The organism is Nocardia transvalensis, from assembly GCF_015477765.1.
Lineage (GTDB): Bacteria > Actinomycetota > Actinomycetes > Mycobacteriales > Mycobacteriaceae > Nocardia > Nocardia transvalensis_A.
In genome coordinates this window covers 1-57,179 of record NZ_JADLQQ010000014.1, presented here as the reverse complement: position 1 = coordinate 57,179, position 57,179 = coordinate 1, and the positions used below count along the sequence as shown (strand labels likewise).

The 57,179-nt window shown below is 68.3% G+C and carries 53 protein-coding genes, 1 other RNA gene and 1 riboswitch (1 of these 55 running past the window's edge); of the genes, 21 read left to right on the top strand and 33 right to left on the bottom strand.

Annotated features, from left to right (window positions below; translation table 11 throughout):
* From IU452_RS32875 to IU452_RS32860, 4 genes are all read right to left on the bottom strand, one after another.
* Positions 1-1,526: the 5' portion of a serine/threonine-protein kinase gene (locus IU452_RS32875; protein WP_195113131.1), read on the bottom strand. It extends 2,083 nt beyond the left edge of the window; the window shows 1,526 of its 3,609 coding nt (coding positions 1-1,526); the start codon lies at positions 1,524-1,526; the stop codon falls past the left edge of the window.
* A 216-nt stretch (positions 1,527-1,742) separates the two neighbouring features.
* Positions 1,743-3,896, bottom strand: a complete 2,154-nt coding sequence (locus IU452_RS32870; protein ID WP_195113130.1) for a 3-hydroxyacyl-CoA dehydrogenase NAD-binding domain-containing protein — start codon at positions 3,894-3,896, stop codon at positions 1,743-1,745.
* Between the two features lie 31 nt (positions 3,897-3,927).
* Positions 3,928-5,139 carry an acetyl-CoA C-acetyltransferase gene (locus IU452_RS32865; RefSeq protein ID WP_195113129.1) on the bottom strand — a complete coding sequence of 404 codons (1,212 nt, stop codon included), beginning with the start codon at positions 5,137-5,139 and terminating at the stop codon, positions 3,928-3,930.
* 341 nt (positions 5,140-5,480) lie between these two features.
* Positions 5,481-8,042, bottom strand: coding sequence for a DNA polymerase III subunit gamma and tau (locus IU452_RS32860; protein WP_195113128.1), 2,562 nt, complete (start codon positions 8,040-8,042; stop codon positions 5,481-5,483).
* A 470-nt stretch (positions 8,043-8,512) separates the two neighbouring features.
* On the opposite strand from IU452_RS32860, the gene IU452_RS32855 reads away from it, so the two are divergent.
* The 4 genes from IU452_RS32855 to IU452_RS32840 all read left to right on the top strand — a co-directional run bounded on the left by IU452_RS32855 (position 8,513) and on the right by IU452_RS32840 (position 13,680).
* A complete protein-coding gene (locus IU452_RS32855; RefSeq protein WP_195113127.1) occupies positions 8,513-9,337 on the top strand; it encodes a hypothetical protein in 825 nt (274 codons plus the stop codon).
* A gap of 48 nt (positions 9,338-9,385) precedes the next feature.
* Positions 9,386-10,678, top strand: coding sequence for an ammonium transporter (locus IU452_RS32850; protein WP_195113126.1), 1,293 nt, complete (start codon positions 9,386-9,388; stop codon positions 10,676-10,678).
* 90 nt (positions 10,679-10,768) lie between these two features.
* Complete coding sequence (locus IU452_RS32845; RefSeq protein WP_195113125.1) at positions 10,769-13,000, top strand: MMPL family transporter; 2,232 nt, start codon at positions 10,769-10,771, stop codon at positions 12,998-13,000.
* Entirely contained in the window at positions 12,997-13,680 is a 684-nt protein-coding gene (locus IU452_RS32840) for a TetR/AcrR family transcriptional regulator (protein ID WP_195113124.1), read from the top strand. The genes IU452_RS32845 and IU452_RS32840 overlap by 4 nt, the downstream gene beginning before the upstream one ends.
* A 7-nt stretch (positions 13,681-13,687) precedes the next feature.
* Here the strand turns inward: IU452_RS32840 and IU452_RS32835 are convergent, their stop codons facing one another.
* Both IU452_RS32835 and IU452_RS32830 read right to left on the bottom strand, forming a co-directional pair.
* The gene (locus IU452_RS32835; protein ID WP_324192969.1) at positions 13,688-14,836 is read right to left on the bottom strand and encodes a neutral zinc metallopeptidase; all 1,149 of its coding nucleotides are present in this window, start codon (positions 14,834-14,836) and stop codon (positions 13,688-13,690) included.
* A gap of 4 nt (positions 14,837-14,840) precedes the next feature.
* Positions 14,841-15,773 carry a neutral zinc metallopeptidase gene (locus IU452_RS32830; protein ID WP_195113123.1) on the bottom strand — a complete coding sequence of 311 codons (933 nt, stop codon included), beginning with the start codon at positions 15,771-15,773 and terminating at the stop codon, positions 14,841-14,843.
* Positions 15,774-16,033: 260 nt separating this feature from the next.
* On the opposite strand from IU452_RS32830, the gene IU452_RS32825 reads away from it, so the two are divergent.
* Positions 16,034-17,635, top strand: coding sequence for a DUF2207 family protein (locus IU452_RS32825; RefSeq protein ID WP_195113122.1), 1,602 nt, complete (start codon positions 16,034-16,036; stop codon positions 17,633-17,635).
* A gap of 91 nt (positions 17,636-17,726) precedes the next feature.
* On the opposite strand, the gene IU452_RS32820 is transcribed toward IU452_RS32825, so the two are convergent.
* Positions 17,727-18,989: an ROK family protein gene (locus IU452_RS32820; RefSeq protein ID WP_195113121.1), complete on the bottom strand. Its 1,263-nt coding sequence runs from the start codon at positions 18,987-18,989 to the stop codon at positions 17,727-17,729.
* Positions 18,990-19,403: 414 nt separating this feature from the next.
* Between IU452_RS32820 and IU452_RS32815 the strand changes: the two genes are divergently transcribed.
* Positions 19,404-19,898, top strand: a complete 495-nt coding sequence (locus IU452_RS32815; protein ID WP_195113120.1) for a hypothetical protein — start codon at positions 19,404-19,406, stop codon at positions 19,896-19,898.
* 76 nt (positions 19,899-19,974) lie between these two features.
* Positions 19,975-20,217, top strand: a complete 243-nt coding sequence (locus IU452_RS32810; RefSeq protein ID WP_195113119.1) for a hypothetical protein — start codon at positions 19,975-19,977, stop codon at positions 20,215-20,217.
* A 106-nt stretch (positions 20,218-20,323) separates the two neighbouring features.
* Here the strand turns inward: IU452_RS32810 and IU452_RS32805 are convergent, their stop codons facing one another.
* Genes IU452_RS32805 through IU452_RS32760 form a run of 10 tightly spaced genes read right to left on the bottom strand, consistent with a single transcriptional unit; the run spans position 20,324 to position 30,734 of the window.
* On the bottom strand, positions 20,324-21,463 hold the full coding sequence (locus IU452_RS32805; RefSeq protein WP_195113118.1) for an LLM class flavin-dependent oxidoreductase: 1,140 nt from the start codon (positions 21,461-21,463) through the stop codon (positions 20,324-20,326).
* Positions 21,460-22,824: an NtaA/DmoA family FMN-dependent monooxygenase gene (locus IU452_RS32800; RefSeq protein WP_195113117.1), complete on the bottom strand. Its 1,365-nt coding sequence runs from the start codon at positions 22,822-22,824 to the stop codon at positions 21,460-21,462. Before IU452_RS32800 ends, IU452_RS32805 begins: the two co-directional genes overlap by 4 nt.
* Positions 22,825-22,826: 2 nt before the next feature.
* Positions 22,827-23,909, bottom strand: coding sequence for an LLM class flavin-dependent oxidoreductase (locus IU452_RS32795; RefSeq protein ID WP_195113116.1), 1,083 nt, complete (start codon positions 23,907-23,909; stop codon positions 22,827-22,829).
* A complete protein-coding gene (locus IU452_RS32790) occupies positions 23,910-25,574 on the bottom strand; it encodes an ABC transporter ATP-binding protein (protein WP_195113115.1) in 1,665 nt (554 codons plus the stop codon).
* Positions 25,571-26,443, bottom strand: coding sequence for an ABC transporter permease (locus IU452_RS32785; protein ID WP_195113114.1), 873 nt, complete (start codon positions 26,441-26,443; stop codon positions 25,571-25,573). The genes IU452_RS32790 and IU452_RS32785 overlap by 4 nt, the downstream gene beginning before the upstream one ends.
* Positions 26,440-27,393 carry an ABC transporter permease gene (locus IU452_RS32780; protein WP_195113113.1) on the bottom strand — a complete coding sequence of 318 codons (954 nt, stop codon included), beginning with the start codon at positions 27,391-27,393 and terminating at the stop codon, positions 26,440-26,442. Before IU452_RS32780 ends, IU452_RS32785 begins: the two co-directional genes overlap by 4 nt.
* A 4-nt stretch (positions 27,394-27,397) precedes the next feature.
* The gene (locus IU452_RS32775) at positions 27,398-28,474 is read right to left on the bottom strand and encodes an LLM class flavin-dependent oxidoreductase (RefSeq protein ID WP_195113112.1); all 1,077 of its coding nucleotides are present in this window, start codon (positions 28,472-28,474) and stop codon (positions 27,398-27,400) included.
* Complete coding sequence (locus IU452_RS32770) at positions 28,471-28,986, bottom strand: GNAT family N-acetyltransferase (RefSeq protein WP_195113111.1); 516 nt, start codon at positions 28,984-28,986, stop codon at positions 28,471-28,473. The genes IU452_RS32775 and IU452_RS32770 overlap by 4 nt, the downstream gene beginning before the upstream one ends.
* 36 nt (positions 28,987-29,022) lie before the next feature.
* A complete protein-coding gene (locus IU452_RS32765; protein WP_195113110.1) occupies positions 29,023-29,787 on the bottom strand; it encodes an amino acid ABC transporter ATP-binding protein in 765 nt (254 codons plus the stop codon).
* Positions 29,784-30,734: an amino acid ABC transporter permease gene (locus tag IU452_RS32760; RefSeq protein WP_195113109.1), complete on the bottom strand. Its 951-nt coding sequence runs from the start codon at positions 30,732-30,734 to the stop codon at positions 29,784-29,786. Before IU452_RS32760 ends, IU452_RS32765 begins: the two co-directional genes overlap by 4 nt.
* Positions 30,735-30,746: 12 nt before the next feature.
* Positions 30,747-30,839, bottom strand: a riboswitch (SAM riboswitch).
* Positions 30,840-31,023: 184 nt separating this feature from the next.
* On the opposite strand from IU452_RS32760, the gene IU452_RS32755 reads away from it, so the two are divergent.
* Positions 31,024-31,884: an SDR family oxidoreductase gene (locus tag IU452_RS32755; protein ID WP_195113108.1), complete on the top strand. Its 861-nt coding sequence runs from the start codon at positions 31,024-31,026 to the stop codon at positions 31,882-31,884.
* Between the two features lie 130 nt (positions 31,885-32,014).
* Positions 32,015-32,671 (top strand): hypothetical protein, encoded by a 657-nt coding sequence (locus IU452_RS32750; RefSeq protein WP_195113107.1) that lies wholly within the window; start codon positions 32,015-32,017, stop codon positions 32,669-32,671.
* An 8-nt stretch (positions 32,672-32,679) separates the two neighbouring features.
* Here IU452_RS32750 and IU452_RS32745 read toward each other — a convergent pair whose 3' ends face one another.
* From IU452_RS32745 to IU452_RS32700, 11 genes are all read right to left on the bottom strand, one after another.
* A complete protein-coding gene (locus IU452_RS32745) occupies positions 32,680-32,838 on the bottom strand; it encodes a hypothetical protein (protein ID WP_195113106.1) in 159 nt (52 codons plus the stop codon).
* On the bottom strand, positions 32,825-33,343 hold the full coding sequence (locus IU452_RS32740) for a flavin reductase family protein (protein ID WP_195113105.1): 519 nt from the start codon (positions 33,341-33,343) through the stop codon (positions 32,825-32,827). Before IU452_RS32740 ends, IU452_RS32745 begins: the two co-directional genes overlap by 14 nt.
* A 30-nt stretch (positions 33,344-33,373) precedes the next feature.
* On the bottom strand, positions 33,374-34,600 hold the full coding sequence (locus IU452_RS32735; protein ID WP_195113104.1) for an SfnB family sulfur acquisition oxidoreductase: 1,227 nt from the start codon (positions 34,598-34,600) through the stop codon (positions 33,374-33,376).
* On the bottom strand, positions 34,597-35,718 hold the full coding sequence (gene sfnG / locus IU452_RS32730; RefSeq protein WP_195113103.1) for a dimethylsulfone monooxygenase SfnG: 1,122 nt from the start codon (positions 35,716-35,718) through the stop codon (positions 34,597-34,599). The genes IU452_RS32735 and sfnG overlap by 4 nt, the downstream gene beginning before the upstream one ends.
* A gap of 97 nt (positions 35,719-35,815) precedes the next feature.
* Entirely contained in the window at positions 35,816-37,189 is a 1,374-nt protein-coding gene (locus tag IU452_RS32725; RefSeq protein WP_195113102.1) for a styrene monooxygenase/indole monooxygenase family protein, read from the bottom strand.
* 101 nt (positions 37,190-37,290) lie between these two features.
* A complete protein-coding gene (locus IU452_RS32720) occupies positions 37,291-38,718 on the bottom strand; it encodes an LLM class flavin-dependent oxidoreductase (RefSeq protein WP_195113101.1) in 1,428 nt (475 codons plus the stop codon).
* Positions 38,718-39,935 carry an acyl-CoA dehydrogenase family protein gene (locus IU452_RS32715; protein ID WP_195113100.1) on the bottom strand — a complete coding sequence of 406 codons (1,218 nt, stop codon included), beginning with the start codon at positions 39,933-39,935 and terminating at the stop codon, positions 38,718-38,720. The genes IU452_RS32720 and IU452_RS32715 overlap by 1 nt, the downstream gene beginning before the upstream one ends.
* Positions 39,936-40,061: 126 nt before the next feature.
* A complete protein-coding gene (locus IU452_RS32710) occupies positions 40,062-41,096 on the bottom strand; it encodes a DUF3558 family protein (protein ID WP_195113099.1) in 1,035 nt (344 codons plus the stop codon).
* A gap of 56 nt (positions 41,097-41,152) precedes the next feature.
* Entirely contained in the window at positions 41,153-41,275 is a 123-nt protein-coding gene (locus IU452_RS39050) for a hypothetical protein (protein ID WP_267467703.1), read from the bottom strand.
* Between the two features lie 32 nt (positions 41,276-41,307).
* Complete coding sequence (locus IU452_RS32705; protein ID WP_195113098.1) at positions 41,308-41,586, bottom strand: hypothetical protein; 279 nt, start codon at positions 41,584-41,586, stop codon at positions 41,308-41,310.
* A gap of 67 nt (positions 41,587-41,653) precedes the next feature.
* Positions 41,654-42,472, bottom strand: coding sequence for a hypothetical protein (locus IU452_RS32700; RefSeq protein ID WP_195113097.1), 819 nt, complete (start codon positions 42,470-42,472; stop codon positions 41,654-41,656).
* 434 nt (positions 42,473-42,906) lie between these two features.
* Here IU452_RS32700 and IU452_RS32695 point away from each other — a divergent pair, with 434 nt between their 5' ends.
* Genes IU452_RS32695 through IU452_RS32680 form a run of 4 tightly spaced genes read left to right on the top strand, consistent with a single transcriptional unit; the run spans position 42,907 to position 46,608 of the window.
* Entirely contained in the window at positions 42,907-43,704 is a 798-nt protein-coding gene (locus tag IU452_RS32695; protein ID WP_228819185.1) for an ABC transporter permease, read from the top strand.
* The gene (locus IU452_RS32690) at positions 43,677-44,447 is read left to right on the top strand and encodes an ABC transporter ATP-binding protein (protein ID WP_195113096.1); all 771 of its coding nucleotides are present in this window, start codon (positions 43,677-43,679) and stop codon (positions 44,445-44,447) included. Before IU452_RS32695 ends, IU452_RS32690 begins: the two co-directional genes overlap by 28 nt.
* Entirely contained in the window at positions 44,444-45,442 is a 999-nt protein-coding gene (locus tag IU452_RS32685; protein ID WP_195113095.1) for an ABC transporter substrate-binding protein, read from the top strand. The genes IU452_RS32690 and IU452_RS32685 overlap by 4 nt, the downstream gene beginning before the upstream one ends.
* A 14-nt stretch (positions 45,443-45,456) precedes the next feature.
* Complete coding sequence (locus IU452_RS32680) at positions 45,457-46,608, top strand: LLM class flavin-dependent oxidoreductase (RefSeq protein WP_195113094.1); 1,152 nt, start codon at positions 45,457-45,459, stop codon at positions 46,606-46,608.
* 195 nt (positions 46,609-46,803) lie between these two features.
* Here IU452_RS32680 and IU452_RS32675 read toward each other — a convergent pair whose 3' ends face one another.
* On the bottom strand, positions 46,804-47,373 hold the full coding sequence (locus IU452_RS32675) for a hypothetical protein (RefSeq protein WP_195113093.1): 570 nt from the start codon (positions 47,371-47,373) through the stop codon (positions 46,804-46,806).
* A 105-nt stretch (positions 47,374-47,478) separates the two neighbouring features.
* Here IU452_RS32675 and IU452_RS32670 point away from each other — a divergent pair, with 105 nt between their 5' ends.
* The 3 genes from IU452_RS32670 to IU452_RS32660 all read left to right on the top strand — a co-directional run bounded on the left by IU452_RS32670 (position 47,479) and on the right by IU452_RS32660 (position 50,767).
* On the top strand, positions 47,479-47,997 hold the full coding sequence (locus tag IU452_RS32670) for a PadR family transcriptional regulator (protein WP_195113092.1): 519 nt from the start codon (positions 47,479-47,481) through the stop codon (positions 47,995-47,997).
* Positions 47,998-48,077: 80 nt separating this feature from the next.
* Positions 48,078-49,520, top strand: a complete 1,443-nt coding sequence (locus tag IU452_RS32665) for an MFS transporter (protein WP_195113091.1) — start codon at positions 48,078-48,080, stop codon at positions 49,518-49,520.
* Between the two features lie 236 nt (positions 49,521-49,756).
* Positions 49,757-50,767: an alpha/beta hydrolase gene (locus tag IU452_RS32660; protein WP_195113090.1), complete on the top strand. Its 1,011-nt coding sequence runs from the start codon at positions 49,757-49,759 to the stop codon at positions 50,765-50,767.
* Between the two features lie 15 nt (positions 50,768-50,782).
* Here the strand turns inward: IU452_RS32660 and IU452_RS32655 are convergent, their stop codons facing one another.
* Complete coding sequence (locus IU452_RS32655; protein ID WP_195113089.1) at positions 50,783-51,361, bottom strand: HhH-GPD-type base excision DNA repair protein; 579 nt, start codon at positions 51,359-51,361, stop codon at positions 50,783-50,785.
* 119 nt (positions 51,362-51,480) lie between these two features.
* Between IU452_RS32655 and IU452_RS32650 the strand changes: the two genes are divergently transcribed.
* A complete protein-coding gene (locus tag IU452_RS32650; RefSeq protein ID WP_195113289.1) occupies positions 51,481-52,302 on the top strand; it encodes a methyltransferase domain-containing protein in 822 nt (273 codons plus the stop codon).
* 106 nt (positions 52,303-52,408) lie between these two features.
* Here IU452_RS32650 and IU452_RS32645 read toward each other — a convergent pair whose 3' ends face one another.
* Positions 52,409-53,695, bottom strand: a complete 1,287-nt coding sequence (locus IU452_RS32645; protein ID WP_195113088.1) for an aminotransferase class I/II-fold pyridoxal phosphate-dependent enzyme — start codon at positions 53,693-53,695, stop codon at positions 52,409-52,411.
* A 140-nt stretch (positions 53,696-53,835) separates the two neighbouring features.
* An RNA gene (ffs, locus tag IU452_RS32640) (signal recognition particle sRNA small type) lies at positions 53,836-53,930 on the bottom strand.
* Between the two features lie 135 nt (positions 53,931-54,065).
* On the opposite strand from ffs, the gene IU452_RS32635 reads away from it, so the two are divergent.
* Complete coding sequence (locus IU452_RS32635; RefSeq protein ID WP_195113087.1) at positions 54,066-55,034, top strand: hypothetical protein; 969 nt, start codon at positions 54,066-54,068, stop codon at positions 55,032-55,034.
* 218 nt (positions 55,035-55,252) lie between these two features.
* On the opposite strand, the gene IU452_RS32630 is transcribed toward IU452_RS32635, so the two are convergent.
* Positions 55,253-55,426 (bottom strand): hypothetical protein, encoded by a 174-nt coding sequence (locus tag IU452_RS32630; RefSeq protein ID WP_195113086.1) that lies wholly within the window; start codon positions 55,424-55,426, stop codon positions 55,253-55,255.
* A 146-nt stretch (positions 55,427-55,572) separates the two neighbouring features.
* Between IU452_RS32630 and IU452_RS32625 the strand changes: the two genes are divergently transcribed.
* The 3 genes from IU452_RS32625 (at position 55,573) to IU452_RS32615 (ending at position 56,926) form a co-directional block, all read left to right on the top strand.
* On the top strand, positions 55,573-55,944 hold the full coding sequence (locus IU452_RS32625; protein ID WP_195113085.1) for a tyrosine-type recombinase/integrase: 372 nt from the start codon (positions 55,573-55,575) through the stop codon (positions 55,942-55,944).
* A 2-nt stretch (positions 55,945-55,946) separates the two neighbouring features.
* Positions 55,947-56,549 (top strand): site-specific integrase, encoded by a 603-nt coding sequence (locus IU452_RS32620; protein WP_195113084.1) that lies wholly within the window; start codon positions 55,947-55,949, stop codon positions 56,547-56,549.
* Positions 56,550-56,728: 179 nt separating this feature from the next.
* Positions 56,729-56,926: a hypothetical protein gene (locus IU452_RS32615; protein ID WP_195113083.1), complete on the top strand. Its 198-nt coding sequence runs from the start codon at positions 56,729-56,731 to the stop codon at positions 56,924-56,926.
* Positions 56,927-57,179 lie beyond the last annotated feature (253 nt).

Here is a 57,179-nt window from a genome sequence, read left to right as displayed (position 1 = left end):
GCCCCGGCGTCGGTGACCCGGTGCCAGTCCTCCACCACCACGACGATCGGTTTGCCACCGGCGTGGATCTCATCGATCAGGGTCGAGATGGCATAGGACACCGCCTCGGGCGGCCGTTCCTCCAGCACCTGCTCGAGTCCGGCGCCGATATCCGGGCACACCCGCCGGATCGCCTGCACCAGGTGGGCGAGAAACCAAACCTCGTTGTCGTCGTCGTGATCGATACCGATCCAGGCCACGGCGACACCGCGCTCGGTCAGCTCGGCCCGCCACTGCGCGGCGACGGTGCTCTTGCCGAATCCGGCCGGACCGTGGATGACCGCCAACCGACGCCGGCCGCCGGCCCGCAGGACCTCCAGCAGGCGCGGGCGCGGCACCGGCTCACGGGTAGGCGTCGGCGGGCGGAACTTCGTGGTGGGCGTGGGCGGGAGGGTGGGCGGTTGCGCGACGGTCGCCGCCTGGGTCGGCTCACCCGGCGGCCGCAGCGCGAGGGTGCTGCGCGGACCGCTCACCACCGACCGCGTCCGCAGCGACGGGTTGGCCGAGGCTCCGGCGGGATTGGTGCCGTTGCCCGTGTCGTCGGCGTCGAGCCCGGCATCCAGCAGCGCCATCTCGTCGGGCATCTGCCCGTGCGCCTGCTGCACCGTGCGCAGCAACTCGCCCATATCGAAGGCCGAGGCCGGGCGGTCCTGCGGATCCGAGGCCATCGCCCGCTCGATCACGTCGGCCACGTCGGCGGGGATGTCCTGCTCGCGCAGATCCGGAATGGGCTGAGTGGTGATGCGCAGGAACTGCGCCACGATCTTCTCCCCCGACCGCCGTTCGAAGGCGGCATGCCCGGTCAGCAGCGCGAACAGGGTGGCCCCCAGGCCGTAGACGTCCGAGCGCACGGTCGGCTCGTCGCCCTTGAGCACCTCGGGTGCGGTGAAGGCGGGCGAGCCGGTGATCATGCTGGTCGAGGTCCGAAACCCGCCCGGAATCCGGGCGATGCCGAAATCGGTCAGCTGGGGTTCGCCATAGCGGCTCAGCAGCACGTTCGCCGGTTTCACGTCGCGGTGCAGGACGTGCACGCGGTGCGCGCTCTCGATCGCGCCGGCCAGCTTGACCCCGACGCGCACGGTGTCGGCCCAGCTCAGCGGGCCGTGTTCGCGCACGAGCCGTTCCAGCGAGCCGTGCGTGGCATAGGGCATCACGATGAATGGCAAACCGCTGGCTGTCACGTCCACCTGCAGGATGTCGACGATATTCGGGTGGCCCGACAACCGGCCCATCGCATGTTCCTCGCGCAGGAACCGCTCGCGGCTCTCGTCGTCGATCTCCGAGGACAGCACCTTCACCGCCACGATGCGGTCCAGGGCGCGCTGGGCACAGCGATATACGACCCCGAAGCCGCCGCGTCCGATCTCCTCCGCATCGAACAACCCCATCGCCTCCAGTTCGTCGGCGATGCCGATCGGCAGATGTCGCTGGGTGTTCGATTCGGGTGGAGCATCGGTGCTGCGGACCTTGCCCGTGTGTGGATTCATAGCACCACCTCGAACCATCCGCGCTCACTCCAACGTAGCGCGGTCGGAACTCACGCGTATGGAATTCCGGCCAGGGCGTGTAGGGACCGACCAGTCCGAATGAAAGTCCTACGGACACAATACGGCCCGGACCACGAAGTTCCGTGATCCGGGCCGTATCGAGGCGATCTCAGCGGTCGGGGTCGCTGCTCGGCGATTGCCGAGAAGTTGTCGAGCTTACTTACGCAGCGAGGCCGGGACCTCGAAGCGCGGGCCGAACTTGGCAGCCAGCTCGTCGGCGCGGGCCACGAAGGCCTCCTGACCGCCCGGGTAACCCACGATGAACTGGTGGGTACCACCGGTCCAGGCCGGGAAACCGATACCGAAGATCGAGCCGATGTTGGCGTCGGCGGTGGTGGTCAGCACACCCTCGTCGAAGCACTTCTGGGTCTCGATCGCCTCGGCGAACAGCATGCGATCCTTCAGATCCTGCAGGGTGACGCCCTCGGGCAGCTCCGTCGAGGTCTTGAAGATCGTGCGCAGCTCCGACCACAGGCCCGCGGTCTTGCCGTCCACGTACTCGTAGAAGCCGGCGCCACCCGCCTTGCCCTTGCGGTCGAACTCGCCCACCATCTTGTCGAGGATCTCCGCGGTGGCCTTGGAGGCGGCATCGATCTCGCCACCCTCGGCCACCAGGGCCTCGGCGGTCTCCTTGTAGATCTTCTGCATGGTGGTGAAGTTCAGCTCGTCCGACAGCTTCAGCGGCGCCGCCGGGTAGCCCGCCTGCAGACCGGCCTGCTCGATGGTCTGCGGGTCGATACCCTCGGCCAGCATCGAGATGGCCTCGTTGATGAACTTGCCGATGACGCGCGAGGTGTAGAAGCCGCGGCTGTCGTTGACCACGATCGGGGTCTTGCGGATCGCCAGGGTGTAGTCGTACACCCGGGCCAGCGCCTCGTCCGAGGTCTTCTCACCCTTGATGATCTCGACCAGCGGCATCTTGTCCACCGGCGAGAAGAAGTGGATGCCGATGAAGTCCTCGGAGCGCTTCACGCCGTTCGCCAGCAGGGTGATCGGCAGGGTCGAGGTGTTCGAGCCGAGCAGCGCGTCCGGGTCGACGATGTCCTCGATCTCCTGGAAGACCTTGGCCTTGAGCTCCGGATTCTCGAAGACGGCCTCGATGACGAAGTCGACGCCCTTGAAGTCGGCCGGATCCGCGGTCGCGTGGATGCGGTCCAGCAGCGCCTTGGACTTCTCCTCGGTGGTCTTGCCGCGCGAGAGCGCCTTCTGCTCGAGCTTGACCGAGTAGTCCTTGCCGCGCTCGGCCGCCTCGATGCTGACGTCCTTCAGCACGACCTCGATGCCCGCCTTGGCGGTGACGTAGGCGATGCCCGCGCCCATCATGCCCGCGCCCAGCACGCCGACCTTCTTGATCTCGCGCTTGGCGATATCCTTCGGCCGGGAGCCACCGTTGTTGATCGACTGCAGGTCGAAGAAGAACGCCTGAATCATGTTCTTCGCGACCGGGCCGGTCAGCAGGTTCACGAAGTAGCGCGACTCGATCAGCGAGGCGTTGTCGAAGTCGACCTGCGCACCCTCGATCGCGGCGGCCATGATGTTCTTCGGGGCCGGCATGTTGGCGCCCTTGAGCTGCTTGCGCAGGTTGGCCGGGAAGGCCGGGAGGTTGGCGGCCAGGGCCGGGGTGGACGGGGTGCCGCCCGGGATCTTGTAGCCCTTGACGTCCCAGGGCTGCACGCCCTTGTCCGGATTGGCCTTGATCCACGCCTTGGCGGCCGGGACCAGTTCCTCGACCGAGCCGACGACCTCGTTGACCAGGCCGATCTGCTGGGCCTTGGTGGCGTTGAACTCGTTGCCCTGCAGCAGGACCTGCATCAGGGCGTTCTGGATGCCGAACATGCGCACGGTGCGGGTCACACCGCCACCGGCCGGGAGCAGGCCCAGCTTGACCTCGGGCAGGCCGATCTTGATGCCCTTGACGTCGGCGGCGATGCGGTGGTGACACGCCAGCGCGATCTCCAGGCCGCCGCCGAGCGCGGCACCGTTGATGGCCGCCACGACCGGCTTGCCGAGCTGCTCGAGGCGGCGCAGCGCGGACTTGATCTCGGTCAGCTCGTCCATCAGGGCCTGGGCGTCGTCCGGGCCGACCTTCATCATGTTCTTCAGGTCGCCACCGGCGAAGAAGGTCTTCTTCGCGGAGGTGATGACGACACCGGAGATGTCGTCCTTCTCGGCCTCCAGTCGATCGACGGTGGCCGTCATCGACTTCTTGTAGAGGTCGTTCATGGTGTTGGCGCCCTGGTTCGGGTCGTCCATCGTCAGCACGACGATGCCGTCGGCGTCCTTCTCCCAGGCAATCATGTTGTCGGTCATGTCTTTTCGTCTCTCCTGTGAAGTCTGGGCGTCAGACGCGCTCGATGATGGTGGCCACACCCATGCCGCCGCCGATGCACAGGGTCACCAGCGCGTAGCGGGCGTTGCGGCGCTCCAGCTCGTCGACCATGGTGCCGGTGATCATCGCGCCGGTGGCGCCCAGCGGGTGACCCATGGCGATGGCGCCGCCGTTGACGTTCAGCTTCTCGTCCGGGATGTTCAGGTCCTTCTGGAACTTCAGGACCACGGAGGCGAAGGCCTCGTTGATCTCGAACAGGTCGATGTCGTCCACCGACAGGCCCGCCTTGGCCAGCGCCTTCTGCGCGGCCGGGGTCGGGCCGGTCAGCATGATGGTCGGGTCGGCGCCGCTGATGCCGGTCGAGACGATGCGGGCGCGCGGGGTCAGGCCGGAGGCCTTGCCGGCCTCCTCGTTGCCGACCAGGACCAGCGCGGCGCCGTCGACGATGCCGGAGCTGTTGCCGCCGTGGTGGACGTGGTTGATCTTCTCGACGAAGTGGTACTTCTGCAGCGCCACGGCGTCGAAGCCGCCCATGTCACCGATGCCGGCGAACGACGGGTTCAGCTTGGCCAGGTCCTCCAGGGTGGTGCCCGGGCGCATGTGCTCGTCGCGGTCCAGGACGGTCAGGCCGTTGATGTCCTTGACGGGAACGACCGACTTGGCGAAGTAACCGCCGGTCCACGCGGCGGCGGCGCGCTCCTGCGAACGCACGGCGTAGGCGTCGACGTCCTCGCGCGTGAAGCCCTCGATGGTCGCGATCAGGTCGGCCGAGATGCCCTGCGGCACGATGTAGCTCTCGTAGCTGGTCCACGGGTCCATGAACATGGCGCCGCCGTCGGAGCCCATCGGCACGCGCGACATGGACTCCACACCACCGGCGATGACCAGGTCCTCGAAGCCGGAGCGGACCTTCTGGGCGGCGAGGTTGACGGCCTCGAGGCCGGATGCGCAGAACCGGTTGATCTGGGTGCCACCGACGGTGTCGGGCAGGCCCGCGGTCAGCACGGTGGTGCGGGCGATATCGGCGCCCTGGTCACCCACCGGCGAGACGACACCCAGGATGACGTCCGAGATGCGATCCTCGTCCAGGTCGGGGAAGCGGTTGCGCAGCTCCTTGACCAGACCGGTCGTCAGATCGATCGGCTTGACCGAGTGCAGCGTGCCCTTCTTGTTACGGCCGCGCGGGGTGCGGATGGCCTCGTAAATGTAGGCCTCTGTGGTCATATCGGAGTTTCCTTCCTTGGGGTGCGCCGACACCGTGGTGTGCGGTACCGCCGCAAGTAACCTCGCCGACCGGCCGTACGACCGACCGCCTGTGTTCAATTAGCGGCACTGCCCGGCCCCTGCCTCGTCGGGGCCCGTCGCTCGCACCGCATAACGCTGTACAAACCTCGGCAGGCACCGGCCGACGACGTTCCGGTCGCCCGTACGCCTGGGCAATACCATAGAACCTCGCCTCGCCGCTGCCGACGGCCTCCCCGGCCGAAAGCCCACCGGGATGTGTCTTGACAGTGTAGCGCCGGATGCGAACTCCGGTTAACTTAACGCGGTCGGGGAGGTGACTGTCAACCGTCCAGACGTGTGGCGCCCAGCTCAGTTCGGAGCAACTCCAAGGCCACCTCATCGGGGTCGCGCCGGTCGCCGGGGGGCGCCGGGCGGGCCGACTCGGCGAGCATCTCCTGCTCTTCCTCCGGCGTGGACGCGGGTGGGACACCTACATAACCTACCGGCGAGTAGCCGTCCGGTCCAGGGTCGTCCGGATAGTCCGGTCCGTCCGGTAGCGGGATGTCGTCGTCCGGGGGTGCGAACCGCGATCCGGAATCGCCCTCGGTGGGACCGGGCTCCGCCGGGCGAGCCGACTGCTGCTCAGGCGCGGTGCCGCGGGCCTGACTCGGCCGCATGAAGCGGGGTGCCTCGGCCTGCGACCCACCACCGGCCTGACCGCGCCCGGCCGCTCGCCCTCCTGCGGCGGCCCCTCGATTCTGCGCGGCACCGCCCTGCGCCCGGCCGGTCGACGCCGCCTGCGGCCGGGCTCCGCCGCCCGTTCCCGCCTCCCAGCGCACCCCGTGTTCGCGCCCGAGCACCGCATGGATGGCCGCCTGGACGGCCTCCACATACTTCGGATTCGACAGCCGCTGCGCCAACGGCGCGTGCTGATGCGCGAAGACGATGACGTCCCCCTCGAGCCGCGCCACGGACGCCCCGGACAACAGCGCATGCACCGCCGCCCCGAACTCCCGCACCTTGGCCCGAATCTCCCCCCACTTCGCCTCGACCTCCCGCAGCAGATCCGCCTCGTTCCCGCCGGACGAGATGGTCGGAGCGGCGGCTTCCTGGACCGCATCGACCGGCGTGACGGCCTGTACGGCAGGCTCTTCCCGCTGCTCCGACCTTTGCGCCGCGTCGGCGTCGATCGGGGCGGGTTCCGCTTCCGGTTGCCGTCCGGTCGTCGACTCGTTCGCGACCTCCGGCTCCGCTGTCCGGTTATCCGTCGAGGGCCCGGCATCTTGCGGCGCGGAAGGCGCACCCGCCGGGTCGGACTCCGCTTGCTGTGCAGGTTCGCCACCCGTCAGGGTCTGCGCACGCTGAGCCGGATGCGGTCGCGACGTACCCGCCGATGCGCTCGGCTGAGCCGATGAGTCGGGAGCCGCCTGTCCGCCGGTCCGGTCCACCTGTGGTTCGTCGGGGCCGGACGCCGAGGGTGTTCCGGCGGACCGTTGGTCGGAGCCACCGGCTGGGCTGGGCGACGCCGCGACGGGCTCTGCCGATGCGGGCGCGGCGGCATCCCCGGCGGGACTGCCGCCGGAAGATGTTGCCGCGCTGGGCTTTCCGGTGCGCGTCTCACGGATGGCGGCCAGCGCCTCGGCGCCCCGGCGGCGCGAGGGGCCGGACGGTTCGGCGGGGGCAGCGGGTGCCGCGCCGGAGCCTGGCCGGTCCCCGGCGGAGGCCGCCGGGGCTTGGGGCAGCGCGCCGCCCTCCAGGCGGCGTTCGAGGCGCTCCAGGCGTTGCAGGGTGGCCGATTCGGTATCGGAGGCCGAGGGGAGGAGCATGCGGGCGCAGACCACCTCCAGCAGGAGGCGGGGGGCGGTGGCGCCGCGCATTTCGCCGAGGCCCTCGTGCAGGAGTTCGGCGTAGCGGGCCAGGGTCGCCGGGCCGATGCGGTGGGCCTGGTCGCGCATGCGGTCCAGGACATCGCCCGGGCCGGTGACCAGGTTGCGTTCGGCGGCATCGGGGACCGCGCGCAGCAGGATGAGGTCGCGGATGCGCTCGAGCAGGTCGGTGGCGAACCGGCGGGGGTCGTGGCCCGCCTCCACGACGCGGTCGACGGTGCCGAACAGGGCCGCACCGTCGTCCGCGGCCAGGGCCTCGACGGCGTCGTCGATCAGGGCGATGTCGGTGACGCCCAGCAGCGCCAGGGCGCGCTGATAGGCGACGCCCTCGGGCCCCGCCCCGGCCAGCAGCTGATCGAGCACGCTGAGGCTGTCGCGCGGGGAACCACCGCCGGCGCGAATGACCAAGGGGTACACGGCCTCCTCGACCTGCACACCCTCTTGTTCACAGATCTTCCCGAGCAGCCCGCGCATGGTGGCCGGCGGCAGCAGCCGGAACGGGTAGTGGTGGGTGCGCGAGCGAATGGTCGGCAGCACCTTGTCCGGTTCGGTGGTGGCGAAGACGAAGATCAGATGCGCGGGCGGCTCCTCGACGATCTTGAGCAGCGCGTTGAAGCCCGCCGTGGTGACCATGTGCGCCTCGTCGACGATGAACACCCGGTAGCGCGATTCGGCCGGCGCGTAGAAGGCGCGGTCGCGCAGCTCGCGGGTGTCGTCGACACCGCCGTGGCTCGCGGCGTCGAGTTCGATGACGTCGAGATTGCCGGGCCCGCCGGGCGCCAGCGCGACGCAGGACGCGCAACCGCCGCACGGCCGCGACGTCGGGCCCTGTTCGCAGTTGAGCGACCGCGCGAGGATGCGCGCCGAGGAGGTCTTACCGCAGCCACGCGGTCCGGAGAACAGGTAGGCATGACTGATCCGGCCGGTGTCGAGTGCGGTGCTCAGTGGGTCGGTGACGTGCTCCTGCCCCACCACCTCTGCGAATGTTGCCGGTCGGTACTTCCGGTACAGAGCCACGGCCCGAGGGTACCGGCGGCCACCGACAGGGCCGGGAGGCGGACCGGCCGGGGCGCGACCACGGTCCAGCCCCGAAGACAATAGACGTGACGCGCATCACAATCATTCCCGGAACCCGTTAGTGGCGAGCACACCCGAACCGGACAGCGGACTACGGGGCGAACGAATTCGACCTACAACTAAATTCCGACGTTTACCGAGCTGACAGCACCGGCGACCATAATTTGCGAACCCATTCCCCGGTTTCTGTGGCAAATTGCATACGTAACGATTCAGTCAACCGATTGGCAATAGGCGCAACCGACTGGCTAACGTAGGCGTCGGCAACTTCGGTAGCCAAACCTTCATCAGGTTGGTGACCCCGGTCGGTCCCTCATCCCGACCGGGGCACAAACTAGTCACAGACCCGGCGGGAGCTCTCGCATCGGTCGTCGCGAACCTCCCGCACCATCCCGGAGGAAAACTCGACAGTGCCGTCGTGTGACGACATCGCCGCTGCCTGGCTCGCCCAAACCGAATTCGCCGGAAACTCCGCTGCCGTCGGCTTACTGAGCCGGGCGATCAGTCCTGGGGATTTCGCGCTCAACCGCGACTCGCTACCGGTGTCGGCGGCCGCCGACCCGACCACCGCCGCAGCCATCCTGGAACTGCTCGAACGCGGCCAGGTGCCGACGATGGCGGCCATCCGCACCCTCATCGTGCAGAACGAGATGCGTTCGGAGGCCGAGCGCATCGAGCGATTGGGCCGGCGCGCCCAGCGCAGCATCGACGAATTCGGCCGGGTGCTGGCCTCGCTCACGCACGAGTACTGGGCCGAGCACGGCGTCGGCCCGACGCGGCGCGACATCCTGCTCACCGATCCGATGATCACCCTGATTCGCGAACGCGTCGGCGATATCGCGCCGAATGCGATCAAACATCTGTGGTTGATCGAACGCGCCCAGCGCGCCGGATGGATCGCATTCAATGCCACGCCCCGATCCCTTTGCGCGGCAAGACGTTTCCATTCGGCACCATATGGAAACCGCGTCTCGCTGCGGCCGGTGAATACGATCGGCACCCTGGTCGCCGGATTTCTCGACGCCTACGAGCGCGAACACGGCCGCCCGCCACGCTGGTCGGTGCTCGCCCACGACCTGCGCGACGACCGCGGCCGACGGGTGTTCAACGACACCGCCGACGCGCGCGCCCAGCAGCAGTGGCTGATCACCGCGGAGTGGCTGGCCCTGCGCGACGACCTGCCCATCCCCGGCCCGCGCGGGCGCCGCGCGCTGTCCCGCAAGGCGCGGCGATGATCGTTCGGTAACTTCCTTGCGACGCGATCGCGCGTGGAAGGAGTGACCGTGCCCTCGACCATCGACCCCGCCGCCACCGCCTGGCTGCTGGCCAGCACCGCGCTGGTCCTGCTCATGACGCCGGGCCTGGCGATTTTCTACGGCGGCATGGTGCGCACGACCGGCGTGCTCAACATGCTCATGATGAGCTTCATCTCCATTCCGCTGGTGACGGTGGCATGGCTGCTGTTCGGCTACACGCTGGCCTTCGGGACCGACGCCGGGGGCGGTGCGATCGGCAATCTGGCCCACACCGCCATGGCGGGCATCGATCCGGGCACCGTCCGCAACGGCGTTCCGGAGCTGCTGTATGCGACATTCCAGCTCACCTTCGCCATCCTGACCGCCGCGCTGGTCAGTGGCGCCATCGCCGATCGGGCGAAGTTCTCGGCGTGGATGGTGTTCGTGCCGCTGTGGGCGCTGGCGGTGTATTCGCCCATCGCACACTGGGTCTGGGGTCCGGATGGGTGGCTGGCCTCGTTCGGCGCGCTCGATTTCGCCGGTGGTCTGGTGGTCGAGATCGCTTCCGGGGCTTCGGCCTTGGCGCTGGCGCTGGTGCTGGGGCCGCGGATCGGGTTCAAGGTGGACGCGATGCGGCCGCACAATCTGCCGTTCGTGCTGCTGGGCGCGGGCCTGCTGTGGTTCGGCTGGTTCGGCTTCAACGCGGGTTCGGCGTTGAAGGCCGACGGTGTCGCCGCGGCGGTCTTTCTGAACACCCTGGTCGCGGGCTGCCTTGGCATGCTGGGATGGCTTGTGGTGGAACGCATCCGCGACGGCCGGCCCACCACCTTCGGCGCGGCCTCGGGTGCCGTCGCGGGCCTGGTGGCGATCACGCCGTCCTGCGGTTCGGTGAATACGCTCGGCGCGTCGATCGTGGGACTGGTTGCGGGCGTGGTGTGCTCGTTCGCGGTGGGCTGGAAGTTCAAGGCGGGCTACGACGATTCGCTGGACGTGGTGGGCGTGCACTTCGTCGGTGGCGTGGTCGGCACGCTGCTGATCGGGCTGCTGGCCAACGAGGTGATGACCGGCGGGGTGCGCGGCCTGTTCTACGGCGGCGGACTGGCCCAACTGGGCAAGCAGGTGGTGGCCGTGCTCGTGGTCGCGGCCTACGCCTTCGCGGTGTCGTTCGCGCTGGGCAAGCTCATCGATCGCACGCTCGGGTTCCGCGTCAGCAAGGAGGACGAGATCGCCGGCATCGACTTCGCGCTGCATGCGGAGACCGCCTACGTGGAGGGCGTGCACGGCCACGCCCCGCGCGGAATCTTCGGCCACCAGCCCGGACCGAGTGACCGGGATCACTGATCTCGGCCCCGGCGGGAGCTTGTCACACGGTGAGGTAACGGCGTTACCCTAACGCTGTTATCTCACTTCGACGACCGTTGGGGGCCGCCGATGCTCACCCGAATCGCACAGCTGTCGACCCGGCATCCGCGGGCGATCCTGCTGACGGCACTGGCGCTGGCACTGCTCTGCGGCGCCTTCGGGGCCTCGGCGGCGAGCCACCTGAAGTCCGGCGGGTTCACCTCCGACAACGCCGAATCGTCGCGGGTCGCGCGGCTGCTCGCCGACGAATTCGACGGTGCGCAGCCCAATTTCGTGCTGATGGTGAGCTCGGACCAGGGCGTCGACAGCCCGGCGGCCCGGGCGGCGGGCACCGATATCACCCACCGGCTGCAGTCCCGCGGCGACACCGTCGGCGTGCGTTCCTACTGGACCAGCCCACCGAATATCGCGGCCGTCATGCGCAGCACGGACGGCCACAAAGCCCTCGTTGTGGCCTATCTGACCGGCGGCGACGACGCGGCGCAGAAGAGCGCGGGCCGGATCGTCGACGAATTGGACGGCGAATATCCGGGCGTCACCGTGCACGCGGGCGGCCTGGCGGCGGCGTATCACGAGGTGAACGACCAGACCACCAAAGATCTCGCGCTGGCCGAGGGAATCGCGGTGCCGCTGACGGCGATCGTGCTGATCCTGGTGTTCGGCAGCGTGGTGGCGGCGTCGCTGCCGCTGGCGGTCGGCATGTTCGCCATCGCGACCACGATGGCGATCCTGCGGCTGTTCACCCTGGTCACCGACGTGTCCATCTACGCGTTGAATATGACCACCGCGCTCAGTCTCGCGCTGGCCATCGACTACAGCCTGTTCATCGTCAGCCGCTATCGCGAGGAGCTCGCCGCCGGCGCCGACCACCGGGCGGCCGCTGTCCGGGCCGTGCAGACCGCCGGGCGCACCGTGCTGTTCTCCGCGCTCACCGTGGCGCTGGCCCTGGCCGTGCTGAGCGTATTCGACCTGTACTTCCTGAAGTCGTTCGCGTATTCGGGTGTGGCGGTGGTGGCCACCGCGGCCGCCGCATCGATCCTGGTGCTGCCCGCCGCGCTGGTTCTGCTGGGCGACCGGGTGAACGCGTGGAATCTGCGGGTTCCGCTGCGGCGCTTGCTGCGTCGGCCGGACCCGGTGCCGCGGCCGCTCGAGCAGACCGGCTGGTACCGCACGGTGACCTGGGTGATGCGCCACGCCCTGCCGGTGACGCTGGTGATTACCGCCGTGCTGCTGGTCCTCGGTGCGCCGTTCCTGGGCGCGAAGTTCGGCTATCCCGACGATCGCGTGCTGCCGACCGGATCGGCCAGCCGGACGGTCGGCGACGAATTGCGCAGCCAATTCCCGGGTGTCAACTCCGGTATGTCCACCACGGTGGTGCTGCCGGGGTACCGAGACGATGCCGGAACCTATGCCGCGGCGCTGTCCAAGGTGGACGGGGTCTCGGCGGTGCTGTCCAACGCGGGCGTCTACGTCTCCGGGGCGCGCATGGCCCCCGCACCGCCCGGCCTGGCCAACGACTTCGGCCAATATCTGACGGTGGGAACGAAATTCGAGCCGTTCTCCGAGGACGGCCGGCATCAGCTCGAGCAGCTGCGCGATGTTCCGGCACCCGCGACGGCGCTGTTCGGCGGCGCGGAGGCGATGAATGTCGACGGCCTGCACGATCTGGGGTCGCGAATCCCGTTGGCGGCGGTGCTGATCGCGCTGGCGACCTTCCTGGTGATGTTCCTGTTCACCGGCAGCGTGCTGCTACCGCTGAAAACGATCGTGCTCAACTGCCTGTCGCTCACCGCGATGTTCGGGATGATGGTCTGGCTCTTCCAGGACGGACATCTGGCCGGTCTGGTCGGCTTCACCCCGACCGGATATCTGGTGGCGACCATGCCGATGCTGATGTTCTGCCTGGCCTTCGGCATGTCGATGGACTACGAGGTCTTCCTGCTGTCGCGCATCCGCGAGGCGTGGCTGGCCTCGGACCGCACCGCCGCCGACAACGAACGCTCCGTCGCCGTCGGCGTCGCCCGCACCGGCCGCATCGTCACCGCGGCGGCCGTGCTGATGGCGATCGTGCTGGGCGCCATGTCCTTCGGGAAGGTGACCTTCATGCAGATGTTCGGGCTGGGGCTCACCCTGACCGTGCTCGCCGACGCCACGGTCATCCGCGGGCTGCTGGTGCCCGCTCTCATGCGGCTGCTGGGCACCGCCAACTGGTGGGCGCCCGCCCCGCTGGCCCGGTGGCACGAAAGGTTCGGGCTCAGTGAGCAATCGGAGCCCACGCGGGATCCCGTGGGTCATCGATGACCACCGCGCGCCGCCCCCGATCGGCCCGCGGCAGCGGGTCCGCGCTGCGCGACGAGATCCTGCAGGCCGCCCGGGAGCTGTTGGCGCACACCGGCAATGCCGATGCCGTGTCGATCCGCGAGGTCAGCAGGCGGGTCGGGGTGAGCGCGCCGTCGATCTATCGGCATTTCATCGACAAGGACGCGCTCATCGAGGCGGTGGTGGCGCAGGTCTTCGAAAATCTCGACGCCGCCATCGTGGCCGCCACCGATCCCGCCCTGTCCCCCATCGTGCGCATGCGCCAACAGGGCCTGGCCTATGTGCGATTCGCACTCGAGCATCCCGAGCAGTACCGCATCGCGACCGTGAGTTCCTCGCGCAACAGGCCGCGCGCGGTCGATCAGGTACTGGGAAGTGCGGTGTTCCGGCGCTTCTCGGAGACGATCCGCGAGGCCATGGACACCGGGCTGCTCGCACCCGGCGACCCGCTGCCGGTGGTGCTGCAGATGTGGGCCAGCGCGCACGGCATCGTCTCGCTGATGATCGCCAAACCCTATCTGCCCTGGGGTGATCCGGAGATCATCGCCGATCGGGTGTTGGCCGCCGCCTTCGTCGGTCGCGCGGCGCTCGACATCATGGGCGGCGATCCCGGACCGGAGGAGGCCGCGCGCTGGCTGGACGGACTGCGGGACAAGGGATGAGCGCGGCTCAGGACACCGAGTCGGCCGGGGAGGACCACGTATTGCACTTCTGGGTGCGGTTGTGCTCCACCCCGTGCTCGTACCAGGCGCCGTAGTTGTGCAGTGAGCCGTGGTCGCGGGCGTCACCGGCCTTGTCGCCGCGACCGTAGTTGTCGCGAATGGTCCGCTGCGTCTGCGCACCGGTGAGGGTGCCCACGAATGTGGAAGAGCCGATGAACATTCCACCGAAGCACTGCGCCTCGAGCTCCCCGCGGCGCGACAGTTCCAGGCCGCGCGCCGACGTCGGACCGGCGTCGTAGCGGTCGCGGTGGTTCTTGCCCATGATGCCGCTGATCGACTGCACGTGGTGCCCGTACTCGTGGGCGAAGACCGCCAGGAAGATGGCGGCGTCGCTGCGGTCCTCGTTGATGAACAGTTGATCCAGCGGCATGTAGATCATGTGGTTGGCCGAGCAGTAGAAGGCCGCCCAGTTGCCTTGGCCGGAACCGCACGGCGAGGACGCCTCGGCGGCGCGGGCGGTGACGCTCAGATTCGGAGTGCTGAACGGGAGTTTCGCCGCCTGCAGCACCGGCTTCCACATGTTGTCCAGGCAGGTGCGGGCGGCCTCGAAGAAGGCCCGCGCGGACGCGACGTCCGAGGCCCAGCGGGGGTAGGTGCACGAGATGTTGATCAGTCCGGAGTCCGGGTCGCGGAACAGGGGATTGCCGGCGGTCGCCGCAACGGGTTGCGGCCCGGCCGGTCTGGTGGTGGTCGGGGTCGCGTAACCGGTCCGGGAGGGCGTGGCCCTCGCGGTGGTGGTCGGTGCCGGTGCGCTCGTCGTCCACGTCGGCGGGGCGTAGGTATGGCTGGGGGTCGCGTAGGAGTCGCGCGAGGGGTGGTTGTCGCGGCCGCCCATCGTCGCGAAGGCCACCAGCGCACCCACCACCGCGAAGACGAAGATCACGGCGAACACCGCGCCGACCGCGCCGCTGCCACCCCTTCGCGGCGGCGGATACGGATGCCCGTAGACACCCGGGGGCGGCAGAGGCGTAATCCCTTGCCGCCCTGAGGGATACGGCCGCGGCGCACCGTACGGCGGCCGGTACCCCGGCGGCGGACCGTACGGCGGGCGCCCCGGCGGCGGGTATCCGGGCGGGTAGCGCGGCGGCTGTGTCACGGGCTCAACTCACCTGGCCGGATTCAGCGGTGAACGTATTGCACTGTGCCGTCTTGTTCTTGTCGAATCCGGTGCTCCACCAGTCACCCATATGCCGGGCGCTGCCGTGGTCGCGCATATCGCCGGGTACGTCGCCGCGGCCGTAGGCGTCTTCGCGGGCATTGCCGGTCTGCGTGGGGGTGAGCGAGCCGCCGCCCGCGGAGGCCGACAGATACATGCCGTCGAAGCAGTTGGCCTGCAATTCGATTCGCCGTGAGACCTCCAAACCCTTGGAACTGGTCGGACCGGCGTCGCGGCGCTCGCGGTTGGCGGCGGACAGAATGCCCGCCTGCGCCTGGATGTGATGGCCGTATTCGTGGGCGAACACCGACAGGTAGATCTCCCAGTGGTCGGCGAACATCTCGGTCTGCAGCTGGCTGATCGGCATGTAGATGGTCTTGTTCGCGCCGCAGTAGAACGCGGCGAAGTTACTGCTGGCGCCGGTGCACGGGGTGGTGATGCCCGCGGTGGTGGCGGTGACGTTCAGCTTCGGCGGGGTGAACGACAGTTTCGCATTGGCCATCACCGGTTTCCATGCCTGTTCCAGGCAGGTGGCGGCGCTTTCGAAGAATTTGCGTGCGGCCTCGACCTGGGTGCTCCACGGTGCGTAGCGGCAGCGGGCCGGGCTCAGGGGCGAGCCGGGATCCGTCAGCAGCGGATTGGTTCCGGTCGCGGCGACTCCCGGTCGGCCCGAATCCTTTCCGGTGGTCGGGGCGTAGGTGTAGCCGGCGCTGCCGCCGGAGTGCGTGGCGCCGTACCCGCCGGTCCGGACGGCGATTCGGACCAGCGCGGCAGTCACGATGAGGATGATGATCACCAGGATCGTGCCCAGGCCGCGGCCGCCTCGGCGGCGTTGCGGCGGACGTCCGGGCGGGCCGTACGGCGACGGCGTCGGCATGGGCGGTCGCGTCGGTGGATAGCCTTGCGGTGGCGGCGGATAGCCGGGTCGGTAGCCGGGTGGGGGTGCGTAGCGAGGCTGGGGATAACCCGGCGGCGGTCCGTAGGGTGGCGGTCCGTAGGGCGGCGGGACCGGTCGTCCGGCAGGCGGAATCGGGCCGTATCCGTAGGGTGGTTGACTCACTCCCCCGTGCCCCCTGGTTCTTTCAGGTCTTCGACAGCCGCTGACGCAGAATAGCAAGCTGTCTAAGCTAAGGCCCCATGCTGATCTTTCGGGGGGGCGCCCTCGGCGCTCTGTTGTTCGTTCTGGCCGGGCTGTTCGGCTCGACGCCCGCCGCCCAGGCGCAACAGGCCGAGGGGGCGGCGATCAAGGCCGATATCAAGCTGAGCGACCAGGGATTGCTCGAGGTTGCCGAGACGGTGCAGGTGCCGCCGGGCGGGCAGTTCCATATGGTGCTGCCGCTGCGAGTTACGTGGGGCGACAAGGGCGAACGCCGCTTCGGCGTCACGGATGTCTCGGCCACCGGGGCGGGTACGGCCAAGGTCGACGGGGACCGGTTCACCATCGACGCCCAGCCGGGCGAATCGTCGTTCGAATACACCGTGCACGGAACGGTCAGCGAGGTGCCGGGGACGCAGCTGTTCAAGTGGAGCGGTGTGCTCGATGCGGATGTCTCGTCGATCGAGGCCACCCTGATCAGCCCGAGCTATGAGATGGGCATCGCGGACTGCACGATCGGGCCGCCGGGACAGATCCGCAAGTGCAACGACGTGCGGGTCGAACCGGACGGCGTGATGTTTCTGGCCCAGGACGGTCTGCACCGCGGCGACATTCTCGATGTCACGTTGCAACTGCCGCCCGGAACCGTCCCGGCCAATGCCGATATCCGCGACGGTACGGATGCGGGAGCGTTCGCGGTGACCGCGCCGGTGCTGGTCGCCTTCGGCGTGCTGGTGGTGGCGCTGTTGGCCTGCGGCGGCTATGTGGCGTGGGCGCGGCGGCAGGACGCCGCGGCGCTCGTGGGCCGGGAGGCGCTGGATCCGGTGCAGCGCAACGGCAATCGCGCCGAGTTCGTGTCGCCGGACGGCACGTTGCCGGGCGAGGCGGGGGTCGTGCTGGACGGGTCCGCGGACGCCGCGGATCTCGCCGCGACGGTCGTGGATCTTGCGGTGCGGCGCTATATTTGGATCACGCCGGATGGCGATTCGGACTGGCGGATCACGCGCGTGAACCCGGCCGACGACCAACTGCGCGAGTACGAGAAGCAGGTGTACCGGGCGCTGCTGCCCGAGGGCACCGATGCGGTGACCGTCACGCAATTGCGGGGCCGCCTGGGTGCGCAGCCGGTGCGGGCCGCACTGCTCGCCGACGCGGTGGAACGCGGTGTGCTCCTCGACCGCACCCGGCGCGGACTGCCGTTCTGGCTCGGGGTTGTCCTCGTGGTGGCCGGTATCGCGGCGACGATCGCGCTGGCGGTATCCGGCGGGCACGCGCTCGTCGGTATCGCGATCGCCCTCGGCGGAGTGGCCGCGCTACTGCTCCCCCGCTACCTCCCGGCCCGCACCGCCACGGGCCGTGAGCTGGCGGGACAGGTCCGCGCCCTGCAGCGCGGCCTCGACGAGCTACGGCCCGACCGCATCTCACCCGCCGAACGCGAATTGGTCTTCTCCCGAGCCCTCCCGTTCACCATCATCGGCGGCCGCGCCGACAACTGGATCCGCACCTTCCGCGACATCGATCCCTCCGCCGACCGACGCCCCGGCCTGTACTGGTTCGGCGGCTTCGATCACGACCGCAACCTCCACCGCTTCGCCGGCCACTTCCCCTACTTCATCACCGCCCTCGAGGGCCTGTTCATCTGACACCCGGCGTCCACGCCCCGCCGGGACCATGACGGTGGCCCCGGCGGGACAGTGAGCGCACGCCGGGGGGTGCGGGGTGGCGTCGATTCGGTCAGCGCGTGGTGCGGGTGGCGCGGCGCATGGCCGAGAGGGGGTCGGCGTAGAAGACGCTCAGCGAGGTTACGGCGGCGGCGTGCTCCTGGACTCGGCTGCCGAAGCGGCTGATGCGGAGGTCGGCGGGCGGGAGGGTGGTGCTCTGAGTGAAAGCCTTTGCCACCTGGTCGATTCCGGGGCGGTAGCCGGTGAAGGCTTGCCCGCCGAGGATGACTCGGTCCGGGTTGAACATGTCACGGACCAGAGCCGCCGTGCGGCCGAGGATTTCGGCTCGCTCGAGCAGCAGGCTACGGGCGGGGGCGGACCCGGACTCGGCGGCGCGGTACAGGTCGGCGATCACGGGGCGGCGCGGGGCCTCCCGCTTGGGCACGATGCCCGCACGCACCGCGCGGCTCAGCAGTGCCGCCTCGCCGACGGTGGCCTCCAAGCAGCCGCGGCGGCCGCACGAGCAGTCCACGTCGGAGCCGGTGGGCAGGTGTGCGATCGAGCCGGGGCCGTTGGTCGGGGTGTGCACGCGATCGTGCAGGGTGACCGCCACCCCGGCCGTCTCACGGGCATAGATGTACAGGCTCGAACCGGGGCGTTCCTCCTCGCCCGGGGCCAGCAGCAGTTCGGCGGCGGCCATTGCCTCGACGTGCGCGGCCACCGACACCGGCAGGTCGAGTATCGCGCCGAAGGTCGCGGCCACCGGTGCGGCCTGCCAGCCGAGGCGGGGGTGGTCGACCACACCGGAGGCAGGATCGACCCGGCCGGCCAGCGCCAAACCGGTCCACAGCGGGCGGCGGCGCGGCAGCCGGTCGAGGAAGGCCTTGGCGCTGCGGGCAATGATGGTGAGCGCGGCCTCCTGACTCGCCTGGGGAGTGGCGATCTCCAGACCGCCGAGGATGCGACCGGACAGATCGGCGGCGATGATGCGGGTCACCGTGGCGCCGATGTGCACGCCGAGGGTGGTGTAGGCGTCGGTGTCGACCTCGAACGGCACCCGCGGCCGCCCGACCGCGCCGGAGGCGGTGAGATCGGCCCGCTCGCGCAGCAGCCCGGCCGTAAGCAGCGCGGACACTTGGCGATTCACGGTGGCGATGCTCAAACCCGTTGTCTGCGCGGCGGTATCGCGGAAGATCGGGCCGCGGGTGGCCGCCCGCAGCACTGCGGCGGCGGGGTTGTCGGCGATGCGCAGTTCGGGCGGCACGGCGGGACGCGACGGCGCGGTGCGGGTGGGCAGGGTGAGGGTCGACGATCGCTCGAGGATGGGGCTCGTCATGTGCGGAATCCTTGTTGTGGTCCCGGGGCACGGGACATGTCCGAAAAATGGGGTCAGCAACAAGGCAGAGAGAAGGGCCCGAATCAGTCGAAGAAGTGACCAGGAGCGGTTCTCAGCTGCGCGGCCGGGAACAACACAGTTCCCGCTGCCGCGGCAGCCGCACACCGAGCGCAACGGTCACGTACGTGACCCGTGCGGGGTTCGGACGGCTGATGGACATGCGTACGAAGTTATCATCCCATGTCTGCCGGACGCCAGACCGGGCGGTACGCATGCCTTTCGCTCACCGTGATCGAAACTCTCCGTCCAGGTCCACGACGCGGTTCGAGGCCGAAATTCCGGACATTCCGGCGGGCCGCGCGCATCGGGGTGAAAATGCCGATCCGGCGACGGTACCGGGCATACACTCGCCTAATGGGTCGGGATCCGTGGGCCGGGGAGGGCCCGGAGCAGCGGGCGGTACGCCGGAAGAATCGGCTGCGGTTGGCCATCGTCGCTCCCATCGCGATCCTCGCGGTGGTGGTCGCGATCGTGGCGTACATGCGCAATCCGGAGCAGAGCAACCCCGCGCCCGCAGCCCAAGTCCCGCAGGCTTTTCTGGGTGAATGGCGGGGCGTCGCCGACAACGGCCGCGACACCTTCGACATCGTGCTGACCATCCGTCCCGGCACCGAGGAGGTCGCGACCTCCTCGAACACCAACAAGACCACCGGGGCCCGCTGCGAACGCGCCGAACGTCTGGTCGGCGCCACCGATACCGAACTCACCCTGGCCGCCCGGCCGACAGGCGGCGAGGGGTGCGACGGCGAGGGCACGGAATCGACGGTCCAACTGCACACCGACGGCTCCCTCGCCTACCGCGCGGGCGGGCCGGGCAGCACCGTCACCGGCACTCTCCACCGGCCTTAGCGTCCCGTTTGAGTCGATTCGCCCCGGGTACGCGGATCGCAGGAAGGAATTCATCCGCTACACCAAGGATTTCGACATGACGCAGTCCCAAGAGACCGGCAAGATCACCGGAACCAAGGACAAGGACTACAACCTGATCTGGTACACCGAGGCCTGCCTCGACAACGCCCTGCGGTTGGAGACCTATATCGCCGACGCCGAGCGCTCCGGGGATACCGAACTGGCCGAGTTCTTCCGCAAGGCCCAGACCGACAGCCGCAAGGGCGCCCGGATGGGTAAGGAGCTGCTCGCCAAGCGGCTGCACGGCTCCGAGATCTGATCGAACCGTTCCACCAGGTAACGCGGGTCACCGACGGAGCGCGGGAAGAGGCGATAACACCGCGCCCGTCGGACCGCCCGTAGTGTCGCGCCGCACGAGCTCGGGCTCAGGCGGCGCGTACGTGTTGCAGGCCCCATTCGCGGGCCAGGAGCCGATGTGAGGTCACACGGTCCTCATGCGCGTGGGTGACGCTGGTGACCACCAGTTCGTCGGCGCCGGTCAGTTGCTGGAGGGCGGTGAGGCGTTCGGCCACCGCGGCCGGGGTGCCGACGAATTGCGTGGTCACCCGGTCGTGGACCAGACGGCGTTGCCGGTCGGTGAGCGGCGGAGCGGTATCGGGATCGAGGTATTCGGCGGCACCCGCGCCGCTGCGGATGCTGTAGACCCAGTGGCCGTAGGTCGAGGCCAGGTAGTCGGCGGTATCCTGATCCTCGGCGACGACCACATCGGCGGAGACGACGAGATAGGGCCGAGGGTAGCGCGCCGAGGGGCGAAACGAATCCCGGTAGGCCGCAACGGTTTCCAGAATCGTTCCCGGTGATACGTGGTAGTTCGCCGCGAACGGCAGGCCGAGCCGCCCGGCCAATCGGGCGCTCTCGCCGCCGCTGCTGCCGAACAGCCACAGCTCCACCGCGGCGCCTTCGCCCGGAACGGCGTGCAGGGCAACGCCTTCCGAGGTGGTGTACGTCCCGTTGAGCAAGGCGCGAATCTGCTCCACCTGTTCGGTGTAGTCGATGGATTGCGCGCCCGGCAGCAGTAACGCCTCGTGCCCGGCCGCCAAGCGGGAGGTGTCGAGCACCTGTCCCGGACCGAACGGCGGCGGAATGACCACACCGTCACGTACCTCGGTCGGCCGCTGCGGCGCCGGGACCGGCGGCACTCCGGCCGATCGCACCTGGGCGACACGATGTGCGGAGCGCCCGAGGCCGAGGTCGAGGCGGCCCGGATACAGCGCGTCGATGGTGCCGAACGACTCGACCACCGACGCCGAGGTGTGGTGGCCGAGCTGCACGGCGGCCGATCCGACGCGAATCGTCTTGGTGGCGGCCGCGATCAGCGCGATCAAGGTGGTGGTCGCCGAGCTGGCCACCTGCACGAAATGATGTTCGGCGACCCAGTAGCGCCGGTATCCCCAGGACTCGGCATGCCGGGCGAGGTCGATGGTGTTGCGGATCGCCTGCTGCGGCGTGGACCCGGCACTGATCGGCGACAGGTCGAGAATCGACAGCGGAACGGTGGTCGTCATGACGCACGTACTCCTTCGCTCGTCTCGTGGGGGTGGCGCAGGCCCAGATGCTCACGCAGGGTCGTGCCGGCGTACTCGGTCCGGAAACTGCCGCGCTCCTGCAGCTCCGGGATCACCTTGTCGACGAACTCGTCGAGTCCGGCCGGGGTGAGATGCGGGACCAGGACGAACCCGTCCGCGGCGTCGCTCTGCACATATCGATCGATCTCGGCCGCGACCTCGGCCGGGCTGCCGACGAACTGCTGGCGCGCGGTCACCTCGATGATCAGCTCGCGAATGCTGAGGTTCTCCGCCTCCGCCCTGGCCCGCCACGCCTCGGCGACGGCACGCGGATCCTTGGCATGCCGGACCCGGCCGCGGGTGATGTTCACATTATCGACCGGATCCACATCGGGCAGTGGACCATCGGGGTCGTACTCGGAAAGGTCACGGCCCCAGACCTGTTCGAGGAAGGCGATGGCGGTCTGCGGCCCCACCTGCTGCAACCGGATGTGCCGGGCCCGCTCCTCGGCGTCGGCCCGGGTGTCGCCGAGGACGAACGTGGCGGCGGGCAGGATCTTCAGATCGTCGCGGGCCCGGCCGTATTTCGCCAAGCGGCCCTTCACGTCGGTGTAGAACTGCCGACCGTCCTCGAGTTCCCCGTGGCGGCTGAAGATGGCATCGGCCTTGGCGGCGGCGAACTCTCGGCCCTCGTCGGAGTCACCGGCCTGGATCTGCACGGGATAGCCCTGCGGGCTGCGCGGCAGCACGAACTGCCCGTCGATATCGAACTGTTCGCTGGAAAAGCGCACCGACGGCGCGGGTCGCGCGAAGATGCCCCGCTCCCGGTCGATCACCAGCGCATCGGCCGACCAGCTGTCCCACAGGGCACGGGTGGCATCGACCACCTCGGCGGCCCGGCTGTAGCGCTCGGCGTGGTCGAGATAGCCGCCGCGGCGGAAGTTCTCACCGGTGAACGCGTCGGAGGAGGTGACGGCGTTCCAGGCCGCCCGGCCGCCGGACAGGTGGTCCAGCGTCGCGAACTGCTTGGCCAGTTCGAAGGGTTCGTTGAAGGTCGTGTTGATGGTCCCGGCCAAGCCCAGCCGGGTCGTCACGCCGGCCAGCGCCTCGAGGACGGTGAAGGTGTCGGGCCGCCCGACCACGTCGAGATCGAAGATCCTGCCGCGGTGTTCGCGCAGTCGCAGGCCCTCGGCGAGGAAGAAGAAATCGAACAGGCCGCGTTCGGCGGTGCGGGCCAGATGCACGAAGGAGTCGAAGTCGATCTGGCTGCCCGATTCCGGATCGCTCCACACCGTGGTGTTGTTGACGCCCGGGAAATGCGCGGCCAGGTGAATCTGCTTGCGTACCTTGTTGTTCGCCATATCTATCCTCGAGCGGTGAGCGCGTAGCGGTTGACGGGGCGCGGCAGGCCCAGCCGGTCGCGCAGGGTGGTGAGCCCGGGCAAGTGCGTGATGAACGGGGCCAGTGCCAGCGGGCGCAGCACGACACCGTCACCGGCGCACTCGGTGCGGACCTGGGCGAGCAGCTCGCGCAGGGCCTGCGGGGTCCCGATGTGGCGCAGCGTGTTCGGATCGGCGGTGGGTGTCCACGCCTCGAGCTGGGCCAGGTCCGCGGCCGCCTCCTGCTCGGTGGCGGCGACATGCACGTCGATATCGACCAGGACACGCACCAGCTTCGGATCGCGGCCCGCCGCCGCGACCGCGGCCCGCAGCTCGCCGCGGGTCTGGGCGGCGGAGGCCAGGTCGGGTGCCGCGATGCGGATCAGGTCGGCGCGATGGACCGCCACCCGCGTGCTGGGTGGGTCGGCGGCGCGCACCGCCACCAATGGCTGGCCCTGCGGCGGACGCGGAGTGATCGAGGGGCCCTTCACCGAGAAGTTGTCGCCGACGAAGTCGATGTAGTGCAGCTTCTCGCGGTCGATGAAGCGTCCGGTCGCGGTGTCTCGAATCTCGGCATCGTCCTCCCAGCTGTCCCACAGCCGGGTCACCACCTCGACCGCCTCGTCGGCCTCGTGCCACAGCGAGGCCGCGTCCTGCTCGGCCTTGCGCCCGAACAGTGCGGCCGCGCCGTGCGAGACCGTGACCTCCCAACCGGCCCGGCCGTAGGTCGCGAAGTCCAGGCTGGCAATGGCTTTGGAGACGTGAAACGGCTCGGTGTGCGTCACCGGAACCTGGGGAATCAACCCGATCCGGTGCGTGGCCGCGGCCGAGCGGGCGGCGATGCCCACCGCCTCGAGCCGACCGGCCGCGCCCTGAGCCTGCAGCGTGAACGAGTCGGGCAGGAAGGCGAGGTCGAGGCCCGCCGTGTCGGCGGCGGTCACGGCGTCGAGCCAGTACTCCGCGGTGAACAGCTCCTCGGCGCGCGAGTCGGCACGTCGCCAGGAGGCGGGATGTGTGCCGGTGCCGGACAATTCGACACCCAGTAGCAGTGGTTGCGAATGGGTCATTCAGGCCGTCCTTTCGATGGGAGCCGTGAACCGGGCCGGGCCCGGGACGGCCGCCAGCAGTTCGCGGGTGTACTCGTGCCGCGGCGTCCGGAAAAGCTCTGCGGTGGTGGCTGTTTCGACGATCCGGCCGCCGCGCATGACCGCCACCCGGTCGCTGATGCGGCGCACCACGGCCAGATCGTGGGTGATGAACAGGTAGCTCAGCTGCAACTCGGCCTGCAGCCGCTCGAGCAGATCCAGAATCTGCGCCTGCACCGAGACGTCCAGCGCCGACACCGGTTCGTCGAGCACGACCAGATCCGGCTGCAGGGCGAGTGCGCGGGCGATGGCGACGCGTTGACGTTGGCCGCCGGATAGTTCGGCGGGGCGCCGAGTCGAATACGACTCGGGCAGCGCCACCTGGTCGAGCAGTTCGGCCACGCGAGCCCTCCGTGCGGAGCGATCCCCTACTCTGAAGGCGCGCAACGGTTCCGCCACGATCTGAGCGACGGTCAGCTTGGGATTCAAGGCGGCATACGGGTTCTGGTAGACGATCTGGATCCGTCGGCGCAGATCGCGCAGACGGGCGCCGCGCAGCTGGCCGATGTCGTGCCCGTCGACGGTGATCGTGCCCGCGTCGGGTCGCTCCAGCCGGGCGAGGATGCGGGCGGTGGTGGTCTTACCGGAGCCGGATTCGCCGACGACGGCGAGGGTTTCGCCGCGGTCGATGCGCAGTGACACGTCGTCGACGGCGGTCAGGGTGGTGCGGCGATCGAGGCGGAAGGTTCGGCGGAGTCCGGTGGCCGTCAGCAGGGGTGCGGCGGCGGGCGGGCGCGGTGGGCGCAGCGCGGTGTCCAGGCTCGGCGCGGCGGCCAATAGCTGCTGGGTGTACTCGTGCCGAGGGTTGGCGAGAATGTCGCGGGCCGTGCCGGTTTCGACGATCTCACCCTGCCGCATGACCACGATGCGGTCGGCTCGGTCGGCCGCCACACCCAGATCGTGGGTGATCAGCAGGACCGCGGTGCCGGATTCGGCGGTGCGCGCGGCGAGGTGGTCGAGGATGCGGCGCTGCACCGTGACGTCCAATGCGCTGGTGGGTTCGTCGGCGATCACCAGTTCGGGCCGGCAGGCCAGGGCGATACCGATGAGCACCCGCTGCCGCTGCCCGCCCGACAGATCCTGGGGATACTGGTGGGCCCGCACCTCGGGGCGATCCAATCCCGCGTCGGCGAGGATCCGCACGGCCTGCGCCCACGCGGTCTTGCGCGTCGCGCGACCGTGGATACGCAGCGCCTCACCCACCTGATCCCCGACCCGCACGACCGGATTCAGCGACGTCCCGGGATCCTGCGGCACCAACCCGATACGCGCCCCGCGGATCTGCCGCAGCACTCGCTCCGGGGCGTCACCGATCCGCTCACCCGCGAACGCGATCCGCCCGCCGGTGACCACTCCCCCGCTCAGCAATCCGATCACCGCATGCGCCAATGTCGACTTCCCGGAACCGGATTCACCGACCAGCGCCACGGTCTCCCCCTGCGAGACCGATAGCGACACCCCCTTGACGGCGGCAGTGGCCCCGCCGCCGCCCCGATACTCGACACTCAGGTCCTCCACCCGCAACAGCGGGCCGTGCAGTCGTTCATTCGTCACCGCGTCACCTCCCGTCCGAGCGCGAGTCGTCATCGGGCACCGTCCTGGGCCAGGGCGCGGCCGAGGCGCTGAGCGGACAGGACGACGGCGACGATGACCAGACCGGGCAGGGTGGTCATCCACCAGGCGGTGGCGAGGTAGTTGCGGCCCTCGGAGATCAGCGAGCCCCATTCGGGCGTGGGCGGGGCCGCGCCGTAGCCGAGGAAGCTCAGCGAGGAGACGGCGAGGACGGCGACGCCGAATTCGACGGCCGCCAGCGCCGCGACGGGGGCGTAGGCATTGCGCAGCACATGCCGGACCAGGACCGCGGGCCAGCGGACACCGGCGGCGAATGCGGCTTCGACGTAGGGGGCGCGGCGGACTCGCAACACCTCAGCCCGCATGACCCGGGCGAATCGGGCCACCAGGGCGATACCCACCGCGAGGGCCACATTGCGGGTGCCGAAGCCGAGCACGGTCACCAGCGCCAGCGCGGTCAGCAGCTCCGGAATCGACAGCAGCACATCGACGATCCGCATGATCACCGCATCGGTCACGCCGCCGATCGAGCCCGCCAACAGACCGACGACCGAGCCCACGACCAGGCTCAGCATCACCGCGAACACCGTTGCCGTCAACGACAACCCGGCGGCGTGCACGACCCTCGTGTAGATATCGCGCCCGAGGTTGTCGGTCCCGAACCAGTGCCGCACACTCGGCCCGCGCAATTTCTCCGACGGCACGCCCACCAGCGGATCACGCCCGGCGAACACTCCGGGTAGCACTGCCCAGCCCAGCACCACTGCCAGCACCAGCAGCGAGATTCCGGCAAAAATGTTGGTCCGCAGAGACTTACGCACAGAGCTCCGGCTCGCGGCACCGAAACCGAGACCCGCCCGCTCGACCACCACCGACCCGATCACCTGTCGGCTCCTCTCCGAACAACCTGGGCCACCCGGGGATCCAGCAGCGGATGCACGAGATCGACGGCCAGGTTCACCAGGACGAACGCCAGCGCCGTGATCACGACGATGCCCTGCACGACGGGAATGTCCTGAGTCAGGACCGCGGTCTGGGTGAGGCGCCCGATACCCGCGCGGGAGAAGACGGTTTCCACCACGACCGAACCGGCCAGCACCGTACCGACCCAGATCCCCGCGACGGTCAGCGCCGGGGCGAGGGCGGGCCGCAGGACATGGCGCGCCTGCACCCACCGGCGGGAGCCGCCCTTGGCGAAGGCCACCTCGACGAACGGCTGCCGCCAGGTCTGCGCGAGGCTGCCGTAGAGCACCTGCGCGATGACCGCGCCGACGGGAATGGCCAGTGTCACCGCGGGCAGAACCACACCGTCGAATCCCGTACCGCCGAATGCGGGTACGAGCCGCAGCCGGAACGAGAACACTTGCAACAGCAGCAGTCCCACCCAGAAGGTGGGCGCGGAGGCGCCGATCGGCGGCAGCGCGGTCAACAGCCCACGCAGCCAACGCTTGCCGGTGTAGGCCGCCGCCACCGCCAGCGCACCACCGAACACCACCGCCAGCGCCAGCGACGATGCCGCGAGGGCCAGCGTGGACGGCAGCGCCTCGGTGATCGCGCCCGTCACCGACTGCCCGGTCCCGATGGACCGGCCCAGATCCCCGCGCGCCGCATGCTCGAGAGCGGTCCAATACTGCTGCCACACCGGCTTGTCGAAGCCGTAGCGCTGCCGCATCTCCTCGATGGCCGCGGGATCGACGGGAACACCGGGATCGGCGCCCCGCGCCAGCTCCACCGGATCGCCGGGCAGCAGGTACAGCACCGCGAACGATCCGGTGAACGCCGCCCACAGCACGAGCACCGCCTGGAGTACGCGAACGACCACGTAGCGGGCCATCCCGTCACCGCCCTGCCGCGGCCGGGTCGCCGTAGCGCTGCGCGCCCAGCGGCCTGCTCGGAATGCGATGCCGCAGCACGGGCGCGACCTCGGCCTGAAACAGTTCGAGGCTTTCGCGGTGCTGTTTGTCGGTGAGCCCGTCACCGTCGGCGGCGAGGTGGATCACCTCGTGGCCGAACCGTTCGTGATAGCGCTGCACCTTCTCGAGCACCTGCTGCGGGCTGCCGATCAGCGCGGAACTGCGGTCCACGAAATCCTCGAGGGTGGGAAAGACGATGGGCAGCCCGTGCTTCCGGGCGACGGACTGCCGGGCCTCGAAGATCGGCCGGTACGTCCGCACCGCTTCCTGCGAGTCGCGCGCGATGTAGAACCCGGCGGTTCCCGCGCCCACCAGCGCCTCGGCGGGATCGTGGCCGTGGGCCGCCCAGCGTTCGCGGTAGTGCGCGATCAGCTCGGCATACGGTTCGATCGAGTTGGTGACATTCGCCGAGAACAGCGGATCACCGTGTCGCGCAGCGAATTCCACCGAATCCCGGCTCGTGGCGCTGCCGTGCCAGATGCGCAGTCTCGGTTGCAACGGCCGGGGCAATGCCTCGGCCTCGGTCAGCGGCGGCCGGAATCGTCCGGACCAGGTGACGGTGTCGTGCTCCCACAGCAGCCGGAACAACTCGTAACCCTCACGGTTGCGGTCCCACTGATCCTCGGCGGTGACGTGGAACAGCTTCGCCTGCGCCGCGCCGTTCCCCTTGCCGATGATCAACTCCAGCCGCCCGCCGGACAGGTTGTCCAGCGTCGAGTAGTCCTCGAAGGCCCGCACCGGATCCAGCAGGCTCAGCGTGGTGACCCCGGTGAACAGCGCGATGCGCGAGGTGACCGCCGCGATATGGGCGAGCACCACCGGCGGCGCCGACGAGATGAACGGATCCTCGTGCCGCTCACCGACGGCGAACCCGTCGTACCCGAGTTCCTCGGCCAGCCGGGCGCTGTCGACCACCCGCCGCAGCCGCTGCGCCGGGGACAGCGTCTCTCCCGTGGCCGGGTCCGGCTGATGAGTGATGAGGGTCAGCAGGAGGAACTTCACGCGACCGACACTTCCTCGGACAGGTATTTCTCGAACGGGTGCACCGGCCCCACCTCCTTGACGACATTGCGCTCCAGCGCGGTGTATCCGGCGGCGTTGTAGAGGGCCACGGCCTCCGGTTGCCGCGGTCCGGTGGTCAGGTAGATGCGCCGATATCCGCGCCGGGCGATCTCGGCCTCCAACTCCGCGAGCACGAAGCGGCCCAGGCCGCGGCGGCGATGGGTGCGCGCGGTCCAGATGCGCTTGAGTTCGGCGGTCTGCTCGTCGAAGCGCTGGAATGCGCCACCGGCGACGGGTTCGCCCTCTTCCACGACGACCAACAACCCGCCGTGCGGCGGGGCGAAGTGCTCGGCCGGGTAGTTCACCAGATCCGCGTGCACCGCACCGGGAGTGCGGCCGTAGCGGGAGCTGTATTCGACGGCCAGTTCGGCCAGCAGCGGCGCGGCCAGCGCATCGTGCTGTGACACGTGATGCACCGTGCGCGCTCCGGACCGCTTACGAGACAACGTCATCGGATTCCTTTACGGCGAGGGCGGACGAGGGTCCGCTCAGAGCACATGCGCGAGAAAGGCTTTGGTGCGCGGGTGGGCGGGGTTGTCCAGCACCTGCCCCGGCGGGCCCTGCTCCACGATCTGTCCGGAGTCCATCAGCACCACGGTGTCGGCGACCTCGCGGGCGAACCCGATCTCGTGGGTGACGATGACCAGCGTGGCGCCGTCGCGCGCCAGACCACGGATCACATCCAGCACCTCCCCGACCAATTCGGGATCCAGCGCCGAGGTCGGCTCGTCGAACAGCACCACCTTGGGGCGCAGGGCCAGGGCGCGCGCGATCGCCACCCGCTGCTGTTGCCCGCCGGACAACCGGCGCGGATAGTCCCGCGCCTTGTCCGCCAGGCCGACCCGCGCCAACAGCTCCGCGGCCTCGGCCTCCACCTCCGCGCGGGGCCGTCCCTGCGCGGAGATCGGTGCCAGCGCAACGTTTTCCAATACCGTCAGATGAGGAAACAGATTGAAGCTCTGGAAGACGAACCCGATCCGCGACCGCTGCCGCAGGATGTCGCGCTCGCTCAGCTCGTGCAGTGTGGCGCCCTTGCGACGGTAGCCGACCAGTTCACCGCCGACCCGCACGATGCCGGCGTCGACCTTCTCCAGGTGATTGATGGTGCGCAACAGGGTGGATTTGCCCGAGCCCGACGGGCCCAGGATCACCGTCACCTCACCCGGCCGCACCGCCAGATCGACACCGCGCAGCACCTCGTTGGCGCCGAAATGCTTACGGACGCCCCGCAATTCGACGGCGTAGTCACTCATCGGCGTTCCCCCGTGATCTCGGCGATCTTGCCGCGCACCCGCTGCAGCGGCGTGGGCGGCAGTTCGCGCTGGCTCCCCTTGGCGAAGTGCCGTTCGATGTAGTACTGGACGACCGTGAGCACGCTGGTGAGCACGATGTACCAAACCGTCGCGACCATCAGCAGCGGTACCACCCGGCCGTTGCGGCCGTAGATCACCTGCACCTGGTAGAACAGCTCGGCAATGGCCATCACCGACACGATCGAGGTGCCCTTGAACAGGCTGATCACCTCGTTGGCGGCATTGGGCAGAATGCCCCGCATCGCCTGCGGCGCGACGATGGTGAAGAACTGGCGGCGCCAGGGCAGGCCCAGCGATTTGGCCGCCTCCAACTGTCCCGGATCCACCGAGATGATGCCCGCGCGGATGATCTCGGCCGAATACGCGGCCTGATGCAGCGCCAGCCCGATCACCGCCGCGGTGAAACCGCTGATCACCCCGTTCACATCGAAGGTGAAAAACGCAGGCCCGAAGGGGATTCCGACCGACAGTGTTTTGTACAGATAGGCGATGTTGAACCAGAACAGCAGCTGCACGATCAGCGGAATCGACCGGAAGGCCCAGACATAGGCCCACGCAATCACCTGCAGCACAGGTATTTTCGACAATCGTGCGACGGCCAGCCAGATGCCCAGCAGGAAGCCGAACAGGGTGCCCCAGAAGGTCAGCTCCACCGTCACCTTCAGTGCCGACAGCACCGAGCCCGCGGTGAAGTATCGGGCGAAAGTCGGCCAGTCCCAGCCCGGATTGGTGATCAGGCCGTGCGCGAACTGAGCCACCAGAACCAGCGCGATCGCCGCGGCGAGCCAACGCCAGGGGTGCCGGGTTCGCGCGACCGGAAGCGCGCTCTCGTCGGGCTCCGTCACCCCCGAGGTGCCGGAGGAGGGGACGGCGGTCAATGTGCTCATGGAAATCGCGATCCTCCATCGGTCCTGGCGGTAGCACCCGCACCCGGCTCCGGGGGGTTGCTGCGGTCTCGTCGAGCCAGGTCTCTCAACCGCTCTGGATGGTGAATTCGAACGTAACGGACACCCGGACGGGCGTCTGCACTCGCGATCATCGTGAATTCAACTGTTGGCAAAGGATTCTCTCGGTCTTCCCGGGAAATACCGAGAGCGAACAGAGATGTGTACAACTGTGTTCGCAATAATCTATGGTGAACACCGTTGTTCCTGATTGCCCGCTAGGAGACTCTTCATGAAGGATCTGACCGGCCGGAAATGCCTGATCACCGGCGCGGCCAGCGGTATCGGCCGGGCCACCGCGCTGGCGGCGGCCCGCGAGGGTGCCCGCCTGCTACTCACCGATATCGCCGCCGAGGGCCTGACCGAGACGGCGGAGCTGGTGCGCGCCTCCGGCGGCGAGGTCCTCGATGCACAGGTCCTCGACGTCGCCGACTACGACGCGGTGACCGCGTGGGCGCAGCGCGTGCACGAGGAGCACGGCAGCCTCGACGTGGTCATGAATATCGCGGGCATCTCCACCTGGGGCACGGTGGAGAACCTGGAACATCGGCACTGGCGGTCGATGGTCGAGGTCAACCTGATGGGGCCCATCCACATCATCGAGAACTTCCTGCCGCCGATGGTGCGGGCCGGGCGCGGCGGACATCTGGTGAACGTGTCCTCGGCGGCCGGACTTCTGGCGCTGCCCTGGCATGCGGCCTACAGCGCGGCCAAATTCGGGCTGCGCGGAATCTCGGAGGTGCTGCGCTTCGATCTGGAGCGCCACGGCATCGGCGTGAGCCTGGTGGTTCCCGGGGCCGTGCGCACACCGCTGGTGGGCACCGTGCAGATCGTCGGGGTCGATCCCGGCGATCCGCGGCTCGAGAAGTTGAAGGGGTCGTTCGTCGGGCGTGCCGTGGACCCGGAGACGGTGGCCGACCGGATCATTGCGGGCATCAAGCGCAATCGCTTCCTCGTGTACACCTCGAGAGATATCTGGATCGGCTACTGGTTCGCGCGCAAATTCGCCCTCCCCTACGAGATGGCGATGCGGTATGCGAACCGGCAGTTCAGCAGGCTGCTCCCGGGCTCGGACCGGGCACCGGTGGATTGAGCTCGGCGCGCCGCCGACACAGGTGATCTCGGCTCGATCCCAACCTTTGCTTGCGAGGGTGGGGAATTCGTGGCTCAATCCGAAGGGGTGCGTTTTTCGTGCCCGTGCCGCACCGACCCAGGGGCCGTTGATGACCAGGGAAGCGCACCGCTGGGTGCCGACCGATGAATCGGACATGGTCGAGTTGCAAGATCTGGTGTCGGCACGGGTGGTGCGGATCGGCCGGCCCGACGTGGACGATCTGCCGGGCGGGCTGTTGCTGGATATCGAGTCGCTGGTGTTCCGGTGGGCATATCTGGAGACGCACGACGAGGCCGAGGAGGAGATCGAGACGCGGCGCGAGCCGCTGCACACGCTGCGGGCCCTGAGTTGGTTGTGCGCATTGTGGGCGGTGGTGTGCGAGACGCGGCTGGGGAAACCGGCCGATGACATCATCCGGGACCTGGATTATCGCGGCGGATGGCGGCAGATCAGGAACGCCGAACAGGCGCGGATCTGGGATGGGCTGACCCAGCGCGTCCGGATCGGGGCGCTGGCCGCGCTCACCGAGGACCCGCGGGCCGCGGCGGATTATCGGCGGGCGTGCACCGAACCGCCGGATGTGGGGCCGATGCTGATCCGGCACACGCTGATCCATCTCGACGGGTTCAGCCAAGACATGCAGCGTCACGACATCGAGGCGCGCGGATTGGCCGCGGCGGTGGTGAAGCACACCAGCCCGAGCCCGGGTCCGCGTCGCCGCCTGTGTTTTCGGCCGTCACAACCCGCGGGACGCCCGCTGCGGTGAGCGGCGGTTCAGAGCGAGGCGGCTCCCAGCACGCAGCCGATCCACTCCAGGTTCACCCATGCCCAGCGGCCCGCACGCGGTTGTTCCGACTCGGTGCGCCAATTGTCGGCCCACTGTTCGGCATCGCGCTCCAGCAGCCGACGCAGCCGGGACTCACCGCACGCCATTGAGCACCGCCTCGGGATGCAGCCGCCGGAAGCGGCTGCCGTGGAATACCAGCGGGTCGACGTCGGTGCGCGTGGCCAGGCGGTGGACGCGCAGGATAACCACGTGATGATCGCCCGCGGGGACCTGGGTTTCGACGGCGCCCTCGAGCCATGCCGAGGCGCCGTCGACGAAGACCGCGTGGCCCGCGCCGCGATGCAGTTCGAGCCCTTCGAAGCGGTCACCGTTACGGGAGCTCAGCGAGCGGGCGGCCCCTTCCTGATCCAGCCCGAGCAGGCTCAGACCGAGATGGCTGGCCGCGGCCAGCCGGGGCCAGGTGTTCGAGCTGTTCTGCACGCAGAACGACACCAGGGGCGGATCCAGCGACACCGGAACGAAGGTGCTAACCGCCAATCCATAGGGCGTGCCGTCGATTTCGGCACACACCGCCACCACTCCGCTGGGGAATGCGGCGAAGGCGCGGCGCAGCCCGGCGCCGTCGGCGGGGATCTCGGTCAGCTCAGCCATGGTTCACCACTCTCGCTACAGATATCGGCCTCAGATGACGCCGTGTAACGGCGGCGCACTCCCGTGCAGCACCGCCCGGCCGATGTGCTGGAACTTCCACCGCACGGGATCGTGCAGCGTGTGGGTGCGGGCATTGCGCCAGAAGTGATCGAGATTCAGATCCGCTGCGGCGCTGCGGGTACCACTCACCTCGAACAGGGCCGAGGCGACCTCGGTGGCGGCCCGATCCGCGACGATCTTGGCCGTCGCGACGGACAGCGAGGCGTGGGCAACAGGGTCGGACGCGCCCGTCCCGCCGAATCCGGTGGCCGCATCGACGGCGAGCCCGGCGGCGATCAAGGTCGCCTCCGCGGAGCTCACCGCGACCGACAGTTCACCGAAGCGCTGGATCACGAGGGGATCGTCGATGGCGCGCTCCACCCCCGCCTCGAACCACGGCCTGCTCCGGGTGCGCACGAATTCCGCCGCGGCACCGAGGGCACCGCGCGCGATACCGGTGTCGATCGCCGCATGCAGCAGCTGAGCGAAGGCACCGTAGCCGGTCGGTGCCCGCACCGCGGCCGACCTCTCGAACAGCTGCTCACGCTCGACGATCACCTCGTCGAACCGCACGGTACCGCTGCCGGTCGTGCGCTGGCCGAGCCCGTTCCAATCGTCCACGATCCGCACACCCGGGGTATCGGCGGGAAGGTAGGCGATGTATTCCCCGGCCGCCAGACCGCTGTGCTCACCCGGATCGTCGAGCCGGGTGAGCACAGCGAGCAGATCGGCGAACAGCGAGCCCGTACAGTAGAACTTGCTGCCGTCGATACGGAACCTGTTGTCCCCCAGAGGCTTCAGCGTGGTCTGCACCTCGGCGACGGTCGCACCTCCCCGTTCGGACTGGGCATTGGCGATCCGCGCACCGTCGAGCACCTGGGTGAAATAGCGCTTGCGCTGCTGCTCGGATCCAGCCAGCCGCAACAGATTCAGGTAGACGAAATGACTGTGCGGGATCTGCGCGATATTCGGGTCCGCGGCCGCCAGTGTCGCGACCACCTCGGCCACCTCACTCGGCGCGAGGTCGGCGCCGCCGTACGCGGCGGGAACGGTGACGGCCAGCAATCCGCTCGCCGCCAACTGTTCCACCTCGCGATAGGGCAACTGCCGCAGCCGGTCCCGCTCGGCGGCACCGGCCGCGAACTCCGGTGCCAGCCGAGCGGCCACCTCCCGGGCGTGGGCGGTGGAGGTGATGCGCTGCGCCGTGACCGCGGTCATCGGCTCGCCACCGCCGCGACGGGTTCGCGCTGCGCCTCCAGCTCGCGCACCAGCGGCAGCACCCGCCGGCCGAAGTATTCGATCTCCTCCTGGAAGTGCAGGAACCCGGCGAGGATCAGATCCACCCCGCGCTCGCGGTAGGCCACGATGCGTTCGGCGATCTGTTCCGGCGTGCCGATCAGCTTCGTCCGGAAGCCGTCGTTGTACTGCACCAGATCCTCGAAGCTCGAATCGGCCCACATACCCTTGCCGTCGCGGGTCGCGGGACCGGCCTGCTGCACCGCGTCCCGGAACCCTTCCACCGCAGGACGGTTGGCCTTCTCGATGATCTCGCGCAGGGTGTCGTGCGCCTCCTTCTCGGTGTCACGGGCGATGATGAAGCCGTTGAGCCCGAACTTCACCTCCCGGTCGTGCTGCCGCGCGACCTCACGGACGTCGTTCAACTGCTCGGTGACGCCGTCGAAATCCTTGCCGTTGGAGAAGTACCAGTCGGCATACCGCCCGCCGTTGCGCCGCGCGGCCGTGGAGTTACCGCCCTGGAACAGTTCGGGATTCGGCCGCTCGGGGGTGTTGAGGGGCTTCGGCTTCAACGTGAAGTCCCGGATCCGGTAGAAGTCTCCGGCGAAGTTCACCGCGTCCTCGGTCCAGATCTTGCGGATCACCTCGAGGAATTCGGCACTGCGCCGGTACCTTTCGTCGTGCTCGAGCCAGGGTTCGCCGAGGGCCTGGAATTCCCCGGCGAACCACCCGGAGACGACGTTGATGGCGAACCGGCCGCCGGACAGATGGTCGGCGGTGGCACCGAATTTGGCCAGCACGGCCGGATGCCACAGGCCCGGATGCACGGCCGCGATCACCTTCAGCCGCTCGGTCGCGCCCAGCAGTGCCAGGCTGAACGAGGTCGACTCGTGCTGATACTCGGCACCGTAGGAGGCGGTGTAGCGCACCTGGGACAGCGCGTAGTCGAAGCCGTTGTTCTCCGCGGTCTGCGCCAGCTTCTTGTTGTACTCGAAGTCCCAGCCGGTGCGCTGCTCGATATCACTGGTGACCAGCCCACCGCTGACATTGGGCACCCAGTAGGCGAACTTGATCTGGTCGGCGATTTTTTCGGTCGTCATCCTTGTTGCTCCGTTCGAGGCCGCCCCCGGTGCGTGTCTTCACTTCAGCAGCGCGCAGGGCCCGACACGAGGTTTTGAATCGCTGCGATCGCATCGGTCAGGCCTGCGTGACGGCGGCGTTGTAGCGGGAGCGTTCGAACCGGCCCGCGGGCTCGAATCGCGCCAGCAGGTCGGTGGCGTTCTCGCCGGTCACGCTGGTGATGTAGGCGGCGGCGTCCTCGGTCGAGCGGATGTCGAGGAACGGCTGCGGCCGGTGCAACAGGCTCACCAGTGCCGAGGCGAAGCGCGGATCGACCGCGGCCGTGGCGAAGAACTGGTTGCCGATCTCGGCGAATTCCGGATCGCTGAGGAACAGCCGCGTGACCTTGGCGGCCGCATCGGACCGGGCAGCCAGGAAATCGGCGTACTGCGCGCGCAGCCATGCCGCGTCGAACGGTCCCTCGTGTTGCGCGGCGGCGGCAACCAGCCGCTGCGCCTGAATCAGCCCGCTCTGCGCGCCCTGACCGGCAATCGGGTCGTAGGCCACGGCGGTATCGCCGATCGCGGCGACCGGATGTCCGCCGGGCGTCTCGCCCACGCCGACGCGCACGACCGGCCGCACCGCACCCTTCAGCCAGGAGTGCGGATCTTCCGGGATGGTCCGGGTGGCAAGGACTTCGGACAGATCCCACTCGATGTAGTCTCGGTAGAGATCCTGCACTATGCGGTGTGCGGATTCGGCGGAATCCGCTGCGGCGAAACGCTTTTCCCAGTCGCTGCCCGGCCGCGCCCAACCCAGGAAGGCCCAGGTCGGTCCGGCATCCTTGTGGAGGTAGGGGCCCCACCATGCCTCGCCCTGTTCGGCGAGGATCGAGAAGCCGCTGTGCGCGCCGCCTTGCGGGCTGCGGTGCGCGAACACCTCCGGGTCGTAGCCCAATCCGGTGACCGTGACGGTGAGCAGGCTGCGCTGCGGTGCGTCGTAGACCGTGCGTTCGGTGTCGATCGGGAACAGTTCGGACAGGCCGCCGCGCCCGGTGGCCACCAAGGTGAGGTCGTGCGAACCGGCAATCTTGTCCAATTTCTCCAGATTGACGGCGTCGACGACGAAACGGCCGCCGCGTTCGGAAAATGCGGTCAGTCGTTCGTCGGCCTTGAGGCGAGTGTCCACCGCAATTCCGACATATCCGTCGAAATTGCCGTCGAATGCGATCAATTCGGCATTCTCCGGTCCGGCGATCCGCACGCTCAAACCGGTGTGGTTGGGCGCGCGGTCGACGAAGGTGTCCTGCCCGAGCGCGGCCTCGGCCGCCTGGGCCTCACCGAAGCCGAGCGCGGTGCCGGTGGCGGGCACATCGTCGCGCAGGCTGCGCTGGTCCCGGTCGCTGTAGAGGGTGACATCGAATCCGGCGTCGAGCAGACCCAGTGCGGCGGTGACCCCGGTCTGCCCGGCTCCGATGATTGCGGCGGTGCGAGTCGAATTATCGTTCGTCATAATGGAATACTGCTTGCGCGCTCCGTCTTTCCAGAGTGTTGTAATCACGAAGAATCGATGGTCCCCCTCTTGTTCCCGGCATGCTCTTGGCCGGGGAATTTTCAGGAGGGGACGGCGGAACCGGGGCGGGACACCGAATCCGGCAGTACCGTCGAATCCGGGCCGCCCAGGCGATACCGCGCTCCGCGATGGTTGTCGGGCAAGCGGTCGCCGCGGCCGAACAATGCGTTGCGCAAGGTGCCCGGCGCATAGTCCGAGGGGTATGCCCCGCGCGCTTGGAGCTCCGGAATCACGTAACGCACAACATCTTCGAAGGTGCCCGGGGTGATGGCGTAGGCGAGGTTGAAGCCATCCACATCGGTTTCGTCCACCCATTCCTGGAGCCGGTCGGCGACGGTCGCTCCGGAGCCGACGAATACGGGGCCCAAACCACCGATGCCGGCCCAGCGCGCGATATCGCGCACGGTCCACTCGCGGCCGTCGTCATCGAATTCCTGAAAGGCGGCCACCGCCGACTGAATGGCGTTGCTCTGCACGTCGCCGATCGGGTCGTCCAGGTCGTAACGGGACAGGTCGATGCCCATCCAGCCGGACATGAACACCAGCCCGCCCTCGACGCTCGCGTAGGACAGATACTCCTCGTGCTTATCGCGGGCGGCCTCGTCGGTCGCGTCGGTGACGATGGTGGCCAGCGCGTAGATCCGGGCGTCGTACCGTCCCCGGCCCGCGGCCTCCAACGCGTCGCGTATGCGGGACACCGTCTGGGCCAGCACCCTTTTGGACGGGGCGCCGACGAAGATCGCCTCGGCGTTCTCGGCGGCGAAGCGGGTTCCACGCGGGGAGGCTCCGGCCTGATAGATCACCGGTGTGCGCTGCGGCGACGGCTCGTGCAGGTGGATGCCCGGGACGGTGTAATGCTTGCCGTGGTGCCCGATGTGGTGCACCTTCGCCGGGTCGACGTAGATGCCCTGGGCCGCGTCGCGCACCACCGCGTCGTCTTCCCACGATCCCTCCCACAGCTTGTAGAGCACTTCGAGGTATTCGTCGGCCTGGTTGTAGCGCTCGTCATGGTCGAGCTGGTCGGCGGCGCCGAAATTGCGGGCGGCCGAGGGCAGGTAGCCGGTCACCACATTCCACCCGATCCGGCCGTCGGTGAGATGGTCGAGGGTCGAGAGTCGTCGCGCGAAGGGATAGGGATGTTCGAAACCCGTGCCGGTGGTGATGCCGAAGCCGAGATGCGTTGTCACCGCGGCCATTGCGGTCACCAGCAACAGTGGGTCGGCCACGGGAATCTGCGCGCCTTGGCGCAGCGCGGCGATGTCGTTGCCGCCGTAGACGTCGTAGGTGCCGAGCACATCGGCGATGAACAGGCCGTCGAACCGCCCGCGCTCCAGCAGCTTCGCCAATTCGGTCCAGTAGCTCAGCTCCTTGTACCGATGCGATTGGTCGGCGGGGTGCCGCCACAGGCCGGGAGACTGGTGGGCGACGCAGTTCATATCGAAGGCGTTGAACCGAATCCGGCGAGCCATCACGCCACCTCCTGCGGCTTGCGCTCTCCGGCGCTCCACGCGAACGGCAGCTCGGCGCCGTTGAGCAGGTGATCGCCGACGGCCCTGGCCTTCTGGATGGCCGGGTTGTGCACGGAGATCGTGCGGGCATTGCGCCAGTGCCGATCCAGCCGCAGCCGCTCCGACACGATCGATGCGCCGCCGAGTTCGAACAGCTGGGTGGTGGCCGCGAGCACGGTGTCGATCACCGACAGCTGGGCCTGTGCGGCCGCGAGTTCGACTGCCACCACATCCTTTTCGTCGCTCGCGCCCGCGGCGAGCACCTCGTCGAGCAGGTCGGCGACCGCGAGGACGCTCGCCCGCGCGGAGAAGGCGGCCGCGGACAGGCGCCCGATCACCTGCTGCACCAGCGGGTCCTCGCGCGGCAGGTCGGCGGCGGAGTGGGTGTAGCCGCGGGTGCGCGCGGCAACCCATGCACGCGCATCGCTTTCGGCGCGCTTCGCAATGCCCGCAAGCACCGACAGCTGCACCAACTGCAGGTATCCGGTGGAGTAGGTGGGTCCGGCGGCACCGTAGCCCGGGCCCAGGATGCGGTCCTCGGGGATCACGACAGCGGTGAATTCCGTCGTGCCGCTGGCCGTCAGGCGCTGGCCGAATCCGTCCCAGTCGTCGTGCTGGCGCACGCCCTGGCCATCGGCGTCGACCAGGACGCCGACCCGCTCACCGTCGCGGTCGGCGGCGGTGAGGATGTAATCCGCATACAGCGACCCGGTGCTGTAGTACTTCACCCCGTTGAGCAGCCAACGATCGCCGTCGCGGGTCAGCCTGGTCCGGTAGCGATCGACCGCACCGACGCCCGGTTCGGTGATCGCATTGCCGACCAGCACACCGCCCGCGACCGAGCGCAACCACCGCTCCCGAGCGGGTCCGGGCTCGGCGAGCAACTGATCCTCCACAAACGAGAAATGCACCCGCAGCGCCTGCGGCAGATTCGACTCGGCCGCCGCCAATTCGATGAGCAGCCGGAACAATTGGCGCACACTCACCCCGTACCCGCCGTACTCGACGGGCACGCGCAGCGCCCCGAATTTTTCCTCGCGCAACCACCCGACCTCTTCATAGGGCAGGCGTCGGTCGATCTCGCGATCGACGGCCCCCGCGGCTATGCGCTCGAAGACAGGGCCGAATATCGCGTCGAGTTCCGAATCGGAATACGTACGTGGTGCGGTGGTGGTCATACCTGACAATCACCCGCCCCCGCATTTCGCTCACGGGTTACACGCATGGCGATCGTAACAACGAGGCCGTCGTCAGCAGGTCGTCCGTTCCGCCTCCACCGGCCGCTACCTCCGGCGCGGCAGCGGTTACGGCCAGGGGATACGGTCGGCGAGCACGGTTTCCACGATCGGCAGAGCGCGCTGACAGACACCGCCTGCGACCTTCTCATCGCCAGGCGGGTCGACGACAATCGACACCATTCGACGCGGGTTCTCGTACAGGGTCATGACCATGCAGTCGGTGGCGTCGTACCCGGTGACGTCAGCATTCCGGCCGAGCTTCGCGCTCACCTGCCTGCTGCGGTCATTGGGCGGGACGATCGTGAAATCGTCTTTGACGAGACCGTGAAAGTCGATCTGAAGACCGGGGCGTTCGCCGCCCCACGCGCAGCCGGCGGACCGTCCCTCCAGGCTGACAGTCCGGTTGGGTGACAGATCGGGCATTCCGGTCAGCTGCTCCACCTCGGCGGGGGTGACGACCGTGCACGGGTCCAGGTTCCCGAAGATCGCCAGTACGTCCGACTCGGACGTCACCGATATGGTGGGAGTCGTCGGTGGGGCCGCCGCATCGGCGTCGGGCAGTTCCTTGATCAGTTCGGCACCGACCCTCGTGGTTTCGGCGCAGATATCGCCCTTGGGTTGCTGTCCCTCCGGGACGAAAGTACTCGCCCGAAACAGCGCCATCCCGGTCGATGTCGCCACACCGATATGGCACATTTCACGGCGATTCGGGTCCAGAACGGACGCAAACACCACGGCATCCCGGCCCTCCAGAGTCGTCGCCGACGCGGGCACGAACGACTTCTGGAAAGCCGGATCCTTCGGGAAATCCGCGAGCTTTCGCGGACCTGTATACAGGGCGAAGGTGTACCAGTCAGCCGTGGCTTTCCAGGTACAGCCCTTCCATCCGTTGAACTCGACTCCCGGTGTTCCCGGTTGCTTGCTCGCGCCAACCAGACCGGCAGTGACCAGCGCCCTATCGGGCATCGCGCATGGGTCGTTGTACACCGTCGTCCGCTCATTCACAGCCGACTGTCCCGGGACGGATTCATCCGTTCCACACGCGACAGCCGCCACAACCAGCACTCCGCACGACACGGTCGCCCCGATACCCCGCCACATGCCAGCCACTCCTGCTCCCTTCCATGCTGGACGAAATCCCCCAGACCAGTGCGATGTCAGAGAGACCGCCATGAGTTCCCGGCGGGGTAGGACTCGAAATCGTCCGGCCAGTCGCTGGGGCCGACCACCTTCTCGCCCTTGGATTTCCGCGGCACGTCCGGTAGCGGCAGGGCGGTCACGTCCCAGGTCCAAGCGAAGGACGGTGAGGTCTTCAAGTAGGCGACTTCGCCGCGTTCAGAGCTGAGTAGTTTTCATAATCCTGCGCGGAATAGGCCCACGCCGCTCGCCTGAGCTCGCCGCTGGTCCTCATCAAATCGACGCCGATGCCACCCATGCGGCCTCGCGCCGTCTCCGCCGCCTTGTTGAGGGTGCCGATAATTGGGTTGAGAATGGAACCGCCGAACCCCGCTTTCGGGACGAGACAGTTCTCGACCACGAATATGCCGCAGTTGCAGGAGTCTTGACCGATCTCGCCGACAGCCTCGCCCAAGCCCGCAACCTGGTCCGGTACGACCGAGAAGCCCTGGTATGCCAACTCCCCACCCCAGCTGTTCGTGCTATTCGGTTCGGCGAAGCGACGCGATGATCGTGTCGACGTCGGCTTCCGTCAGTGAATGTTCGAAACCCTCGTGGTGCTCGACCACGAGAATCATCACTTCGGCCGAAGTGTAGGCGACGGTGGCGACGACGTCGAGTCGTGCCCGCTCGTAGCTGCAGGATTCGGTGTGGGGGATTGCACTGACGGTCGCGGTATAGCGCACCGCGGGCCGACCGTCGACCTCCTGGTGCCGTGGCGTCGAGATCTCCACCTTCGGCGTCCGCCCCGCACCGTCGGCGAAGATGCGCTCGGCCTTCGAAACCTCCTCGCGCGCAGCTGTTTCGACGTCGACGCCGTTTCTTCCCCGCACCCCGACGAGCCCGATCCACGATTCTTCGGATCGCGGGCAGGTTCCGTACCCGTAGTCACTGACCGAACCATATGCCACGATCCGCTCGTCGCGGTCGGACCATCCGACAAGCCTCTGGTTGGATGGCCGCCAGCCGTTTCCGTTCGGGACAGAGTACGACAGCCCGAACTTCGTCGGAACCGACTGGAGGTGCCCCGGGGGGACTTCGGGCATGGGCGGCGGAAGCGCCATCGACGGAAAGCCCGGCGGCAGCGGCGCATCCGGAGTTGTGGATGCCTTCGGCGGCAACCGCACCGACGATGCGTTCCAATCCGCGTTCCGGGCGTCGTCCAGGTACGGATTCCCCACCCACACAATGACGTTCACGCCCACGATCAGACCGGCAATCGCCAGAACAAACCTACCTATGCCGGTCCGGTACAGCGCGGCGATGAACTTCTTCACCAGGTTTCCGATCTGCTCGACCACATCCAGCCGGTTGGAGATGCCGCCCGACCAGTGGCGCCCCCAAGTGGGGGATCTTACGCCGCTGTTCCCCTGCGATCATGTGTTGGAGACTACTGGTCGGCGACGACCGGAACGAGACCCCGCCCGGCCGGCACTCGGGCGGGGCCGGCGTCCCCCCGCGGCACTCCGCCGGGGCTTCTCCACCTACCTCGCCGGTGTGAACGGCTGATTGACGGTAGTGAAGTACTGGAGCCGAGGCTCCCGATTCCCGTCCGAGTGCGACATTCCGGACGGTTGCGGGCAAGCCTCGGGTACTCGGCGGTGTCACGGCGAGGGTTGCATCCACGCAGATTCGAACTAGTGACCGGGCCGCCCGGCGGGGGCACTATCGACCCTGGGCCGCCGACCGCTCGGCACCGCCGACACAGTCCGCCACCATTGCACGAGGTTTCGCGTTGTCTTCACTTGCCTTGCGGTCGACGCCCATCCGGCTGCCGCACGCCCGCTGGGCGCGGCTGATCAGTCCGGTACTGCTCGTCGCCGCCTGGCAGCTCGCCAGTTCGACCGGCGTCCTGCCGGAGCGGCTGCTCGCCTCCCCGGCCACCGTGGTGAGCACCGCCCTCGACCTCACGCGCGAGGGCACCCTGCCGCATGCCATCTCCATCTCGCTGCAGCGCGCGGCCGTCGGATTCGTCATCGGCGCCGCCATCGGCATCGGGCTGGCGCTGCTGGCCGGGCTGAGCCTGTTCGGCGAGCACATCATCGATCCGCCGGTGCAGATGCTGCGCACGCTGCCGTTCTACGGTCTGATCCCGTTGTTCATCCTGTGGTTCGGCATCGGTGAACTGCCCAAGATCGTGCTGGTCGCCTTCGGTGTCGCCGTTCCGCTGTATCTGAACACCTTCGCCGGAATCCGCGGTGTCGACGGCAAACTCGCCGAACTCGCCCAGGTACAGCGGCTGTCGAAGGTGGGGCTGATCCGCCACATCGTGCTACCCGGGGCACTGCCCCAAGCGCTGGTCGGGTTGCGGCAGTCGCTCGGTGTGGCCTGGCTGGCCCTCATCGTCGCCGAACAGGTCAATGCCGATGCGGGCCTGGGCTTTCTGATCAACGACGCGCGCGAATTCCTGCGCACCGATGTCATCGTCGTCGGGCTGCTGGTCTACAGCCTGCTGGGGCTGATCACCGATGCCGTTGTCCGGCTGATCGAAAGGAGGGTGCTGGTATGGCGACGCGGGTTCTTGGGGAGTTGAGTGTTGCCGAGGTGCGCGAGGGCGGAGAGCGGCCCGTAGTTCACATCCGCGGTCTCACCAAGGCTTTCGGCGATCGCACCGTTCTGGACCGCATCGATCTCGATATCTCCCGCGGCGAATTCGTCGCTCTACTCGGACGCAGCGGGACCGGCAAATCCACGCTGCTGCGCGTGCTGGCCGGGCTCGACCGCGAGCACGGCGGAGAGGTCGCGGTCGACGGTGAGGCGGCCGTCGCCTTCCAGGAACCGCGGCTGGTGCCGTGGAAGCGCGTGCACGCCAACGTGACTCTCGGCCTGCGCCATGCGAACCCGAAGGCGGCCGCCCGCGAGGCCCTGGACGAGGTGGGGCTCTCCGAACGCGCCGACGCCTGGCCGCTGACGCTGTCCGGCGGTGAGGCGCAGCGGGCCTCGCTGGCCCGGGCGCTGGTGCGCGATCCGGAACTGCTGCTGCTCGACGAGCCGTTCAGCGCACTGGATGCGCTGACCCGCATCACCATTCACGGCCTCGTACTCCAGCTATGGGCGCGTCATCGGCCGGGCGTCCTGCTGGTCACCCACGACGTCGACGAGGCGCTGCTGCTGGCCGACCGCGCACTGGTCCTGGCCGACGGCCGGATCGCCCAGGACATCCGCATCGACCTGCCGCGCCCGCGCCGCCGCGAACATGCCGAATTCGCCGCGCTGCGCCGCAAGCTGCTCGCCGAACTCGGCGTGAGCACCGAAGAAACAGAAGGAACCGCATGATCACCCGTCGCCTGTTCGCCGCCCTCGCCTTGACCGCGGTGGTCGCGACGGCATGCGGCACTTCCGATTCCGCGGATCCGGCCGTGCGCGCCGACGGCACGGTCGACCTGTCGCAGGTCACCCTGCACATCGGCGATCAGAAGGGTATCGGCCTGCAGGCGCTGCTGGACGCCGCGGGCGAGCTGAAATCGGTGCCGTACAAGATCGAGTGGTCGCAGTACACGTCGGGCCCGCCGCTGTTGGAGGCGATCAATTCCGGTGCCGTGGACATCGGCGGCGTCGGCAATGCCCCGCCGGTGTTCGCGGCCGCCGCCAAATCCGCCATCCGGATCGTCTCCGCCTACCGGGCAGGGATCGCCGGACAGGCCATCGTGGTGCCGAAGGATTCTCCACTGCACGGCCCGAACGACCTGCGCGGCAGGAAGATCGCGGTTACCAAGGGCAGTTCGGCGCACTACCACCTGCTGTCGGTACTGACCAAGAACGGTTTGTCGATCAAGGACGTCGAGCCGCAATATCTGCAGCCTGCCGACGCCCTGGCCGCGCTGACCACTGGGCGCGTCGATGCCTGGGCGATCTGGGATCCCTACACCGCCCAGGCCCAGCATCAGGCCGACGTGCGAGTCCTGGTGGACGGCAACGGATATGTCGAGCCGGACGCGTTCTACGTGGCGGGCACCAAAGCCCTGGACAGCAAGTCGCGCTCGGCCGCCCTGCGCGATCTGCTCGCCCGCATTCATCGGGCCCACACGTGGGTGAACGAGCACCCCGACCAGTGGGCGCAAACCTATGCCCAGTTCAGCGGCCTGCCGCTCGAGGTCACCACCGTGGCCGTGAAACGCGGCCTGTACCAGGATCATTCGCTGGACCCGGCCGCCATCGACGCCGAACAGCGGGTGGCCGACGCCTTCGCCGAGGCGAAGCTGATCCCGCACAAGGTGACGATCGTCGACTTCGTCGACACCCGCTTCAACGACCTGTTTCCCGCCCCCTGAAGGGAGTAGCTCGCATGAGCCTGTCTTTCCACTGGTTCCTACCCACCTACGGTGACTCCCGCAATCTGATCGCGGGCGGTCACGGCACCTCGATGTCCGGCGACAGGCCGGCGTCGCTGCGCTATCTGAACCAGATCGCCGGTGCCGCGGAGGAGAACGGCTTCGAGGCCGTGCTCACCCCGACCGGCGCCTGGTGCGAGGACGCCTGGCTCACCACCGCCATGCTGGTGGAGACCACCGAGGCGCTGAAGTTCCTGGTCGCCTTCCGGCCCGGTCTGGTCGGTCCGACCCTGGCCGCGCAGATGGCCGGGACGTTCCAGCGGCATTCCCGCGGGCGGCTGTTGTTGAACGTGGTGACCGGCGGTGAGCCGCACGAGCAGCGGGCCTACGGCGATTTCCTGGACAAGGAGCAGCGCTACGAGCGCACCGGGGAATTCCTGCACGTGGTGCGCGAGCTGTGGGAGTCCAGCGAGCCGTTCACCTTCGAGGGCAAGCACATTCGCGTGCAGGACGCGCTGCTGAACAATCGCCCCGATCCGCTGCCGCCGATCTTCTTCGGGGGCTCCTCGCAGGCGGCCGGGCCGGTGGCCGCCCGGTATGCCGACACCTATCTGACCTGGGGCGAGCCGCTGTTCGCGGTGAGCAAGAAGTTGGAGTGGATTCGCCGCATGGCCGTCGACCACGGCCGCGTCCTCGATTACGGCCTGCGCATCCACGTCATCTCCCGCGACACGTCCGAGCAGGCGTGGGCGGAGGCGGACCGGCTGCTCGAGGCCGTCGATCCGGCCGACATCGAACGGGTGCAGCAGAATCTGGCCCGCAGCGAATCCGAGGGCCAGCGCCGCATGCTCGAACTGCACGGCGGCAGCACGGATCGCCTCGAGATCGCCCCCAACCTGTGGGCGGGCGTCGGCCTGGTCCGCGGCGGCGCCGGCACCGCATTGGTCGGCTCTCACGAAGAGGTGGCCGAACGCCTCATCGAATACTCCCGCCTGGGCATCAAACACTTCATCCTATCCGGCTACCCCCACGTCGAGGAGGCCTACTGGTTCGGCGAGGGCGTCCTCCCCATCCTCCACCGCCGCGGCCTCTGGAACCACCCCTCACACCGCGAACCCCGCCCCACCACAACCCCTTTCACCCCCGCCGCCGCCAGCAGCAGCTGACAATCAAGGCGGCTCCTGCCGGAAAGAGCCGGGGAGGTCCGCCACCAACCAACTCGGACAGAGCGGCCATCGAACAACTCGGCCAGGGCCGTCACCAACCAACTCGGACAAGGCCGTCACCAACCAACTCGGACAAGGCCGTCTTGATTTCCCTGTCGCCACGGCCCCAGGGCCGTGGCGACAGGGATCGGTGAGTCAGTTGATGGGGGCGAGTCCGGCTCGGCGTTGGGCGGATTCGGGGTAGCGGGCGGTGAAGAGGGCTGCGGCGATGAAGAAGCCGAACTTGCAGAGGATCAGGGCGATGGTGGTGTGGGGGGCCCAGTGCTGGAGGGCGGCCAGGGTTGCGGCGTCGAGGGTGAAGCACAACGCCCAGGCGGTGGTGAGGACGATGTTGATGCGGCGGAAAAGGGCTGTGGTGGCGGCGAATTCGCTGACATTGCGGCGGGCTATGGCGGCGGTGAACGGGCGGCCGAACGCCAGGCCGAGCCAGGCGGTGAGGGCGAGCCAGCCGATGGCCAGGGACGTGCCGTACTGCAGCAGCGGGGCATGCGTCGCCAGGAAGCACAACGCGCTGAGCAACGCCATGTAGATCGCGCTGGAGATATCGAGAATCATTGCGTCCCAGCCTGTTCCGCGGCGACGGTCGTCGGCCAGCAGCACCAGGGCCGTCATCAGGCCGCCCACGGCCCCGATGCGGATGTCGAACCCGCTGCCCACCGCCAGTACGATCCACGGCAGGAAGGTTCGGGCGTAGTACTTCAGCATGCTCGTCCCTCACTCACATTCCAGTTGTGACATGTCGACAGTAAAAACTCACTCCCCCGACATGTCAATAGTGACATGTCGATCGAGACAGGTTATGGTCGGAATATGAGCCTGCGACACGGGGTGCTGGGCCTACTCGCCGAATTGGATCGGGCGAGCGGGTACGACCTGCTGAAGATGTTCGATGTCTCCCTCGCCGGGGTATGGCCCGCCACGCAGAGTCAGCTCTACACCGAGCTGGGCAAACTCACCGCCGAGGGGCTGATCGAGGTGGTCGCCGAGGGCGCTCGCGGGCGTAAGGAGTATCAGCTCACCGAGGCGGGCCGCGAGGAGTTGCAGCACTGGCTCACCGAGGTTCCACCGCGCCGCCCACAGCGCGACGAGGCTCTGTTGCGCGTGTTCTTCCTCGGCCAACTCGAGCCCGACCAGGCCCGCCGCTACCTCCTCGACGGAGCCGCCTATCTCAGCGGGCGACTGGAAGAGCTCGAGGCCAGCGAGCAAGCCATCGACTGGGGCGAGGACAACCTGTCCCGCTACGGCCGTTTGCTGATCGATTACGGCAAGCGCTATTTCGCCATGCGGCGCGAGTGGCTGGAACAGGCAGCGGAAGAAATCGCCCGCTGATCCTCCGGCCTCCCCTTGTTGGCCGCATCACCGAACGAACGCCTTGACCTCGAGTGCGGTTGAGTTCCTACGGTCATCCCATGAATTCCGATCTGGAGTCGGGCACCGGGTCTTGGAGCGAGCTGTTCGGGCGCGGGCGCTGGGGCACATCACTGGTGCTCAGCGGCGGCGTGCTGCTGTACGCGACGAACGTCTACGTGACAGCGAGCCTGCTGCCCACCGCCGTACACGACATCGGCGGCGAGCGCTTCTTCGCCTGGAACGCCACCGCCTTCCTCATTGCCTCGGTGATCGCCTCGATGCTGGTCAGCAAGACCCTGGCGGCCCGTGGTCCGGTCGGGGCCTATCTGATCGCGTTCTCGATCTTCATCGTCGGCACGCTGCTCTGCGCGGTCAGTCCGAGCATGGGCGTATTGCTGATCGGCCGGGCAATACAGGGCTTCGGCGGCGGCCTGCTGTCCGGACTGGGATTCGCGGTGATCCGCTCCAGCTACCCGTCGCACCTGTGGACCAAGGCCTCGGGCCTGGCCTCCGGCATGTGGGGCCTGGGCGCCTTCGCCGGTCCGGCACTGGGCGGAGCGATCGCGCAGCTGGGCCCGTGGCGGGTGGCGTTCGTCGCCCTCGCCATCGTGACGGTTCCGATCGCGGCGGTCGTGCCGTGGGCGATGCCGCGCCGCAATCGATCCGCCGCCGCCCAGCACGTGCCGGTGGTGTCGCTGACCCTGTTGACCGCCGCGGCGGCGCTGATCAGCCTGGTCGGCGTGCTGCCGCGGGGCACGTGGACCGGGATCACCGTGCTGGTCGCGCTGCTGGCCGTCGGCGCCTTCGTCGCCCGCGAACGCCGCACCGCCGACGGCGTTCTGCCCGCGGTGACCTTCACTGCAGGTTCCCCGCTGAAATGGCTCTACCTGACGATCTTCTTCGTCGCGATCGGCATCAATGTCGAGATCTTCGTCCCGATGATCAGCCAGCGACTGGCGGGGTTGGCCCCACTGGCCGCCGGATTCGTCGGCGCGGCAATGTCTTTGGGCTGGACCGTCGGCCAGATCTGCAGCGCCAGCGTCAGCCGGGCGCGCACGATCGCGATGCTGCGCGTGAGCGGGCCCGCCACCGTCGCCCTCGGTCTCGCGCTCACCGCACTGTTCCAGCAGCAGGGCGCGAGCGGGTGGATCGTCGGCGTGTGGGTGGTGACCATGTTCCTCGCGGGCACCGGCATCGGCGTCGCGTTCCCGCACCTGAACGCGGCCGTGATGGGCAGTACCCCCGATCCCACCCAGGGCCAGAAGGCCGCCGCGGCGATCGGCACGGTCCAGTTGATCGCCAATGCCTTCGGTTCGGCGCTCGCCGGTGTGTTCGTGAACCTGGGCGAGCCCTCGGCGGTCGCCTCGGCCCGCTATCTGCTGCTCGGGATGGGAATCGTTGCCGCCGTGGGCGTCCCGACGGCACTGATCGCCCGGCGCCGAACCGTCCACGCACGGCATGCGGAATCTGCCCAGCCGCATGCCGTTCCGATCGCCGGGTGACAGCCCCATAGGTGCCCGGCCCGTGGCCCCGGTCCGCTCGGACCGGGGCCACTTTCATTGCTCCGGCGCCGCGATCTTCAGCTCCCCGGCGGCCAGAGTTAAGTCGCAGCTAAACAGACTGAACAGTCGTCTCGAAGTTGAGTACGCTCCTGCCGGTCAACCGCCGACGACTCCGGGATCGTCACGGAGGAGGCGGATTCGGACGTTTCGATCATCGTCGAACGAAGGGTTGGTACATGCGTCGATTCGGCTTCCGGCGTGGCATTGCGGCGGTGCTGTCCGTGGCGGCACTGCTGGCCGGTGGATTGCTCGGCATGCCCACCGCGTCGGCCGACGACTTCGACCCCGGCGCCACTCCGCTGACCGGATACGCACCCGCCGGTCCGCACGAGACGGAGACCACGCAGGCCCTGTCGCCGTGCGGATCCCTGTATGCCGTGTGGAACGGGCTCGGGCACCTGTTCGGCAATCATTCGGATATGCCCTGCACCAAGGCATTTCCGGCCGGTCTGGACGCGATGATCGGCGTGGACTTCTACTATCCGAAAGATATCTCGACGATGTCCCGGGTGCCGACGATCGTCTGGGTTCCCGGCTTCACCAACAACCCCGGCAATTACGACGCCAGTGCACGGCTGTGGGCGAGCTGGGGTTATGTGGTGGCGATTCCGTACGACTTCTTCAACTCCACCCACGAGGCCCCGCTCATGGCCGCCGCGGCGCTGTCGAAGGCCAACCACGACGCGGGAAATATCTTCCACGGCAAGCTCGATCTGAGCCGCACGGTGATCGGCGGCCACTCCGGCGGCGGAGGCGCCGCCATCGACGGCGCGAGCCTGCCGCCGAACGTCTATCAGGCGATCGATCCGGAATTCCGCATCATCGGCGCGGTTCCGACCGAGTCCTCGCCGTACGCCACCACGTTCCTGCTCGGTGTCCCCACCCTGTTCCTCGCCGGATCCGCCGACTTCATCGTTCCGGAATTCCTGCCGCGGTGGACCGAATACGAGATGAGCTTCAACGCACCGGCGTTCATCGCCTGCCTCAGGGGCGCAAGCCATTTCACGCCGTGGGATGACGTGGCGCACGATCCGATGTCAGGCATCACCCTGGCGTGGTTCCGATACCTGATCGACGGCGACAAGACGGCGGCGAGTTACTTCGTCGGCCCGGACTGGAAGCTGCGCACCGACCCGGGCCTCACCTACGCCCTCCGCAACGGCCGCGCCGACCACCTGCCCGCGTGACCCCGACCCGGCTCCTCACCCCTTCTTGGCCGCGGCCTTCATCTCTTTCTTGAAGGCCCGCACCTCGAGCAGGGATTGTCCGTCGACGATGTCGGCGGCGGAACGGCGTGAACCCTTCTCCGCATACGCACCGGCGGCCTTCTCCCACCCCCTGGGCCTGACTCCGAGTTGCTTACCGAGCAGGGCGAGGAAGATTCGGGCCTTCTGATCTCCGTAGCCGGGAAGGTCCTTCAGTCGCCGCAGGACTTCCTTGCCGTCGGGATCGCCCTCGGTCCAGATCTTCTCCGTCTTGCCGTCGTAGTGCTCGACCACGTATCGGGCAAGCTCCTGGGTGCGCCGGGCCATCGAACGGCCGTAGCGGTGGATGGCCGGAGGCGTCGCGCACAGGTCTTCGAACTCCTGCGGATCGGCTTCCGCGATCTTGTGGATGTCGAAGCCGTTCATGCGGTCCGCGATCTTGCGCGGTCCTCGGAACGCGTGTTCGAGCGGATACTGCTGATCCAACAACATCCCTGTCAACAGGGCGAAGTCATCGCTGGACAGCAACTCGTCCGCCTCCGGCTCCTGCGCGAGGCACAGCTTGCGGCTCACCATGCACCGATCATCTCAGAGCGGGACGACAGACCGAGTGCGGCTCCTGCGAGTGACGCACATCACAGAGCTACGCGCCCGTAGGTTTCGATCACAAGTAGGGTGTCCCCATGCCTGACGCTATGGCACCACACACAGCCTCGCTCTCCGGCCTGCGTCCGGACCGTTTCGATCGAGACGGCCAGGACCAGCTCATCGACGTCCGCGATCTGCAGGCGGCTCTCCCCGGCATCCGGCGGTTGCGGCAGTGGGCCCACGAGGCCCTGGCCGTCCAACCGGGCGAAAGCGCGGTCGACATCGGATCCGGATCGGGATCGGAGGTCATCGCCTTCGCCGATGCGGTCGGTCCCACCGGGTCCGCGGTCGGCGTGGAACCGGACCCGAACCTGCTGGGAGCCGCGGAACGCCGCGCGGCCCAGGCCGGATCGACCGCTCGATTCGTGCCCGGGGACGCCTACAACCTGCCGCTCGGCACCGACACCTTCGATGCCGCGCTGTGCGAGCGAGTATTCCAGCATCTGACCACTCCCGCCCGGGCCGCCGCCGAGATCGCCCGCGTACTGAAGCCGGGCGGCCGGGCCGTGGTGATGGACAGCGATTGGGGTACCGCGATCGTGCACCCAGGCGACCGGCACGTGGTGCACGAGGTGATCGAAACGCTGGTCAGCAACACCACCAACCCGTTCTCGGGACGACGGCTGCCCGGACTTCTCACCCAGGCGGGCCTGGTCGTCGACGAGGTCGGATCGCACGCCCTGGTGCAGGACCGCAGCGTCGGCGCGGGTGCGCTGGTGGCCCGCATCTCGGCCATGGCGGTGGCCCGCGGCGCGATCACCGAAAAGCAGCGCGACCAACTGCTCGCCGACCTCGAGGCAGGCGCCCGGTCCGGCGACATCCACCTGTCGGTCACCATGTTCGCGGTGCTCGCCCACAAACCCCACTGACGGGCGTTTCCCGTCGTCCGGAGGGATAGATGGTTTCCCATCGTCCCGAGCGATAGATGGTTTCCCGTCGTCCCGGCGCGCTTTTCGCCGGGACGACGGGACCCACCTACTTGCCCAGATACTTCTCCGTGGCCGCCAGCAGCACGCACGTGGCCAGGCCGTTCATTGCGGCCTCCAGGTCGGCCGAGGACGGGAAACTGGGGGCGATGCGAATGTTCTTGTCCTCCGGGTCTTTTCCGTACGGGAAGGCCGCACCCGCCGGGGTCAGCGCGATTCCGGCCTCCTTGGCCAGCGCGACCACCCGCGCCGCCGTGCCCTCGAGGACGTCGAGGCTGATGAAGTAGCCACCGCGGGGTTCGGTCCAGGAGGCGACCTTGGACGCGCCCAGGCGCTCCTCCAGGATCCGCAGCACCAGTTTGAATTTCGGCTCCAGGATGGCGCGGTGCTTCTGCATATGCGCGCGCACACCCTCGGCATCCTTGAAGAATCGCAGGTGCCGCAGCTGATTCAGCTTGTCCGGCCCGATGCTGCGCTTCCCGGCGTACTTCAGATACCAGTCCAGGTTGGCCTTGGCACCGCCCATGAAGCTGACGCCGCCGCCGGCGAAGGTGATCTTCGAGGTGGAGGCGAAAACGAAGGGGCGGTTGGGATTACCGGCCGCGGCAGCCATCCCGAGCACGTCCAGCACCGGATCGGCGATATCGGTCAGCGGGTGGACGGCATAGGCGTTGTCCCAGAACAGCCGGAAGTCCGGGGCCGCGGTGGGCATCGAAACCAGTTCGCGCACAACCTCTTCGGAGAAGGTGACGCCGGTCGGGTTGGAATAGTTGGGCACCGCCCACATGCCCTTGATCTGCGCATCCGAGGCCACCAATTCGGCGATGGTGTGCACGTCGGGGCCGTCGTGGTTCATCGCGATAGGGATCATCTCGATGCCCAGCGTCTCGGTGATCCCGAAGTGCCGGTCGTATCCCGGACACGGGCACAGGAACTTCACCGGCTCGTCCAGCCAGCGCCGCGACGAGTCGACGGTGCCGTGCAGCATGGCGAAGACGATGACGTCGTGCATCAGCTCGAGGCTGGCGTTGTTGCCCGCGAGCAGATTGTCCACCGGAATGCCGAGCAGTTCGCCGAAGATGGCGCGCAGCTCCGGAAGGCCGTGCTGGCCACCGTAATTGCGGCAGTCGGTACCCGCACCGTCGCGGAAGTCGTCGGCGCCGGGCAGGGCGAGTAACCCGGTGGACAGGTCGAGCTGTTCGGGCGCGGGCTTACCTCGGGTCAGATCCAGCGTGAGCTTCTCGGTCTTCAGAGTCGCGTAGTTCGCGGTCTGCGTCTCGTGTTCGGACACGAGTTCCGCATGGCTCATCAAACCGATCTGCGTTTGCCGGGGCATCCTGAGCAGCCTTTCAAGCAGCGAGGTACAGGGTTTGCGGACCGGGGCTTCTGGCGCCGATCCAGCCGCCCACGTTACTCGCCGGGGATTGGGGGATGCATGCGACTTTGGGATTCCGCCGGGAGACCGCACGGGGAGATGAAAGGGGACCCCGCGCACCCGACAGAGCCCGTTGACCCTTGCTGCCTTCCGGCCCTGGGGGAGTTCACAGGATGCACGCCGCGCGGGATCCGTCGGCCAGTGTAGCCGCTTCGGCGAGACCGGTGCCCACCGCCCCCACAACCGACCCCGCGACGTGGGCGATCCGAATAGTTACGATCTGTCCGACGTTTCGAGGGGGCTTCCGCGCCAGGACCGGAGGAATTGAACAGTGACAGGCACCAACCCACCGCAGGACGGCCAGGGCAACGAGACCGTGCAGTGGTGGTCGACACCGCCGGCGAACACCAATCCCGGCGCTCCGGTCACCGGTAACGATCCGACGGTTCTGGGCGGTCAGCGCGGACCGGTCACCGGTTCCGATCCGACCGTCCTCGGTGCGGGATTCGACAGTTATCGCAGCGCACCGCAGGTGCCGTACGCCCAGCCGCAGCCCGGCTATCCGCCGCCGCCCTACGGCCAGCCGCCCTACGGTCAGCAGCCCGGATATCCCGGCCCGCAGTTCCCGCCGCCGCAGCGGCCGCGCAACAACACCCCGTGGATCCTGGGCGGTGTCGCCGGACTGGTGGTGATCGTCGGCATCGTGATCGGCGTGGTGGCGCTGACCGGCAAGAGCGACGGGGGCGGGGGCGGCGGCGTGGTCGGTCCGGACAAGAAGAAGATCGACGGCAACTACTCCATGACCAACGTCACCAACGCCTGCAATCTGATCGACCCGACCGTGCTGCGCAAATGGGCACCCAACCCCAAGGGTCAGCCGACTCACACCGAGCGCGCACCCGACAGCTCGTTCGGAGGCGGTTCGCTGGACTGCCGCGCCGCCTACGAGGGCGCGGGCAAATACGGCAGCCAGGGCTCCGACCTGCGGTTGGAGGTCAGCTTCCAGTCGCAGTACAGCTCGCCGCAGTTCAACAGCTGGAAGGACTACGACACCAAGACCACCGGCAGCGGCCGTGCCTCGGGCACCATCGCCGGCCTCGGCGAGCAGGCCTACTACGCCACCTACGAGCAGAACTACAGCAGCTTCGCCTCCCTGGACTACACCTGCGCGGTCCTGGACTCCAACATGTCGGCCCGCGTGCAGCTGTCCGTCGATACGACGACCCCGACCAGCAAGGAAGAGGTCGGCACGGTCTGCAAAGACCAGCTGAGGAAGGTCCTCGCGGGCCTGAAGAAGTGACCTGACCAGCCTATGGCGCTCGCCTGGAACGCGGATTGGGTTAACGCCCTCAGGAGTTCAAATCCCTTGTCCTCCACGGGGATAATGCCTGGTGGGACCGGCTTTTCGAAAGTCTTTCCGCCCAGCGGTCAACATCGCCGTCAACAACTGCAGCACGAGGACCAGTCGGTGCCGAACTGACGAAAGGTCCACGCGTTGTCCAGTAAGCTGCCGAAGGTCTACCGCGCCGAGATGTGTTTCCTGGAGCCGGACGAGTTCGCCGCGATCGTGGCCGCGCCGCCCAGCCCATGGCGGGTGTTCGTGCAGTTTTTGGCTGCCTCGGGCTGCCGGTTCGGCGAGGCCACCGCGTTGAAGGTCAAAGACATCGATCGCCGCAACTGCACGGTGCGCATCCATCAGGCGTGGAAGTACACCGGTGGCAAGCGACTACTCGGGCGGCCGAAGAGCCGCAAGAGTGTGCGCACGATCAACCTGCCCCCGCAACTGGTCACCGATCTGGTCCTCGGCGGCCGCCACCCCGACGAGTGGCTGTTCTCCGTTGGCACCGGCAACCCCGGTGTGCATCTCGCACTTCTACAAGGACGTGTGGGCACCCACGCTGGGCGTGCTGTCGCTGGCCGAAGTCCAGCCGCTGCACGGCAAGCGCCCCCGCATCCACGACCTGCGTCACACCTGCGCGAGCTGGATGCTCGCCGCCGGGGTGCCGATCTACGTGGTGCAGGCGCACCTGGGGCACGAGTCGATCAAGACCACTGTCGACACCTACGGCCACCTCGACCGCACCGCCGCAGCCAACGCAGCAGCGGTGATCGGTGCCAACCTCACCGCCATGGCCGAACTCGCCAAGGTCGTGCGGTTCCCGGCCCCGGCCCACAACGCCACCACCGCACTCCTGGCCGAGGCCGCCTGACTATGGAGCGACGCGACACAGTCCCGGCCACCGGCCACCGGGCCCGGTATCAGCCGCTGGTCCCGCTCGACCGCAATCAGTATCAGCGGCTGGTCGCCGCGATGCCGTCGGGCTGGCAGGTGCTGGCCGATTTCCTGGTCTTGTCCGGTGCCCGGCTGGCCGAAGTGGCGGCGCTGTCGGTCGACAACATCGACCTCGCCACCGGCCAGTGCCGGATCACGCAGCGGTGGCGCCCGATCAACGGAGGGTGGATCCTCGCGCCGTCACCGGCCCCGCGCACGATCGTCCTGCCCGAACAGCTGCTCGCCCGGCTCGACCTCACCCACCCCGGCGAGGAACTGTTCCGCATCGACGGCGCGGGCGGGCCGGGCCTGATCCTGCACTTCATCCGCAGGATCTGGCGACCGGCGGTCGACGCTGTCGCCGACGACCTGCCCGGCGGACGGCGGCCCGGCACGGCGGTGCTGCGGGCCACGTGCGGGCAATGGCTGGCCGAGGCTGGCGTGCCCTGGCCGGTGATCGCCGCACACCTCGGATACCGCGACACCGGCGCGTTCGTCACCCAGTGGCACCACCTCCTCGCTGCAGCGGACCCCACCCGGTAACCACCGCCCCGTCGGCAAGATTGGTGTCCACCCGCGGACGGGGCACCGCGATTCACGCCGCTGTGCCGGGAATCGTTGCCGTGCAACGGTTCCCGGCACGAATCGCGAGTTGACTTCCGTGCCGACGAGAGCGTTCATGGTGAAGCGGACGAACAGCCGGACAACGGAAGGAGACGACCATGAACAACGGCACTTGGATCCTGGTGGAGGTCGACGACAAAGGCCGCGCTTTCGACGACGAGAACGCGATCTGGCCCGCCCAGTACTTCGACGACCGCGACCACGACGGCGACGCGGCACCCGCCGCAGCCGCCGCCCTGGTCGCCAAATTCCCCCGCTGCGAGTTCGGCCTGGCCTACCTCCAGGTGCGGGGATAGCCACTCCCCACCCCAACCCGCCCACAGGCGGGTTTTCTCTATCCGTCAAGCCCCCACCGACAGGTGATCCCACCCAGGTTGCCACTCGCTAACTACGGTCACCTGCCCCCGCGTCCCCAACGCACTCACATGGCTCCCCTTTAGGTCAAGACCTTGTTGGGGTTAGCCTGTGTGGTGGGTCCGGGTTGTGGTTTGTCCGAAGGATCGGTGTGCGGGTTGGAGCCGGTCACGCTGGAGTCAAGAGTCGTTCCCG

Bases quoted from the DNA above. Each gene is read 5' to 3' on its own strand.
- IU452_RS32780 (WP_195113113.1), bottom strand. From the start codon at position 27,393: ATGGCCCGCTACGTGGTCGTTCGCGTACTCCAGGCGGTGCTCGTGCTG.
- IU452_RS32670 (WP_195113092.1), top strand. From the start codon at position 47,479: ATGAGCCTGCGACACGGGGTGCTGGGCCTACTCGCCGAATTGGATCGG.
- IU452_RS32845 (WP_195113125.1), top strand. From the start codon at position 10,769: ATGCTCACCCGAATCGCACAGCTGTCGACCCGGCATCCGCGGGCGATC.
- IU452_RS32715 (WP_195113100.1), bottom strand. From the start codon at position 39,935: ATGACCACCACCGCACCACGTACGTATTCCGATTCGGAACTCGACGCG.
- IU452_RS32630 (WP_195113086.1), bottom strand. From the start codon at position 55,426: ATGCGCACCGTGCAGTTGCGGCGATCGATGTCTTTGACCTTCAACGCG.
- IU452_RS32740 (WP_195113105.1), bottom strand. From the start codon at position 33,343: ATGGCTGAGCTGACCGAGATCCCCGCCGACGGCGCCGGGCTGCGCCGC.
- IU452_RS32800 (WP_195113117.1), bottom strand. From the start codon at position 22,824: ATGGCGAACAACAAGGTACGCAAGCAGATTCACCTGGCCGCGCATTTC.
- IU452_RS32755 (WP_195113108.1), top strand. From the start codon at position 31,024: ATGAAGGATCTGACCGGCCGGAAATGCCTGATCACCGGCGCGGCCAGC.
- IU452_RS32790 (WP_195113115.1), bottom strand. From the start codon at position 25,574: ATGACGACTCGCGCTCGGACGGGAGGTGACGCGGTGACGAATGAACGA.
- IU452_RS32710 (WP_195113099.1), bottom strand. From the start codon at position 41,096: ATGTGGCGGGGTATCGGGGCGACCGTGTCGTGCGGAGTGCTGGTTGTG.
- IU452_RS32725 (WP_195113102.1), bottom strand. From the start codon at position 37,189: ATGACGAACGATAATTCGACTCGCACCGCCGCAATCATCGGAGCCGGG.
- IU452_RS32685 (WP_195113095.1), top strand. From the start codon at position 44,444: ATGATCACCCGTCGCCTGTTCGCCGCCCTCGCCTTGACCGCGGTGGTC.
- IU452_RS32745 (WP_195113106.1), bottom strand. From the start codon at position 32,838: ATGGCGTGCGGTGAGTCCCGGCTGCGTCGGCTGCTGGAGCGCGATGCC.
- IU452_RS32650 (WP_195113289.1), top strand. From the start codon at position 51,481: ATGGCACCACACACAGCCTCGCTCTCCGGCCTGCGTCCGGACCGTTTC.
- IU452_RS32865 (WP_195113129.1), bottom strand. From the start codon at position 5,139: ATGACCACAGAGGCCTACATTTACGAGGCCATCCGCACCCCGCGCGGC.
- IU452_RS32720 (WP_195113101.1), bottom strand. From the start codon at position 38,718: ATGGCTCGCCGGATTCGGTTCAACGCCTTCGATATGAACTGCGTCGCC.
- IU452_RS32645 (WP_195113088.1), bottom strand. From the start codon at position 53,695: ATGCCCCGGCAAACGCAGATCGGTTTGATGAGCCATGCGGAACTCGTG.
- IU452_RS32805 (WP_195113118.1), bottom strand. From the start codon at position 21,463: ATGACGACCACCGTTCCGCTGTCGATTCTCGACCTGTCGCCGATCAGT.
- IU452_RS32735 (WP_195113104.1), bottom strand. From the start codon at position 34,600: ATGACCGCGGTCACGGCGCAGCGCATCACCTCCACCGCCCACGCCCGG.
- IU452_RS32770 (WP_195113111.1), bottom strand. From the start codon at position 28,986: ATGACGTTGTCTCGTAAGCGGTCCGGAGCGCGCACGGTGCATCACGTG.
- IU452_RS32840 (WP_195113124.1), top strand. From the start codon at position 12,997: ATGACCACCGCGCGCCGCCCCCGATCGGCCCGCGGCAGCGGGTCCGCG.
- IU452_RS32655 (WP_195113089.1), bottom strand. From the start codon at position 51,361: ATGGTGAGCCGCAAGCTGTGCCTCGCGCAGGAGCCGGAGGCGGACGAG.
- IU452_RS32810 (WP_195113119.1), top strand. From the start codon at position 19,975: ATGACGCAGTCCCAAGAGACCGGCAAGATCACCGGAACCAAGGACAAG.
- IU452_RS32830 (WP_195113123.1), bottom strand. From the start codon at position 15,773: ATGCCGACGCCGTCGCCGTACGGCCCGCCCGGACGTCCGCCGCAACGC.
- IU452_RS32825 (WP_195113122.1), top strand. From the start codon at position 16,034: ATGCTGATCTTTCGGGGGGGCGCCCTCGGCGCTCTGTTGTTCGTTCTG.
- IU452_RS32760 (WP_195113109.1), bottom strand. From the start codon at position 30,734: ATGAGCACATTGACCGCCGTCCCCTCCTCCGGCACCTCGGGGGTGACG.
- IU452_RS32660 (WP_195113090.1), top strand. From the start codon at position 49,757: ATGCGTCGATTCGGCTTCCGGCGTGGCATTGCGGCGGTGCTGTCCGTG.
- IU452_RS32675 (WP_195113093.1), bottom strand. From the start codon at position 47,373: ATGCTGAAGTACTACGCCCGAACCTTCCTGCCGTGGATCGTACTGGCG.
- IU452_RS32690 (WP_195113096.1), top strand. From the start codon at position 43,677: ATGGCGACGCGGGTTCTTGGGGAGTTGAGTGTTGCCGAGGTGCGCGAG.
- IU452_RS32795 (WP_195113116.1), bottom strand. From the start codon at position 23,909: ATGACCCATTCGCAACCACTGCTACTGGGTGTCGAATTGTCCGGCACC.
- sfnG (WP_195113103.1), bottom strand. From the start codon at position 35,718: ATGACGACCGAAAAAATCGCCGACCAGATCAAGTTCGCCTACTGGGTG.
- IU452_RS32615 (WP_195113083.1), top strand. From the start codon at position 56,729: ATGAACAACGGCACTTGGATCCTGGTGGAGGTCGACGACAAAGGCCGC.
- IU452_RS32870 (WP_195113130.1), bottom strand. From the start codon at position 3,896: ATGACCGACAACATGATTGCCTGGGAGAAGGACGCCGACGGCATCGTC.
- IU452_RS32665 (WP_195113091.1), top strand. From the start codon at position 48,078: ATGAATTCCGATCTGGAGTCGGGCACCGGGTCTTGGAGCGAGCTGTTC.
- IU452_RS32680 (WP_195113094.1), top strand. From the start codon at position 45,457: ATGAGCCTGTCTTTCCACTGGTTCCTACCCACCTACGGTGACTCCCGC.
- IU452_RS32820 (WP_195113121.1), bottom strand. From the start codon at position 18,989: ATGACGAGCCCCATCCTCGAGCGATCGTCGACCCTCACCCTGCCCACC.
- IU452_RS32815 (WP_195113120.1), top strand. From the start codon at position 19,404: ATGGGTCGGGATCCGTGGGCCGGGGAGGGCCCGGAGCAGCGGGCGGTA.
- IU452_RS32750 (WP_195113107.1), top strand. From the start codon at position 32,015: ATGACCAGGGAAGCGCACCGCTGGGTGCCGACCGATGAATCGGACATG.
- IU452_RS32765 (WP_195113110.1), bottom strand. From the start codon at position 29,787: ATGAGTGACTACGCCGTCGAATTGCGGGGCGTCCGTAAGCATTTCGGC.
- IU452_RS32620 (WP_195113084.1), top strand. From the start codon at position 55,947: ATGGAGCGACGCGACACAGTCCCGGCCACCGGCCACCGGGCCCGGTAT.